This is a genomic window from Aureimonas sp. N4 (assembly GCF_001463925.1).
Taxonomy (GTDB): domain Bacteria; phylum Pseudomonadota; class Alphaproteobacteria; order Rhizobiales; family Rhizobiaceae; genus Aureimonas; species Aureimonas ureilytica_A.
In genome coordinates this window covers 56,999-108,272 of record NZ_BBWS01000041.1, presented here as the reverse complement: position 1 = coordinate 108,272, position 51,274 = coordinate 56,999, and the positions used below count along the sequence as shown (strand labels likewise).

Sequence of the window (51,274 nt, the reverse complement as noted above, 5' to 3'; positions counted from 1 at the left end):
GTCCAGGACTGTTCGAACAGGGCGTAGCTGCGCTCGGCCAGCTCCGAGGCTTGCGCATGGCAGTGGCTGCGGCGCAGCGCCTGCCAGACGAGATAATTCACGTTCGGCCAGATGCGCCCGCGCCAATAGATCTGCTCGGCATAGGCCGGATCGTCGCGCGAGACATTGGGCAAGGGGAGGGGGCCGCCGAACATGTCGGGATCGGCCAGATGGGCGAGCAGGCGCTCGACCTGCGCGCCATTGGCCGCGCCGCAGAGAAGCGGGAAGAAACTCGTCGGCGAGACGCTGCGCACGAAGCCGCCATCGCGCTGGCGGTTGGCGAAGAGGCCGCGCGTGTCGTCCCAAAGCTCGGTGCGGATCAGCGCGCGCGTCGTTTCGGCGAGCACCGCGAAACTCGTCGCGTCTTTGGTCTGGCCCAGCTCGGCGGCGATGCGCGCCAGCATTTCGGCGTCGAGCGCCAGCGCCGAATTCAGCCCGACATCGAGAAGCGAGAGCGTGCGCGTTTCCGGATCGTAGCGCGCTTCGTCATGGGTCGGCGAATTGTCCATGCCGGTTTCGTTGCGCGCGCCGAAGGCGGTGCCGCGATACATGCCGTCGCCCCAATCCGAGGTGCCGCAGGAGACGAGGCCGCGCCCGTCGGGGTCGCGGTGGTTGCGCCACCAGAGCTGGTTGCGCGCCAGCGGCTCGAACACATCGGCCAGAAAGGCGCGGTCGCTGCTGCGCTGGTACATCATCCAGGCCATGAAGGCCCCATGCGGGGCCTGTGTGCGATCGACCCAGGCGTCCTTCGGATTGACGAGGCAGGCGATATTGCCTTGCGGGGTCGCGCTCGTCATCGCCACCTCGAAATTGTGCTGACCCAGTGCCGGGTCGATCAGGCCCGCCATCAGCCCGGCAAAGCACTGGTCGTTGAACCAGACGGCGTCGCCAAGGCCCCAGATGCGGCTGGCGGCCGTCACGGGCCGCCGGTTGTGCGGGTCATAGACCGTGTTCCAGCCGATCACGTCGCGCACCGCATCCAGCGCGCCGGCATGGCGGCCGGTGTGGAGCGCCGGCGCTGAGCCCATCTCCTTCGCGAGCGCGGCTTGCGCGTGGGCGATGGCGAGGTCGCGGCTGTCGGCGACGGCGGCCGCGAAGCGAAGGCGCGGCGTCATTTCGAGGTTGAAGCGCAGCGCGATCAGCGGCGCGACGCTCGCGCGGGTGGACTTGTCGAAATAGCCGTTGCGGTCGAAATCTTCCACCAGCGCGGCGACGCTTTCGTGGCCCGTGCCGAGCACCGGAAGGTCGCTGGCCGCCAGCGCCACGAAACGGAAATCGACCTCCACCACGGCAATGCCAGTGTGCGCGTCGTACTGAACCGCGTTGCCGCCCTCGGCCGAGAGGCAGAGCGTCACCCAATGGCGCAGGCCCCATTCGCCGGCCTCGCGCACCGTCCATTCGCCGCGAAGGGTGAAGGGATCGGGCTTCTCGTAGGTGAAGGCGAGGCATGTTTCGGCAAAGCGCGTTTCGAAGTCCACGCGCTCTCCGGCGAGCCCATGATGGCCGAAGCGGATTTCATCCGGTGCGCGGATCGTCGTCGCGCGCTCCGCCTTGGCCGAATACAGAACCGGCGCGAGGCGCACGCCGAGCGGCAGAAAGGTGAACTCGCCCGGCCGATCCGACCAGGTGTTCCAGGCGCTGGCGATGGGAGCATTCTTGTCGAGGAACATGGGCGGCGGTCCGAACTCGGTCGATCAGGAGGATGCCGCAAGGGCATCCGCGCTCTCGTCCCATGCAAGGCCGCTTCGCGCAAATGGGAAATGACGTGCGCGGCGGGGCTCGCGATGCGCTGTTTCATCTGGACATCGGGGCACGGGGCTGCTCCCACTTCTGACGCAGCGGCTTGGGGGCCGGTCGTGGCGCGGGAGATTCGTCGCCCGAGGGCTCCGTCGCTTGCCTCGTATCTCGCCTGCCACCAACCGGGAGTGACTCACATGCAGCCTAACAGACGCGATGTTCTGACCCTGATGGGCGCTGGCGCAGTGGCCGCCACCGGGCTGGGCCTCGGCCTGCGCCCCGCGCGCGCGGCGGGAACCGTGACCGTTCTCAACTGGCAGGGCTACGGCACGGACGAGAAATGGGCTGTGGAAGCCTTCAAGCAGAAGACCGGCATTGAGGTGGTCCACGACTACTACAACGCCGAGTCCGAGATGCTGACCAAGCTCAGGACCAATCCCGGCGCCTATGACGTGGTCGTGGTCAACACGGCGCGCACGCGCCAGGCCGTGGCGGACGATCTTCTGGACGCGATCGATTATGCCACCATCCCGAATGTCGCGGGCGTGCCGGCCAAGCTCGCCGACCACCCGAACTTCACGGTGGACGGGAAGCATTACGGCGTTCCCTGGGTCTGGGGCATGAACGCGCTGGCTGTGCGCGAGGGGCGCCCGAAGCCGGACAGCTACGGCGCGCTGGCCGACCCCGCCTATGCCGGCAAGGTCGCGCTGTTCGACGATGCGGTCACCAACGTGGCGGTCGGGGCCTTCATGACCGGGCAGGACATGAACGACCCCAAGGATTTGAAAGCCGTCACCGACTGGCTCAAAAGCCTGAAGCCCAACGTCAAGACGATCTGGACCAGCGAGGACCAGTGGAACAAGACCTTTGCGGCGGGCGAGTTCGACCTGTCGGTCTACTGGTCCGGCGCGTCGGTCCGCTCGCGCCGCAATTTCAAGCTGCCGGTGGATTTCGTGGTGCCCAAGGAGGGGGCGGTCGGCTGGCTCGACACGCTGGCGATCCCCGCCACCAGCGAGAACAAGGAGAATGCCCGGGCCTTCATCAACTACATGATCGACCCCGAATTCTATTTCGAATGGGCGACCAAGGTCGGCGCGCCCGCTTCGGCCAATGCGGCGGCGATGGACAAGCTGCCGGCGGACGATCTCAACCGCCGGGTTCACGACCCGAAATATCTGGAGACCATGACGATCATGGCGCCGCAGCCGGACGAGCGGCGCGAGGCCTTTAGCAATCTCTGGCAGGAGGTGAAGGCGTCCTATGCCCGATGAGGCCAGCGCCGTGCCGAACCGCGTCGATGGCGCGGCTCGGCGCGCCGGGGGGCGCTGGCCGGATTGGGTGGCGACGGTCGCCCTTCTCCTGCCGACCTATGCCTGGCTGACGCTCGCCGTGCTGCTGCCGCTCGGCGCCATGCTGCTGTTCAGTTTTCTGAGCGGCACGCCGATGGGCAAAAGGCAAGTGGTCTTCACGCTCAAGAACTACCGCGCCTTCATCGATCAGCCCTATCTCCTGGGCGTTGCCTGGACATCGCTCCTGATCGGGCTCTGGACGACGGCGATCTGCGCGGTTCTGGGCTTTCTCGCTGCGCTGGCCCTCGTGCGCGCGACCGCCGGCCGCGTGCGCGAGGTGCTGCTGATCCTCGTGATCCTGCCCTTCTGGACCAACGGGCTCGTGCGCGTCTTCTCCTGGACCATGGTGATCCGGGAGGGTGGCTTTCTCGACACGGCCATCCGCGCGCTCTGGGCGGACGCGCCCTCGGTCGGTTTTCTCTATTCGCTGCCGGCCATCGTGCTCGGCCTCGTCCACGGCTATCTGCCCTATATGGTGCTGACCTGCTACGTCGCGCTGGTCTCGATCGACGACGCCCTTCTGGAGGCTGCCGAAAGCCTGGGCGCGCGCTGGTGGACAGTGCTGTTCAAGATCCTGGTGCCGCTGGCCGCGCCCGGCCTGATTTCCGGCTCCATCCTGATCTTCGTGCCCGTCATCGGCGCCTTCATGGAGCCGCGCATCCTGGGGGGCACCAAGGGCGTGACGCTCGGCACGGTGATCGAGGAGCAGTTCACGCAGGCCTTCAACTGGCCGCTCGGCGCGGCTTTGTCCTTCACCATTCTCGCCGTGGTGCTGGGCATTTTCGCGACCTTTTCCGGTGTCCTCAAGCGCAACGCGGCTTTGTAAGATGAAGTTCGCCGCCCGCACCTATCTCGTCGCCGTGCTCGTGTTTCTCTATCTGCCCATCGCGGTTCTGGTGGCGATGGGCTTCAACGAGTCGCCGCTCTACGCCTTGCCCTTCCGCTTCACGACCCATTGGTACGAGGCGCTCGGCGACAACGCCAAGCTCCTGCGCTCTAGCTGGAACAGCGTCTTTATCGCGCTGATCACCTCCGCCATCGCGACCAGCCTCGGTACGCTGGCCGCCGTCGCCCTGTCGCGGCGCGAGTTCCGGGCCAAGACTTGGCTGCGCCTCCTGCTTCTGCCGCCGATCGCCATTCCCTGGCTGATCACGGGCACGGCCATGCTGGTCTTCTTCTTCTGGACCGGCATCGGGCGCGGCTTCCATGCCATCCTGATCGGCCATGTCGCGCTCGCCATTCCCTATGTCGTGCTGGTGGTCGGCACCGGTCTCGCCACGATCCGCACCGATCTGGAGGAGGCGGCCATGAGTCTTGGCGCGCGGCCGGCCTCGGCCTTTCTGCGCGTGACGCTGCCGCTGCTTCTGCCGAGCATTCTGGGCGCGGCGCTCTTCGCCTTCGCCGTTTCGCTGGATCAGTTCGTCGTATCCTATTTCCTGGCGACGCCCGGCTTCTCGACCCTGCCGGTCGAGATCTACTCGGCGATCCGCAAGGGCTTCACGCCGGAGATCAACGCGATCTGCACCATCCTTCTCGGCGGCTCGATCACGCTCTTCCTTCTCTTCGCCCTCTTTGCCAGACTTGGAGCCCGCCGTGACAGCCGTTGACGTCTCCCATGTGGCGAAGAGCTTCGGGGCAGCCAACGTCCTGTCCGATATCACCACGCATTTCGCGGCGGGCTCCTTCACCAGCCTGCTCGGGCCGTCCGGCTCGGGCAAGACGACGCTTCTGCGCATCATCGCCGGCTTCGTCGCGCCCGATCGCGGCACGGTCGCGATCGGCGGGCGGGATGTGACGGATGTGCCCGTCTGGGCGCGCCATATCGGCATGGTGTTTCAATCCTACGCCCTGTTTCCGCATATGAGCGTCGCGGGCAATGTCGGCTTCGGCTTGGCGCAGCGCGGCGTCAGGGGCGATCAGGCGCGAAGCGAAGTCGCGCGGGCGCTGGAGATGGTGCGCCTTGCAGGCTTCGGCGATCGCAAGCCGAAACAGCTTTCGGGCGGTCAGCAGCAGCGCGTGGCGCTCGCCCGCGCCATCGTCACCCGGCCGAGCGTCCTTCTGCTCGACGAGCCGCTGTCGGCGCTCGACCGCCGCCTGAGACAGGAAATGCAGGTCGAGCTTCTGCGCATCCAGCGCGAAAGCGGGCTGACGACGATCTTCGTCACGCATGATCAAGAGGAGGCGCTGAGCCTGTCGGACAAGGTGGCGATCCTCGATCGCGGCCGGATCGTGCAGATGGGCGCGCCGGCGGAGGTGTACGAGCGCCCGACCACGCGCTTTGCCGCCGAGTTTCTGGGGGACACGAACATCGTGCAGGGCACGGTCGCCGAGGGCGGCGTGGTGCTGGTGAACGGCGCGCGCATCGCCAGCGCCTTGCCGCTGCCCGCGCCCGGCCAGCCCGTGACGCTCGCGATCCGGCCCGAGAAGATCGACCTGCGCGACGATGCCGAGGCGGGCGGCGAAGCTCTCAACCAGCTTCGCGGCACGATCACCGCGGCGATCTATGCCGGCACGGCGCTGACCTATGAGGCGGAAGCCGACGGCGGTTTGCGGTTCCGCATCTTCGCGCAGAACCGCGACGCGCGCCCGCGCGCACCGGGCGATGCCGTTACGCTCTCCTGGTCGCCCCGCCATAGCGTGCCCCTGACGGAGGGCTGACGGGTCAGCCCTCTTCGCCGGCTTCCGGCGGAGCCGAGAGCACGGCCTGGAGAAGGCCGGGAAAGCGCGCCTCGATGTCCTGGCGGCGCAGCTCGTTCATATGGGCCGGCCCGTCCGTGCGGGTGCGCACGAGGCCGGCTTCCCGCAGGACGCGGAAATGATGCGACATGCTGGATTTTGGCCGGCCGCCATCGAGCGCCGAGCACGTCGCCTCGCCCTCCTGCGCCAGCTGGCGCACGACGCCGAGCCGCACGGGGTCGCTGAGCGCATACAGCACTCGGCTCAGAACGACGTCCTTGATGTCGGGATGATGGATGGCACGCACGCCCGATCCTAGCACGCCCTTGCCGAAGGCTCAACGTTCGACTATTTTCGAACTATCGAATGGACGCACGGTGATCTCGCCGCCCCGCTCAAGGACATCAGCATGTCGTCATTGTTCACGCCCTTCCGCCTCAAAGACGTGGAGCTTCGCAACCGCATCGTCGTCTCCCCCATGTGCCAATATTCGGCCGATGAAGGCCTCATCAACGACTGGCACCATGTCCATCTGGCGGGGCTGGCGCGCGGCGGCTCGGGTCTGGTGATCGCGGAAGCCACCGCCGTCGCGCCGGAAGGGCGCATCACGCCCGGCTGCGCCGGTCTGTGGACCGACGAGCAGGGCGAGGCCTGGGCCAAGGCCGTCGCCTCCATCAAGGCGGCGGGCGCGGTGCCGGGCATCCAGATCGCCCATGCCGGCCGCAAGGCGAGCGCCAACCGCCCGTGGGAGGGCGACGATCACATCGCGGCGGGCGACCCGCGCGGTTGGGAGACGATCGCGCCCTCGGCCGTCGCCTTCGGCGCGAACCTTCCGAAGGTGCCGCGCGCGATGGCGCTGACGGACATCGAGCGCGTCAAGGCCGATTTTGTCGCCACGGCCCGCCGGGCGCTGGCCGCCGGCTTCGAATGGCTGGAGCTGCACTTCGCCCATGGCTATCTCGCGCAGAGCTTCTTCTCCACATGGTCGAACCAGCGCGAGGACGCCTATGGCGGCGACTTCGAGGGCCGGGCGCGCTTTCTTCTGGAAACGCTCGCCGCCGTGCGCGAGGTCTGGCCGGAGAACCTGCCGCTGACCGCGCGCTTCGGCGTCACCGAATTCGACGGTTCGAACGATCTGGAAGAGGGCATCGAGATGATCCGCCGCTTCAAGGCGGGCGGGCTGGATCTGATCGATGTCAGCATCGGCTTCTCGACGCCGACGGCGAACGTGCCGTGGGGCCCGGCTTTCATGGCCGACATCGCCCAGCGCGTGCGCCGCGAAGCCGACCTGCCGGTCACCACCAGCTGGTTCGTCAGCGGCGCGGCGCAGGCCGAGGCGCTGGTGGCGGAGGAGAAGGTCGATCTCGTCTCCCTCGGCCGCCCGCTTCTGGCCGACCCGCACTGGCCCTACCGCGCCGCGCTGGAACTCGGTGTCGAGAAGGGCGCCTGGACGCTGCCCGCGCCCTACGCCCATTGGCTGGAACGCTATCGCGCGGCCTGAGGATTTTCGGCCGGGCGGCGCTTAAAGCCCGCCCGGTCGTTCCACCTCAGCTGAGATGTTTGAACACGATCAGAAGCCCGACGATCAAGGCGGCCCCGGCCGCCAGCAGCACCGCGCCCGCCGCGACATCCTTCGCCCGGCGCACATCCCCGCTCCAAGTGGGACAGACGACATCGCAGAGATGCTCCATCGCCGTGTTCACCGCCTCCAGTGCCAGAACCAGGCCGCAGGCGAGTGCCAGCGCCATCCAGTCTCCCGCGTCGATCCGCAGCGCCCAGCCAGCGGCGATCACACCGGCGACGGCCGCGAGATGAATCCGCGCGTGGGGTTGCGTCGCCAGCATATGGCCAATGCCCGAAAGCGCATGCCCGAAGCTGTGCAGCCGCTGCCTGAGATAGGAAGGCGAGGGGAGGGGCGCATCGATGGCAGGCGTCATGGGTCCAATCTCCAGTCCAGAGGGTCGGCGCGGTGCGAGAAGAGGCCGCGAAGGGCGCGCGCCAGGCTGAGCGCACTGCCGAGAAGCAGGCCGGCGAGGATGCAGCAGGCCATCACGCCGCCTCGCGGATCGTGATCCGCTGCCGCGCTTCGAGCATGAATTCGAGACCGGCCGTTCCGTCCGGCGCGCTCATGAAAATGGAACAGTTGTCCGAGCGGCGGTAGGCGCGCGACGGGCGAAGACCGCCCAAGCCGATCGACACCGGATCGCGTCCGCCAGAGCGAACCAGCACCATGTCCAGCCCGCCGTCCCGCGCCACGGCCTTCGCGACCATCGCGGCCGGATAGGGGCAGGACGCGATATGCGGCGTGGTATCAGGCGCGGCCGGCTGGAGCGCCAGATCGTGCAGGCCATCGGACCGGCCGCACCGCGCCATGATCTCGAAGGCGTGGGACCAGATCGAGGCGTGCGGTCGATGCCCGACGCCGCCCACGATCCGCATGGGATGACCGACCTCCAGCGCATCCAGCATCGCCGCCGCCACCTCTCCATCGCCCATCTCCACGGCGGTCGCGGCCGCGCCGCAGAGGCCGGCGATCCGTGTGAAGCGATAATTGCCGACATCGATGGGCCAGAGGCGATCCAGCCGCGCGCGTCCATCGGCGCGCAGGAAATTGCCGCGCAGGCGGCTCCAGTTCTCCCGCGCGACATCGGGCAGCGTGGAGTTGAGGAAAAAGCTCGGCAGAAGCTGCGTCAACACCCCGCCGATCGGCGGCATGGCAAAGCCCGTCAGGCGGGAGCGGCAGGTGACGAAGCGCCCGGACGCATCGCGGAACTCATCCAGGAGCAGGGCCCGCTGACGCGCCGCCATATCCTGCCAGACGCTTGTTCCGGCCTGCGCGTCCTGCGCGGCGAGCGCGAGATAGGACAGGCTGTTGCAGACCGGAAAGAGCCAGTACGGCTCGCAGGCGATGAGGCCGAAGGGCGAGGTGGCATGTTGCCGGGCGAGACGTCCCGCCAGCCCGGGCAGGTTCGCCTCGAAGACCGCACCGGACGGGTGCCGGAGCGAAAAGGCCCCCGGCACGCTGTAGCGCCGATCGCCGGATGCCGCCTGAAACAGCGCGATCTGCGCGCCGCAAAAGCCCGTATACATGACATTGTCCGACGAGAACGGGTTGGCGTCGGGCCGCCCGCGCCCCCAGAGGCTCTCGAGCGCCCAATAGCGCCAGACGCGGTGATCGCGCGCCTTTTCGATCAGGTTCACCTGCGCCTGTGTGAGATAGGCCCCGAGCGCCGGCAGCTGATGCCGCTGGACCATGGCGAGCGCATAGCCGGCGAATTGCAGTTGATAGCGCAGGGCGGCGGACTGAAACGGATCGAGCCGCTCGAACCCGTCGAAGCGCTCCAGCGGCTGCAAGGCGCGGTCGAGAAGAAAGCGCAGCCGGGCGAGATCGCTGTCGGATAGGTCCGGGGGGAGCGCAGGTTCGGGCGCTGCGTGCCAGAGCTTTGCCGGCGGGATGGGCGCGGGCGGGACCGCATACGGACGGCGATACGAGACGCCCAGCCCCGCCAGAGCGATCCCTGACGCCAGACCGAGCGCCGGAAGCCATGCGCTCTCCGCCGACAGGCATCCATGCGTAACGGCGTAGGCGGCCGCACCGATGGCCGAGGCGAGCCAGATCAGGGGCGGGGCCATGAGATTCCCGGTGGCGAACCAGAGAAACACGGCGAGACCGAAGGCCGCCGCGACCGCACCGCCCATCCCGAGCGCCGTGGTGTCGATCTGCGAGCCGAGCTTGCCGCACAGGCTGAAGCCGCCGCCCGGAAACGCCAGACCGAGCCCGAAGGCTTGCAGCGCCGGCGCATCTGTCGCCGACAGAAGGCCCGCGCCCGCCCACAGCGCGCCGATCACCAGAAGCGAGCGCCCGACGCGGCGGCGCGACACAGGCCCGCGTGGACCCAGCCGAGGCAGAATCCCTGAAAGGCCGACCCGCCTTGCGATCGACACCTGGCTCACGCCGCGACGGCCTCTGCCGGCAGCGCGCCGAAGCGGCGTTGGCGGGTGGCGAAGTCGCGCAGCGCCTCCTTCAGATGCTCCGGCTGGAAGTCCGGCCAGAGCCGGGGCGTGAAGAGGAGTTCGGCATAGGCGCTTTCGAACAGGAGAAAGTCGCTGAGCCGCTGGTCGCCGCCCGTGCGCACGATCAGGTCGACATCCGGCGCACCGGATGACACCAGCGCCGCAAAATCCTCGTGCGTTGTCTCGGCCGTCGCCTGCCGCGCGGCCTGGAGAATGGCGTCGCGCGCCGAATAATCGAAGGCGATGCGAAGATGCAGCGCACTGGCTTTGGCGGAGCGGGCTTCGGCGGTTGCGATCGCGCGGCGCAGCGAGGCGGAGAGGCGGTCGCGCCGGCCGATTACGGTAAGCCGCACGCCGGAGGCGGCGAGCGCGTCGATCTCCTCGGCGAGATAGGTTTTCATCAGCGACATGAGAACGGCCACTTCCGGCGCCGGGCGCTGCCAATTGTCGCCGGAAAAGGCATAGAGCGTCAGTGTGCCGACGCCCATGTCCTTTGCCGCTTCCACGATCGGCCGGATGGCGCGCACGCCGGCGCGGTGACCCTGGCTGCGCGACAGGCCGCGCTGCGTGGCCCAGCGCCCGTTGCCGTCCATGATCAGACCGAGGTGAATTCCGTTTTGGAAAGCGCTTTGCATTGCAAAGTCTCCGGTTAAATAAAAAGGGGAGGGTTCAGGCGGGTTTGGGGGAGAGGTCGGTCTGGCCGCGCTTCGACGCGCTGGCGGCGTCGCGCACCACTTGTTCCAGAATGGCGAGATAGTCGAGAAAGCTCTTCCGGCCCTTCTCGGTCAGGAAGCAGGTCGTCACCGGCCGCTTGCCGCTGAAGCTCTTGTCGATGCGCACGAAGCCGGCCTCTTCCAGAACCTGGAGATGGCGGCTGAGATTGCCGTCCGTCAGGCCGCAGAGGCGCTTGAGATCGGCAAAGCCGAGACCCTTGGGTTGCCCGGCCAGCGAGGTCATGACGCCGAGCCGCGCCTTTTCGTGGATCACGCGGTCGAGCCCGTCATAGGCGAAGGGGGCGGACGTCTCAGAGCCCGGCATGGTCAGACCCCGAAGCGCGATGGATGACGAGGGCCAGAACGGTCTGGCCGATGGCGAAGGGCAGGGCCATGGCCCAGGGCGAGATCGTGGATTGGCCGGCCAGCATCATCATCACCGCAAAGCCGCAGACGAAGTACCAGGCCGCTGCCAGCATCGCGCCCCTCGGCAGGGACGGAGCGGCGGCAAAGAGGCCGAGCCCGACCAGAACCTGCCACAGACCGGGGATCAGCCAGGCTTGATCGGGCGAGAAGCGGGCGATGATGGCGGCGAAGGCCGCCCCCGCAAAGCCGGCCGGCAGGAAGTGCTGGATCGCCTGATGCAGCATCGCGTCGGCCAGGCCGCCATGGGCGCGGCCGGTGCGCAGCACCATCTCCACCGCGATCAACACCACGCAAAGAACGGCGGCGACGATCCACCCGACGAAGAAGGTGAGCGCCGTGGCAGGCGGAACCAGGAGCTGAAGCCCGGCCGTCGCGAGCGCGATCCCGGCCGTTGCGGCCAGCGCCGTCGGGCCGAAGCCCCGGAACTCGGTTCCAGCCGCCATGCGGCGGCGGATCGCCTCGATGTCGGCCAGGGCCTCGTTCAGCTCGCGCATCCCAAACTCCAAGAACTTTACATCGCAAAGTATACTGTGATGCCGAGAAATTGCAAGCCGCCTCGCGTGGGAAATCGCCATCAGAGCCGTGAATCCCTCGGACGCCATCGATTCCGAAAATGAATTGGCCGGCCGACGCGCCGTGCGGGAGAATCGCCCGCATGATCACGCATCGCTACCGCCTCTATATCGAACGCAGGGACGCGGACCGGAACATGGCCCGCTTCTACAGCCTGTCGATCGAGCCGAGCCTGTTCGGGGAAATCTGCCTCGTGCGTCGATGGGGGCGGATCGGCACGCACGGGCGCTCCATGACGCATCCTTGCGAAACCGAAGACGCCGCCGTGCTTCTGTTCCTTGACCTCCTGCGCCAGAAGCGTCAGCGCGGCTATGCCGCCTTGGGCAGCCCGTCGATGCGTTGCGCGGCGCCTGAGCGGATGCCGGACGGGACGCAATGCCCGTCCGCCATACGATAAACGGATCGTCGCCCGGAGGGACAAGCTTCGGTGGAGCTGTTGGCACTGACCTCGAACCGCGGCCCGGTTCGGTAGGTTGGGTGCAAATGCCCTCGGCTTATCTTTGGACGATGTGGAGGGCTCTCGTACTCGTGTCGTCTTGCGGATTTCCAATGGGAGGCCGCGCCCGGCTTGGACCGAAGACCGCTATCCTCCCGTTTCCAGCCGGTAGCGGCTGCCGGGATAGAGAAGGCGCACGGTGGAGACGACGCCGGACTCGCACCAAGTGCGACGGCGCACGAGGAGGCAGGGCTCCGACTTGGCGATGGCCAGAAGCTTGCATTCCCAAGGCGTGGCGCTGATCGCCTCGATGACCTGCTCGGCCCGCACGATGGGCGCGACGGCCGAGAGATAGCTGTTGGGCGTGACGAGGGTGAAATCCTGTGCGCCATAATCCGGCGCAAAGCGCAGATGAACGAAGCGGTCCTCGATCTGGATCGGCAATTCGTCCTCGCGGTGGACGATCACCGAATGCGCCACCCGCGTTCCGGTCTCGACCTCCAGCACTTCGGCCAGTTCCGGTCCGCAGACTTCCTCCTGCAGGAGGATGATCTGCGCCGAATGCGCGCCGCCGCGCGCGCCGATCTCGTCCGCGATATTGGGAACGCCCTGGAACAGCGAGCTGCGCTTCTTGGGCGCGACGAAGGAGCCCTTGCCCTGGATGCGCAGCAGGAGACCCTCGGTCGCGAGTTCCCGAAGGGCGCGGTTCACCGTCATCCGGCTGACGCCCAGCATCTCCACGAACTCGTTTTCCGAGGGCACGCGGTGGCCCGCCGGCCATTCGCCCGACTCCACCCGGCCGCGCACATGGTCCTTCAGCGTCTCGTAGAGCGGGCGCTGCGGCTCCGACCGGCCCTCGCTGGCGTCTTCGATCGACAGGCTCGAACCCTCCCTTGGCATCACGTCCCTCGGATATAAAGACAAGTTCGCACCGTTTCGCCAGAGCCGACTTGTAGCCGACCCAAAAATCAGCAATCTTGTATAGGCAACTTACCCGATCTTGGACCTGTCATGCGATCACCCACCTCGCGTTTCTTCTGTCCGATGGCGCTTCTGTCCGATGGCTGGGCGCGCAACGTCGCGATCGATATCGGTGCCGACGGACGCATCGCGGCGGTCGCGTCCGGCATGGCGCCGGGCGCGGGCGAGCGGCTTGCCGGGCCGGTGGTGCCCGCCCTGTCGAACCTGCATTCGCATGCCTTTCAGCGCGCCATGGCGGGGCTGGCCGAGCGGGCGGGGCCGGGCGATGACAGCTTCTGGACCTGGCGCGCGCAGATGTATCGCACGGTCGCGCTGATGCGCCCGGAGGATATCGAGGCGATCGCGGCCAAGCTCTATGTCGAGATGCTGAAGGGCGGCTTCTCGCGTGTCGCGGAGTTCCACTATCTCCACCATGGCGCGGGCGGCGTGGTCTATGCCGACCCCGCCGAAACCTCGCATCGCATCCTCGCTGCGGCGGCCACGGCCGGCATCGGCCTCACGCATCTGCCGGTCTTCTACGCCCATTCGAATTTCGGCGGCGCGGAGCCGGGCGAGGGGCAACGGCCGTTCCTGCACGATGTCGATGGATTTCTGGCGCTTCTCGACCGGCTCGCCCCGGCCTGCCGCGAGGCGGGCGCGACATTGGGACTGGCTCTCCATTCGCTGCGCGCCGCAGCCCCCGGCGAGATCGCCGCGATCCTGGCGGCGGAAACGACGGACGGGCCGATCCACATTCACGTTGCCGAGCAGGAGCGCGAGGTCGAGGATTGCCTCGCCTGGAGCGGTCGGCGGCCGGTGGAATGGCTGCTGGATGAGGTGGACGTGAACGAGCGCTGGTGCGCCATCCACGCCACGCATATGACGCCCGGCGAGACGGAGCGTTTGGCCGCGTCCGGAGCGGTGGCGGGTCTGTGCCCGGCGACCGAAGCCAATCTCGGCGACGGCATCTTCCCCGCGACCGCCTTCCGGGCCGCCGGCGGCCGGTTCGGCATCGGCACCGACAGCCATGTGGCCACCAGCGTCGCGGAAGAACTGCGCCTTCTGGAATATGGTCAGCGCCTGCGCGATCGACGCCGCAACCGCCTCGTGGCGGGGCCGGGCTCCTCGGCCGGGCGCACTCTGTTCGACGCGGCGCTGGCGGGCGGGGCGCAGGCCTGCGGTCTGGCCGCGCACGGGCTCAGCATTGGCGCGCCCGCCGATTTCATCGTGCTGGACGGTTCCCATCCCTTCATCGCGGCCGCGATGGACGGGGAGGAGGGCGACACCATCCTCGACCGCTGGCTCTTTGCCGCCGCCGATGTGGTGCGCGATGTCGTGGTGAGCGGGCGCTTCGCGATCACCGAGCGCCGCCATGCAGCCGACGAGGCGATCGACGCCGCCTTTCTGCGCACGCTGCGGCGGCTGCAATGACCGGCGCGCTCATAGTTCATTCCGCTCTTTCAGGAGACCTGCGATGAGCCAAGTCCTGACCAATGCGCGCCTTGCGACCCTGGCCGAAGGTTCCGCCGGTCTCGGCCTCGTGGAGGACGGCGCGGTGCTGATCGAGAACGGGCGCATCGCCTATGCCGGGCCACGCGCGGGGCTTCCCGTAAGCGAGGGCGCTGATGTCATCGATCTGGGCGGGCGCTGGGTCACACCGGCGCTGATCGACTGCCACACGCATCTGGTCCATGGCGGCAACCGCGCACGCGAGTTCGAGATGCGGCTGGCGGGCGCGAGCTACGAGGAGATCGCGCGGGCAGGCGGGGGCATCGTGTCCTCGCTGGCGGCCACGCGCACGCTCTCAGTCGAGGAATTGGCCGAAACTACTCTGCCCCGGCTGGATGCGCTTTTGAGCGAAGGCGTTTCGACGGTCGAGATCAAGTCCGGCTACGGGCTGGAGATCGAGGCGGAATGCCGGATGCTGGAGGCCGCGCGCCGACTCGAAACCTTGCGCCCGGTGCGCGTGCGCACCAGCTGGCTCGCCGCCCATGCGCTGCCGCCCGAATACAAGGATCGCAAGGCCGACTATCTCCGGGAGGTCGCGATCCCCGGCCTTCACGAGGCGCATCGGCGCGGGCTGGTGGATGCGGTGGACGGGTTCTGCGAGGGCATCGCCTTCTCGGCCGAGGAGATGGCCGAGGTCTTCGAGGCCGCCCGCGCGCTCGGCCTGCCCGTGAAGCTCCATGCCGAGCAGCTGTCCCATGCCGGCGGCGCGGCGCTCGCCGCGCGCTACGGAGCCCTGTCGGCCGACCATCTGGAATATGCCACGGAGGCCGACGCGGTGGCGATGGCCGCGAGCGGCACGGTCGCCGTGCTTCTGCCGGGCGCCTATTACTTCATCCGCGAGACCGTGACGCCGCCGATCGACCTGTTCCGCCGAGCCGGAACGCACATGGCGCTCGCCACCGACTGCAACCCCGGCACCTCGCCGCTGACCTCGCTGCTTCTCACCATGAACATGGGCGCGACCCTGTTCCGCCTGACGGTCGAGGAATGCCTGGCGGGCACGACGCGCGAGGCCGCTCGGGCGCTCGGGCTTCTGGCCGAGACGGGGACCATCGAGGCCGGCAAGTCGGCCGATCTCGCGGTCTGGGATGTCGGGAGCCCGGCGGAACTGGTCTACCGCATCGGCTTCAACCCGCTGCACATGAGCGTCTTCAAAGGGACTCAGGTCTTAAAAACGGAAAGGATGTCCGCTTGAGCCTCGTGGAAATTCACCAGGGCTCGTCGCCCGTCCTTCTCGGCCTGCCGCACACCGGCACCGAGGTCCCCGCCGACATCTTCGCGCGGCTGAACGAGAATGGCCGCCTCCTAGCCGACACGGACTGGCATATCGAGCGCCTCTATGACGGGCTCTTGCCGGGTGCCACCACCGTGCGCGCCACGTTCCATCGCTATGTCATCGACGCCAATCGCGACCCCTCGGGCGCGAGCCTTTATCCCGGCCAGAACACGACCGGACTGGTGCCGCTGACCGATTTCGACGGCGTGCCGATCTGGCGCGAGGGCGAGGAGCCGGACGAGGCCGAGATCGCCCGGCGGCGGGACGAGTTTCACAAGCCCTATCACGAGGCGCTGGCGGGCGAGATCGCGCGCGTCAAGGCGCTGCACGGCTTCGCCATTCTCTACGACTGCCATTCGATCCGCTCCACCATCCCCTTCCTGTTCGAAGGCCGCTTGCCCGATTTCAACATCGGCACGGACAATGGCGCGACCTGCGCGCCCGAGATCGAACGCGTGGCGGCCGAGACCTGCGCGGCGGCGGAGGGCTACACCTCCGTCCTCAACGGCCGCTTCAAGGGCGGCTGGACGACGCGCCATTACGGCCGGCCCGCCGATCGGGTTCACGCCATCCAGATGGAACTGGCGCAAGCGACCCATCTCGCCACCGAGGCTCCGCCCTTCGCCTATGACGAGGCGCGCGCCCGGCCGCTGCGCGCAGTCCTCTCCACGCTTCTCACCCGTATCGAGGCGCTCGGCGCCGGTTTGAAAGGTTGAACGCCATGTCGAACGCCAACCCGCGCCACAATGCGCGCACCGTGCGCGCCGCCACCGGAACGGAGCTTTCGGCCAAGAGCTGGCTCACCGAAGCCCCGCTGCGGATGCTCATGAACAATCTCGACCCGGACGTGGCCGAGAACCCGCACGAGCTGGTGGTCTATGGCGGCATCGGCCGCGCCGCCCGCACCTGGGACGATTTCGACCGGATCGTCTCGACGCTGCGCAGCCTGACCGAGGACGAGACGCTGCTCGTCCAATCCGGCAAGCCGGTCGGCGTCTTCCGCACGCACAAGGACGCGCCGCGCGTCATCATCGCCAATTCCAACCTCGTGCCGCACTGGGCGACCTGGGACCATTTCAACGAGCTGGATAAGCGGGGCCTGGCCATGTACGGCCAGATGACCGCCGGCTCCTGGATCTATATCGGCACGCAGGGCATCGTGCAGGGCACCTACGAGACCTTCGTGGAGGCCGGTCGTCAGCATTATGACGGAAGCCTCACCGGCAAGTGGGTGCTGACCGGGGGCTTAGGCGGCATGGGCGGCGCGCAGCCGCTGGCCGCCGTCATGGCCGGCGCGTCCTGCCTTGCCATCGAATGCAATCCGGACTCGATCGAGTTCCGCCTGCGCACCCGCTATCTCGACGAGAAGGCCGAGACGCTGGACGAGGCCATGGCGCTGATCGAGCGCTGGACAGCGGCGGGCGAGGCCAAATCGGTGGGGCTGCTCGGCAATGCCGCCGAAATCCTGCCCGAGATGGTGAAGCGCGGCATCCGGCCCGATATCGTGACCGACCAGACCTCGGCGCACGATCCGATCAACGGCTATTTGCCCGCCGGCTGGACCATGGGCGAATGGCGCGCCAAGCGCGAAAGCGACCCGAAGGCGGTGGAGCGCGCGGCGCGCGCCTCCATGCGCACCCATGTCGAAGCCATGCTCGCCTTCCACCATGCCGGCGTGCCGACGCTCGACTATGGCAACAACATCCGGCAGGTCGCCAAGGACGAGGGGCTGGACAACGCCTTCGACTTCCCCGGCTTCGTGCCGGCCTATATCCGCCCGCTCTTCTGCCGGGGCGTCGGCCCGTTCCGCTGGGCGGCGCTGTCGGGCGACCCGGAGGATATCTACAAGACCGACGCCAAGGTGAAGGAGCTGCTGCCGGACAATCACCACCTTCACCGCTGGCTCGACATGGCGCGCGAGCGCATCGCCTTCCAGGGCCTGCCGGCGCGCATCTGCTGGGTGGGCCTCGGCGATCGTCACAAGCTCGGCCTCGCCTTCAACGAGATGGTTCGGAACGGCGAGCTGAAGGCCCCGGTCGTGATCGGCCGCGACCATCTGGATTCGGGCTCGGTCGCCTCGCCCAACCGCGAAACGGAAGCCATGAAGGACGGCTCGGACGCCGTCTCCGACTGGCCGCTCCTCAACGCGCTTCTCAACACCGCGTCGGGCGCGACCTGGGTCTCGCTGCATCATGGCGGCGGCGTCGGCATGGGCTTCAGCCAGCACTCGGGCATGGTGATCTGCGCCGACGGCACGGACGACGCGGCGCGCCGGCTGGAGCGCGTTCTCTGGAACGACCCCGGCACGGGCGTCATGCGCCATGCGGACGCGGGCTACGATATCGCCCTCGACTGCGCCCGCGAAAAGGGCCTGCGCCTGCCGGCGATCCTCGGCAACTGACGAGAGCCGGACACTTCAGGGCCGGCGCTTCTCGCGTCGGCCTTTTCGGTTTTAGAGTACCTAACAAAATCTCTGGGCAGAGGATGGTCGAGAGATTTTCGTCCGTGGGCGAGGAGCGAAGCACAGTCGATGCCGACGCATCGGCGAGCATTCGCGACGAAGGCCATGGCGAAAAGATTCGACCAGCCGACCCCGCGAGATTTTTGTTAGGTGCTCTTAGGAGACAGATCGATGCGCCTTCTCAAAAGCGCCGAGCTCAAGCGCATGGCCTGGAAGAACGGCGGCGGCGAAACGGTGGAGGTCTTCGTGCATCCGCCGGGCGCCGGTCTGTCCGACTTCGACTGGCGCGTGTCCATGGCCCATGTCGCCACTGATGGCCCATTCTCGTGTTTCGAGGGGATTGATCGGACGCTGGCGCTTCTGGAGGGCGAGGGGATGCGCCTCGCAATCGCGGGGCAGGGCGAGGTGCTTCTGACGCCGGCGAGCCCGCCTCTGAGTTTCCCCGCCGACGCGCCGACACAGGCTGCGCTATCAGGCGGGCCGATCACCGATCTCAACGTCATGACCCGGCGCGGCGTGTTCCGGCATCAGGTCGAGCGGCTTGCCCTTGATGCGGGCCAAAGCCTCCATCTGCCGCCCCGCCCGGCGCACTGGTGGCTTTTGCTCGTCACCGGCCCCTGCCGGATCGAAGCATCCGGCGAGTCAGTTTCGCTCGCGGTCCATGACAGCTTGATGGGTGAGGGGGCGTTGCCGACGCTCGCGATCCACTCCGCCGAGACGCCCGTGACACTCTTCGCCATCACGATCGCACCCTGACGCAGCGCGGGGCGGTGTTCGTCGGATTGTCCGCACCGTGGCCCTGCGGCCGCCCCCGAACGCGTCCGCGTCCCGTCACGACGCCTCAAGACGCCGAGGGGCGGGGCCGGTGGAGCCGCGCAGGTCCAGGATATTGGGAAGGACGTGGCGGGTCGGGGCCGGCGGCGCGTCGGCGTCGATGGCCGAAAGCAGGACGCGCGCGCCGGTGCGCCCCAGTTCGAAACGGGGCTGGCGGATGGTAGAGAGGGTCGGGCGGCAGAAATCGGCAAATTCGATGCCGTCGAAGCCGAGCACGGACAGATCGTCCGGCACGCGGATTCCCGCGTCCTGAACCGTGTTGAGGAAGCCGATCGCGCTTTCATCCGACACGGCCATCACGGCGGTGGCGCGGCGCTCACCCGCGAGAAAGGCGCGCGCGGCCGCCGCGCCGTAGCTGAGCGAGAAGTCGCCGCCCCCGGCCCGCGTCAGGCCGAGGCCCGGACCCGCCGCCTCGAAGGCGCGCGCGAGGGCGCCCCAGCGCACGATCTCGTTGTAATTCTCGGCCGGTCCCGGAAGGTAGAGAATGTCGCGGTGGCCGAGCGCGAAGAGCTGATGCAGCGCCCGCTCCATGCAGACGTCCTCGTCGGTCAGAACCGCGTGCGTGCCCTCCATCGCGGCGCAGAGCGAGACGAGCGGCAGGCCGGCGTCGAACACCGAGCGCCCGTCGGCCACGGCCACGAAATCCGACAGGAACACCGCGCCGTCGATCGTGCCCGAGAACATCATGTCCACGAGTTGCCGGCTGCGGTCCTGACCCTCGCTGTCCATATTGGCGAGCACCATGGCATAGCCGGCCGCGGACAACTCGGCGTCGAGCCCGCGTAGAACCTCCGCAAAGAAAGGCGCGCTCCAGCGCTTGCGCGTGACCACGAGCACGGTGCGGCTGCGCTTGACGCGCAGCTGGCGCGCCGCCGCGTTGGGCGTATAGCCGAGCTTGGCGACGGCGGCCCGAACGCGCGCGCGCAGTTCCGGGCGAACCTGTTCGGGGCTCGCGAGCGCGCGGCTGACCGTGGCCGTCGAAACGCCCGCCTCGCGCGCCACGTCGCCGATCCGTGCCGCGCGATTGTCTTTCACGTCCAAAATCGTGCTGCTCCGCAAAATCGAATTTCCCGAGACGATGCTTGTAACCGATTACACTGTCGAGTAGCATTGCAATTGTAATCGATTACATCAGTCGAACAAAGCCGTCTCTGGGAGGAGAGTCCATGTTGAAACTGATGCGAGGTGCCCTTTGGGGCGCCACGATGTCTTGCGCGCTCTTGTCGGGTGCTCAGGCGCAGGAGCCTTTGCGGGCCGAAGTCATGCATTGGTGGACCTCGGGCGGCGAGGCGGCCGGCGTGCGCGTCTTCGCCGATGCCTACCAACAAGCGGGCGGCACCTGGGTGGACGCGGCCATTGCGGGCGGATCGAACCTGCGCGCCGCCGCCATCAACCGCATCGTCGGCGGCCATCCGCCCACCTCCTCGCAGTTCAACACCGGCCGCCAGTTCGACGATCTCGTGGGGCAGGGGCTTCTGGTGGATCTCGACGCGGTGGCCATGCGCGAGAAATGGCGCGACGTGATGCCCGGCCCGATCGCGGACGCGGCCTCGCGCGAGGGCAAGTTCTACGCCGTGCCGGTGAATATTCACGGCCATAACTGGATGTTCTACAAGACCGAGACCTTCGAGAAGGCCGGCATCAGTCAAGCGCCCAAGAGCTTCGACGAATTCTTCGCCGACATGGACAAGCTGAAGGCGGCCAACCTCACGCCCATCGCCTGGGGCGGCCAGCCCTGGCAGGAAGCGCTGGTGTTCGACGCGGTATTGCTCAGCGAAGGCGGCAAGGATCTGTTCCTGAAGGTCTATCGCGACAAGGACGAAGCGGCCGTCCAGTCGGACGATTTCAAGCGCGTCGCCCGCACCTTTCACCGGATGCGCGATTATGTCGATGCCGGCGCGCCGGGGCGCAACTGGAACGACGCGACCAACATGGTGATCACCGGCCAGGCCGGCGTCCAGATCATGGGCGACTGGGCCAAGGGCGACTTCATCGCGGCCGGCATGACGCCGGGCAAGGAAGCGGGATGCGCGCTTCTGCCGGGCCAGGACGCCTATCTCATGGGCGGCGATGTCTTCGTCTTTCCCAAGCAGACGGGCGCGGCGGCGGCGACTGAGGCGCAGGAGCTTCTCGCCAAGACGCTGCTCGACCCCGCCACGCAGATCGCCTTCAACGAGAAGAAGGGCTCGATCCCGGTTCGCACCGATGTGGACGTGTCGAAAATGGATGCCTGCGCGCAGCGCGGCGCGGCGCTCGTGAAGGACAAGGCCAACCAGATTCCCTCGATCAACTTCCTCGTCTCCGCCGACACGGTCGGCGCCTTGCAGGACACGATCACCTCCTATTTCAACGACCCGTCCGCGACCGACGAGGACTTCGCCGCCGACTTCGCCTCCGTGATCGGCGCCGCTCAGTAAGCCAAGGGTCGGGGCTGCGCGCCGCGCGGCTCCCCCTGCCTGAACGTTCGAAAAAAGGAGGCCCGCCCATGGCGATGCGCATTCGGCGCTCGGCCGCTCCGGCGGTCGCGCTGTCCCCCACCATCCTCATCGTTCTTCTCGCCTATGTCGGGACGATGGGCTGGACGGTCTGGATGTCCCTGACCAATTCCCGGCTCCTGCCGGTCAATACATTCGTCGGCACCCAGCAATATGAGCGCCTGTTCGGCGATCCGCGCTGGCTCGTCTCGCTCCAGAACATGGCGCTGTTCGGCGTCCTGTTCATCGGCTTCTGCCTCGCGCTCGGCTTTCTGCTCGCGGTCGCCATCGACCAGCGGGTGCGCGGCGAAGATGGGCTTCGCACCATCTTCCTTTATCCGCACGCCATGTCCTTCATCGTCACCGGCCTCGTCTGGCAATGGATGATGAACCCGACGCTCGGCATTCAGGAGGCGGTTCAGGCGCTCGGCTGGACGAGCTTCCGCTTCGACTGGGTGGTCCGGCGCGACATGGCGATCTATGCCGTGGTGATCGCCGGCGTCTGGCAGTCGGCGGGCCTCGTCATGGCGCTGATGCTGGCGGGCCTGCGGGGTGTCGACGAAGACCTCTGGAAGGCGGCGCGCGTCGACGGCATTCCGCCCTGGCGGGTCTATACGTCCATCGTCCTGCCGCTGCTCAAACCCATGATCATCACATCGGTCGTTCTGCTCTCGATCGCGGTGGTGAAGGTCTACGATCTCGTGGTGGCGCTCACCAATGGCGGGCCGGGCACCGCGACGGCGGTGCCTGCCAAATATGTGATGGACTATCTGTTCGAGCGCCAGAATATCGGCTTGGCGGCGGCCGCCTCGACCGTCCTTCTCGTCACGGTCCTCTGCGTTCTCACGCCCTGGATCTACGCCGAATATTTCCGCAAAGAGCGGGGAGGCGCCTGATGACCACGCTCGATACGTTCTCGCCCACCACGCTCGACCGCGCGGCCGACCATCGCGGCGCGCGGCCCCGGCGTCTCACCGCCGGCCGCCTCGGCCTCTACGCCTTCCTGAGCATCGCGGCGGCTTTCTTCCTTTTGCCGCTCTACATCATGGTCGTCACCTCGCTGAAGACGATGGACGAGGTGCGCCTTGCCAATATCTTCGCCTGGCCGTCCGACCCGAGCTTTCAGGCCTGGGTCACCGCCTGGTCCAGCGCCTGCACCGGGCTCGACTGTTCGGGCATCCAGGCCGGGTTCCTGAACTCGGTGAAGATCCTGATCCCCTCGGTCATCGCCTCGATCGCGCTCGGCTCGGTCACGGGCTATGCGCTCTCGCTCTGGCGGGTGCGTGGGGCGAACGTTCTCTTCGTCGTGCTGCTGCTCGGGGCCTTCATCCCCTATCAGGTCTTCATCTATCCGCTGGTGCGCCTGTTCTCGGCGATCGGCATCTATGGCTCGCTGCCTGGCATCGTGCTTGTCCACGTCATTTTCGGCCTGCCGGTCATGACGCTCCTGTTCCGCAATTTCTATGCGGGGCTGCCGGCCGAGCTGTTCAAGGCGGCGCGCATCGACGGCGGCGGCTTCTGGCGCATCTTTCTCCATGTGATGCTGCCCATGTCCACGCCCATGCTGGTGGTCGCCGTGATCCTTCAGGTCACGGGCATCTGGAACGACTTCATCCTCGGCCTCGTCTTCGCCGGCCGCGAGAACCTGCCGATGACGGTGCAGCTCAACAATATCGTCAATTCGGCCCAGGGCGAGAAGCTCTACAACGTCAACATGGCGGCGACGATCCTCACGGCCCTCGTGCCGCTCGTCGTCTATCTCCTGTCCGGCCGCTGGTTCGTGCGGGGCATCGCAGCGGGGAGCGTGAAGGGATGATGATGTCCACGATCAAGGCGCCGAGCGTCGCGGTTCGCGAACTCGACATTCATTACGGCTCGCTCCGGGCCATCGACAAGCTCGACCTCGAAGTGCGCCAGGGTGAGTTCCTCGTGCTGCTTGGCCCCTCCGGCTGCGGCAAGTCCACGCTGCTCAACGCCATCGCCGGGCTGCTCGACATTACGGACGGGCAGATCTGGATTTCGGGCCGCAACGTCACCTGGGCCGAGCCGAAGGACCGGGGCATCGGCATGGTGTTCCAGTCCTATGCGCTCTATCCGCGCATGAGCGTGGAGGACAATCTGTCCTTCGGCCTGCGCATGAACGGCACGTCCAAGGCCGAGATCGCCCAGCGCGTGGCACGAGCGGCCAAGATGCTGCAACTGGAGCCCTATCTCAAGCGCAAGCCGGCCGAGCTGTCCGGCGGCCAGCGCCAGCGCGTCGCCATCGGCCGGGCCCTGGTGCGCGAGGTCGATGTCTTCCTGTTCGACGAGCCGCTCTCCAATCTCGACGCCAAGCTGCGCGCCGAACTGCGCGTCGAGATCAAGCGCCTGCATCAGAGCCTCGGCAACACGATGATCTATGTGACGCACGATCAGATCGAGGCGCTGACGCTGGCCGACCGGATCGTCGTCATGAAGGGCGGCGTCATCCAGCAGCTCGGCGGCCCGATCGAGGTCTATCAGAAGCCGGTGAACCGCTTCGTGGCGGGCTTCATCGGCTCGCCCGGCATGAACTTCCTCGAAGGCCGGCTGGAGAATGGTGCCTTCCGCACCGGCGATCAGACCATTCCGCTGGCCGGATATGAGTTTGCCGGCGGCGCCGCGCCCTCGGGCGAGGCGAGCCTCGGCCTTCGCCCCGAGCATATCCGTTTGGGCTCGGAGCCCGGCCCCGGTCTCGTGCCGGCCATGGGCGCGGTCGAGGTGGTCGAGCCCATGGGCGCGGACACGCTTCTCTGGACCCGGCTCGGCGGCCAGCCCATTGCCATCCGCACGGACGGATCGAGCAGCCACCGCGTCGGCGATCCGCTGCCCTTCCTGATCGACCTGCCGCGCGCCTCGCTCTTCGGCCCGGACGGCGCGCGGCTCTAGAGCGCCGCCCTCTCACACCTGATCCCCCCGCTCGACGCCCGCGCCCCCTTCGGCGCGGGTCCGGCTCCGTGCGGCCCGCTTTTCCCATCCCGATGTCCCAAGGAGTGTCCCGATGACAACCCTCTCCATGCAGCTCTACTCCGCCCGCAACGCGCCACCGCTGGCCGATCAGCTGCGCGATCTCGCCGCCCTCGGCTATCAGGATGTCGAGTGCTTTCGCGGGCTTTACGACGATGTGCCAGCGCTCAAAGCCATGCTGGACGAAAACGGGTTGACGGCCCGCAGCGGCCATTTCAGCGTCGATCTCCTGGAGGGCGAGTTCGACCGCACTGTTGAGATCGCGCGCACGCTCGCCAACGAGATCGTCGTTCTGCCCTATCTCCTGCCCGATAGCAGGCCCTCGGACGCCGAAGGCTGGAAGGCGTTCGGCGCGCGGGTCGGCGCGGTCGCGCGCCGGCTGAAGGGCGAGGGGCTGCGCACCGCCTGGCACAATCACGACTTCGAATTGCGCATGGTGGAAGGCGGCGGGCGGCCGCTCGACCATATTCTGGATGCCGACCCCGCGATCGAATGGGAGGCCGACCTCGCCTGGGTCGTACGCGGCGGCGAAGATCCGGCCGCCTGGCTGCGCCGCTATGCCGGCCGCGTCGCCGCGCTCCATGTCAAGGACATCGCGCCCGCCGGCACCAAGACGGATGAGGACGGCTGGGCGGATGTGGGCGAAGGCACGCTCGATTGGGCCGCGCTCTGGCAGGACGGCAAGGCGGCGGGCGCGGACCTGATGGTCGCCGAACACGACAATCCCAGCGATTTCGGGCGTTTCGCCCGCACCACCATCCGCGCCTTCCAGCGCTTCGAAAACGGGAACTGACCCCATGGTGCAGCGTATCGGCCTCGTCGGATGCGGGGTCATTTCCGACATCTACCTGCGCAATGCCGCGCTTTTCCGCGACATTCGCTTTACCGCCTGCGCCGACATGCGGACAGAAGCGGCCGACGCGCGTGCTTCTCAGTACGGGCTGCGCGCCCTGTCGCTGGACGAGCTCTATGCCAGCGACGAGGTGGACATCGTCCTCAACCTCACCAACCCGGACGCCCATGCCGGCGTCTCGCTGCGCGCGCTGGGCAGCGGCAAGCATGTCTATACCGAAAAGCCGCTCGCGACCTCGCTGGAGGACGGGCGCGCCATCGTCGCGCTTGCCCGCGAGAAGGGGCTCCAGGTCGGCTCAGCGCCCGACACGATCCTTGGCCCCGGCTTGCAGGATTGCCGCCGCCTGATCGACGACGGCACGACGGGCCGGGTCATCTCGGGCGTCGCCACCATCATGTCGCGCGGCATGGAGCACTGGCATCCCGCGCCCGCCTTCTACTTCAAGCCGGGCGGCGGCCCGATCCTCGACATGGGGCCTTACTATGTCGGCGCGCTGGTGACGCTGCTCGGGCCCGTCGCCAAGGTCACGGCGGTCGGGCGCGTCGGCCTGCCCGAGCGCGTGGTGACGGCTGAGGGGCCGAATGTCGGCCAGCGGATCGAGGTGGAGGTGCCCACCACGGTTCACGCCGTCCTCTCCTTCGAAAGCGGCGCGCAGGTGACGCTGCTGGCCAGTTGGGACGTCTGGAAACACGCCCATCTGCCGATCGAGCTTCACGGCGAGTCCGCCTCGCTGCGCGTGCCCGACCCCAACTTCTTCGGCGGGCGGATCGAGCGGGCGGAAAACCGCGACGAGTGGACCTCCAGCGAAGCGGCGGATCGCTTCTTCGGACAGGCGAACTACCCCGTCGCCAAGCCGCTCTACGCCAATTATCGCGGTCTGGGCTTGGCCGAGATGGCGCGGGCGATCGAGGGCGGTCGCCAAGCGCGCGTCAACGGCGAATGGGCGTTTCACGTTCTCGACGTCATGCTCGCCATCCTGCGCTCGGCGGATGAGGAGCGCGGCGTCGCCGTGGCGTCGCGCTGCGAGCGGCCCGAGCGCCTGAGCGACGAAGAGGCGCTGTCGCTGCTGAAACCCGCCGAGGTCTGAGCCGCCTCGTCTCTGCCTGACGGATGAAACGTCCCGCCCTCGGCCCCGAAAGGGTTGAGCGCGGGACGTGCTGGCTGATGAGGTTGGCTGTAGACGCGTCCGATACGCGCGGCCCACGATTGACAGGCTGTCCAAACGTGACAGGCTGTCCAAACGTCGCCGGCTCGACCGGCTTCAGGCCGCCGCGCGCCATGTCTGCGACGCGGGAGCGGGCTGGCGGGAGGCGTCGGCGGCCTGCTGCTCCGCCACGTATCTTTCGGCCAGGGCCTGGAGCTGGTTCCCGCTCTGGCCGGCTTCGACGCCCGCCAGGATCACGCGCGCTTCGCCTTCGTTCACATGGAAGATCGCCATGCGGTCTTCCAGCCGCGCCGCTTCCGACGATAATTGCTCGGCGGTGGCCGCCATCTCGCCGGCCGCGCCGGCATTGGCCTGCGTCACCTGATCCAGCTGGCCGATCGCCTGGTTGATCTGGTCGATGCCGACTGACTGCTCGCGGCAGGCCGCCGAGATTTCCGACACGAGTTCCGCCGTGCGCCGGATGTCGGGCACCAGCTTGTCCAGGCGCGCGCCCGCATCTTCCGCGACCACCAGCGTGCGCGACGACAGCGCTCCGATTTCGGACGCCGTCACCTGAGAGCGCTCGGCCAGCTTCCTGACCTCCGAGGCGACCACCGCAAAACCCTTGCCATGCTGCCCGGCCCGGGCTGCCTCGATGGCCGCGTTCAGAGCGAGAAGGTCGGTCTGACGGGCGATTTCCTGCACGAGAGCGATCTTCCCGGCGATCTCGCGCATGGCCTTGGTGGACTGCGCCACCGCCTCGCCCGTGGTGCCGGCATCTTCGGCGGCCCGCGCCGCGATCGTCTCTGTGGTCGAGGCGTTTCCGGCGGTCTGACGCACATTGGCGCTCATCTCTTCGGTCGCGGCCGAGGCCTGCTCGCTGGCGGCCGCCTGTTCGGTCGAACCGGAGGACAGCTTCTGCGCCGTCGCGCAGGCTTGCTGCGAGCCGGACGCCACCTGCATCGCCGCGCCCTGCACCGCGTGCACCGTGCCCGCCAGACGAAGCCGCGTCTGGCACAGGCGCGTCAGGATATCGCCCAGCTCGTCGCGCCGCCCATGGACGATGCGGTGGGACAGGTCGCCGCTGGCGATCCGGTCCATGTTTTCGGTGAGCTGGCGCAGGCCGCTCGTGAGCGACAGAATGATCCAGCTTGCCAGCGCCGCGCCTAGAAGCGTCACCAAGGCGATACCCGCGACCAGCCAGAGCTGCATGGCGCCACTGCCCTCCGCCGGCGCGCCGGACAGGGTTCCGATGCTCAACACATCAATACCACAGGTTGAAACGAGGATCAGGCCGAAACTGAGAGCGAGACGAGCTTTGATGATGAGACGCATGGACGGATCGTTCCGGGAGGGACGCTTTGGGCGTTCGATAAAAGCTATCGCGAAAAGTTCCATGCTCGATTCTTGCACGGACTGCCAACGAAACCCGATCGCTTGGTTTGCACCTCATGAACGGCAGCTCGCAAATGCTAGGCATGTCTCGCCTTGCCTCGGGAGAGATCGTGGCCCTTCGCGCGGCGTCGATCTTGGCACCAAGCCCGGGCTCGAAACCGCAAGTGACGCGCTTTCCCGCCGGGCACGTCCTCAGCGTGTGCATTCGCGTCGTGTTGGTACGGCCGGGAGCATTGAGTCGCTCCTCAGACACCGCGCTGCGAAAGACCCTGGCCCATGCAACCTCAGACGATCGTGTCCGGGGCATTCAGCCCCTGTCGGCGGTGTGGCAACGAGGTGGTGGTGCTTAAGATCGGACGATGGGACGAGCCCGAGGACGTGTACCGGGAACTGGTGGATGGTCTTGCGGGCAATGTCGTGCCCATGGTGATCTTGTGCGTCTTGCTGGTCGGGACCGGCACCTACGGCTTCTGGACCCATCCCAGCGCCTTCGTCCTGGTCGCGATGGCCGGCGGAGTTGCGGCCGCGCTCGTCAAGATCGCGATGGTCCTGGACCACCAGCGTCACCGCCTCGCCTATCGCCATGCGTCTCTCGACAAGGTTCGTCGGCATGAAACGCTCCACGGCGTTTCCACGATTGCGGTCAGTCTGGCCGTCAGCCTGTTTTCGGTCGCGATCTATTCTCTGCCCGATCCGGTGCTTCACCTCGCCCCCGTGTGCCTGTGGTTCGGCTACAGCGCGAGCCTGATCGCCCGTGTGTCGATCCGCCCCCACATTGCCGGCGCCGCGATCCTGAGCTTGGGCCTTCCCAGCACGCTCGCCATCGCCTCTCTGGGTACGCCTTCGCATCTGATGGTCGCGGTTGTTTTTGCCGTTTTCACCGCCGCCGGCATTCAAAGCGTGGGCTATGTCTATCAAACGGCGCGCGATGGCGTCGCCCTGCGGCTTCAACTGGCCGCGCTGGCCCGGCGCGATCCGCTGACCGGCCTTCTGAACCGACTCGGGCTGCGCGACGCTCTGGCCGCGCTGCCGCAGGGAGGGTGCCTTGCGGTCGCCATTCACACCCTCGACCTCGACGGCTTCAAGGCCGTCAACGACGCATTCGGGCATCAGGCGGGCGATCGGCTCCTGGCGATCCTCGCCGCGCGCGTCCAGTCGAGCGTTTCGGAAGCCACGATCGTCGCGCGCACCGGCGGCGACGAGTTCGTACTGGCGCAGATCGGCGTGAACGACGAGGAGGCGGTGGGGCGTCTGGCCGAGCGCATCCATCGCCAGCTGACGCGCCCTTGCGACATCGGGGTCGCTCGGCCGGTCACGGTCGGGCTTAGCCTCGGCTATGCGACCGGACTGCTGTCGCAGGTGAGCCTCGACGATCCGATGCATCAGGCGGACGCGCGGTCCTACGCCGTCAAGCGCGGCGGTGGTGGCGTGCTTGGTCCCGGCGAGCGCGTCCATCGCCAGCCCGCCGCGACGCCCTCCCTCGCGCGGCGGGCTGTTGCGCGGTGACGCGAGCTGCGCGTGCCCGGCAGCTCGTCTGATGGTCTCGGCTAAGCAGCTGGCCATTGCCTAGGAGCGCACGCGGGTGCCTAAGCTTGTGTGGCCCGCGATGGGGCAGCGAGAGAGGCGCCGTGGACACGTCATCGGCTCAGGGGATTTGGCCCGCCGGGGAAAGCGAGATGGCCCGGCGCGTGCGGGCTCACGACTGGGAGGAGACGCCGCTCGGATCGATCGAGACCTGGCCGCAGAGCCTTCGGACGGCGCTCGACATGGTGCTCGCCATGCCTCGCCCCGCGACGCTCCTCTGGGGCCCCGAGCATGTCCAGATCTACAACGACGCCTATGTCGCCATTGTTCGAACCCGGCATCCCGTCCTGCTGGGGCGCCCGGCGAGGGAGGGCTGGTCGGACGTCTATGACACGGCGTTGGCCCCCTTGCTGAAGATCACCCAGGCCGGGCAGGCGACGCGGCTCACCGACTTTCCCGTTCGACTCGAAGAATCGGACGGGCAGGTTGAAGAGCGCCTGTTCGACACCGACTGGTCGCCGGTTCCGGACGAATCCGGCCGGATCGTCGGCGCGCTTCAAACGCTGATCGAGACGACGGATCGGTTTCACGTGCAGACCGCTCTGCGCGAGAGCGAAGCACGGCACCGCCTCTTGATCGGGAGCTGGGCGCAGGCGGTCTGGGAAACCGACGCCGCGGGTGTGGTCGTGGCCGACAGTCCGAGCTGGCGCGCCTATACGGGCCAGAGCCTCGACGAATGGCTCGGCTATGGTTGGCTCGACGCGATCCATCCCCACGACCGCGCCTATGCCGAGCGACAATGGCGGGCGGCGATGGATGCGCGGGGGCTGGTGGATGCCGAATTCCGCCTGCGGTCCCCCGATGGCGGCTGGCGCTGGACCAATGTCCGCGCGGCCCCCGTGCTCGACGTGAAAGGGCGCATCGCGAAATGGGCTGGCATGAACATCGACATCGACGCACGCAAGCGAGCCGATGCGGTCCTGCGAGCGGGCGAGGGGCGGCACCGCGCAGACCTGGAACAGCGCATCCAGGAGGCGACAGCCGAATTGAAGGCCGGTCGCGATCTCCTTCAGGGCACTCTGGATGCCTCGACCGACATGATCCAGGTCTTCGAGGCGATGCGTGACGAGGCGGGCGAGATCGTCGATTTTCGCTGGGTGCTCAACAATCATACGTCCGAGAGCCGCTACGGGGAAGTGCGCGGCGAAAGCCTGCTGACGCGCAATCCCGGCGTCGTGGTTGAAGGAATTTTCGACGCCTTCAAACGCGTGACGCAAACGGGCCGCCCCGAGCAGGCCGAGCGCCATTATGTCCACGAGCAGTTCGACGGATGGTTCTACCAGTCGGTCGTGAAGCTGGGCGACGGCGTCGCCACGACGACGAAGGAGATCAGCGACTGGAAGAGGGCGCAGGCCGAGTTGCTGCGCCTGAAGGAGGAGGCGGCGGCGACCCGGCTGCAAGCCAGCGAGGAGCGCTTCCGCTCCTTCGCCGAAAACTCGACCGACGCGCTCTGGATCGTCGATGCGCGGACGCGCCGGCTCGTCTATCTCAGCCCGGCCTTCGAACGCATCTGGGGCGAGCGCCGAGAGATGGTTCTCGACGATCTCTCGCGCTGGGTCGCATCGATCCATCCCGAGGATCGGAAGCGGGCTCTCGCCGCGCTGCCGGGCGCGCTCGCCGGCGACCATATCCAGATCGTCTATCGCATCCGGCGCTTCGACGACGGGCGCATCCGCTGGATTCAGGACAGGGGCTTTCCGATCCGCAGCCCCGCCGGCGAGATCAACCATGTCGGCGGCATCAGCCAGGACGTGACCGAGCACCGGGCAATGGCCGAGCAGCTGCGCCAGAACCAATGGCGGCTCTGGACGGTGATCGAGGGTATCCCCCAGCTCGTCTGGCGGTCTCTCGATTCCGGCCAGTGGACATGGGCGAGCCCGCAATGGTGCGACGTCACGGGCCAGACCCTTGCGCAAAGCCAAGGTTACGGCTGGCTGGATGCGCTGCATCCCGAGGATCGCAGCCGAGCCCTGGCCGGCTGGGAGCGGGCCGATGGCTCCTCGCATCTCGACATGGAAACGCGTCTCTTCCATGCCGGGGAGGGGCGGTATCGCTGGTTTCTGACGCGCGCTCTTCCGGTGCGGGACGAAGCGGGGCAGATCGTGGAATGGCTCGGCACCTCCACTGACATCGACGACATGCGCCAGCTTCGGGAGCGCCAACAGGTTCTCATGGCCGAACTCCAGCACCGGACGCGCAACCTCATCGGCGTGGTCCGCGCGATCGCGGACCGCACGGCCGGCGGCTCGAACGGCCTGCCGGATTTTCTCGCCCGGTTCCGTTCTCGGCTTGCGGCGCTGGCCCGCATCAACAGTCTCCTGTCCCGGCTCGACAGCGGCGAGCGGGTGACGTTCGATATCCTGCTTCGCACGGAACTCGAGGCGCGCGGATTCGCCGAAGACGGCCTGTCCGACCATATCCTGCTGGCTGGACCCGAGGGCGTTTGCCTGCGCTCCGCAAGCGTGCAGACCTTCGCCCTCGCCATCCACGAACTGACCACCAACGCCGTCAAATACGGCGCGCTGTCGGGTGGAGCGGGCCGGCTCAATGTGACCTGGCGCGTTCATCGCAGCCAGGCCGCGCCGGATCGTCTCCATGTCGAATGGAGCGAAACAGGCGTGGCGGATATGCCGGAGGACGGCGCTGAGGCGCAGGGCAGCGGCTATGGGCGCACGCTGATCGAGAAGGCGCTGCCCTACCAGCTGGGTGCCATCACGACCTACGAGCTTCGACCGGACGGCGTGCGCTGCACGATCGACCTGCCGCTTCACGCGGGCAATGGAAGGGACAGACGATGAGCCAGCTGTCGCGCGGCAAGCCCGCGCCATTCATCGACATGGCGGGCAAGACGGTTCTGATCGTGGACGACGAGTTCCTCGTGGCCGACGATATGGCCCGTTATTTCGAGAGTTCGGGGGCCACCGTGCTCGGCCCCGTACCCACGCTCGCCGCCGCGTCGAGCATCGTCGCCAGGGAAGGGCCTCTCGACGGGGCCATCCTGGATATCAACCTTTTCGGCGAGCAGGTCTTTCTCTTGATCGACGCACTGCGCCAGCGCGGTGTGTGCTGCGTCCTGTCGACGGGCTACGACCACGCGATCGTCCCACCTGCCTACCGGACCCTTCCTTTCTGCCAGAAGCCGGTGGAGAGCGTCGACATCGCCCGCGTCTTGTTCGGATAAGACAGGTCCGTTTGGGAGGGCGATGCGAGCTCCTGCGCTGCCTCGAACGCCCTGCGGGTCTTTGCTGCCGCCTGATACGGGAAGCCCTCGACGAGGCAGGAATCAAGAATGCCGAACCGATGGCTCATCTGGCTGTGGACGCTGCCGCGATCATGGAAGTCATGGCGCGGAGAAACGCGGAGGCGGAACACATCGAAAGTCTTCTCACGTCCGGAAAGGTCGTGTCGATCATCCAAGGGCGGACGAAAAGGACCCGCGTTCCGACCGCATGTCGAGCGATCCGGGTCGCCCCCGAGAATCAGATTGGGTTCGCCTCGCCGGAGGGTCCGCCATGCATGTCGTGAAGGAAGGGGCAAACAGTCCTGAAGTAACCCTCGGCTACCAACCGTCCTTTTTGAAGCGCAACGCGGTTAGGAAAGGATGAAGCCCCGAGCACGAGATCGTTTATCGCCCGACAATATCGAGCGACTTGCAGCAAGGATGCTGGCGTCGCTGGGTGACGCTTTGCAAAATCCAAGCAGCGGCAAGGCCTTGTGGAGGTTGGGCAAGACAATACGATAAGATGTCATTCGATTTCGGCGCGAGCTTTCACCGGGAAAACTCCGAAATGCCTGCTTCGATAAGGCGTGAAGGCGGCGAGATCATAGAAACGTTTCTCGAACCGAGCCCGTTAAACGAAATTATTCCGGTCGGGCGACTTGACGTGCCAAAGCCGGGTTGGCGATACAGATGTCCAGTTCGCGACATCTCCCGCTCGGCGATCGGCGAGGGAGCGTCCATGTCTTCCTGCATGGGCGGCATCGGTTCCCTAGACCCTGACGGCTTGCGCCCCGGCGAGCCGGGCAGGCGATTGGCTGGATCGTGGAGCACATGTGAAAGCATAAGGACATGCGTTTGCGGGTTTTGTTGGCGTTGTTCATTCTCGTGCCGATCGCGCAGGTCTTCGCTCAGGACCGCGATCCGTTCTATTTGGAGGGGCGGACCGATCTTCGCCTCGTTGCCTATCGCAGCCAGCATGGGACGCTGCCGGACGACAGCGATCGCTCCCTCAGGGCCAGCATGGACGGGGGCTTCGGGCAAACCCGAGACACGCCGGAAGGCGATCTGCGTGAGCGCGAAGGCCCCGCGTATTTGCAAGGCGAGGACCAGTCGATCCAAGGCATGGTGAAGGCCAACGAGGTCGATGTCGCTGAGGTCGACGGTGTGCCCATGCTTCACGTGTCGCTCGGCAAGATGATCGTCTATCGGCCGGCCCAATGATGGTTTCGCCGCCTGCCGCACAGCCGCCCATCCCGGTCAAGACCCCAAGCTTTCCAACCCGCAGCCTTCTCAGAGACATAGGATTTCCGATGGTTCGCCGTCTTCTCACGACGACTGCCCTGGTCGCCGGCCTCGCCCTGCCCGCCTATGCCGAGGGCCTTGTCCCCGAGCCGGCACCCGCCGGCACCGCGCAGGAGGCGGCGGCGCTTCGCACGGCGCTGGCCGCCTATGTCACGGACGTTCCCTTCAAGAAAGGTATCCTGCGCGTCGAGCCCGATCCGATGGGCCAACGCGTGACTCTGGACGCTGCGCCCTTCCTCAAGGCCGATCTGGGCATCGATGTGAAGGTCGCGCCCATCTCCTTCCTCGTCAGCCCGCGCGCGGACGGCGACTGGAATGTCTTCACCGGCGACCCGATCGATGTGAAGTTCGACACCACCATCGCCGACACGCTCCAGAGCTTCGCCTACTCGCAGGGCGAGCAGAAGTTCAAGGGTGTCTTTGCGCCGAGCCTCTTCGCCTATCGCACGGCCGAGGGTTTTGCGCGCGACACCGTCAGCCTCCAGAACGAAGCGCTGAGCGACTCCAGCACGACGGTCGCGAACACCAAGCTGACGACGAGCGCGCGGCCGGGGCAGGCGGGCGGGGTCGATATCGATTTCCGACAGACGTTCACCGACTATGCTCAGACGGTCAGCTTTAAGGCGCCCCCGCCGGCGGAGGGTGAAGACGGGAGCGAGCCTGCCGAGACAGAGGCTCTGGCCAACTCGCTCCTGATCAACATCGGCGTCAAGGCCAGCGAATTGGAAACCATCGCCTCGGTCAAGGACGGGCGCAATGTCGAGGCGCGCGATCTCTACGTCCTCGTGCTCCGAAACATGCCGGCCTTCGCGGTGGATCAAAAGGCGACGCTCGCAGGTCCCTTCGGGAAGGAACTGCGCGCGGCGTTGCTGAAGCTCATGCCGTTCTGGTCCTCGCTCGATGTCACCGTGAGCACACGCGACGCCGGATTCCAGTCCTCGTTCGGAGCCCTGCGGGTCGGCGAGGCGCGGCAGGTGACGCATATGACGGGCATTGCCGAGAATGCCGGGCTCGACACGGACTTTGCCCTCAAAGGCCTGTCAATCGACGGCCCGTTCCTGCCGCCCTGGGCCGCCCGCTTCGTGCCCAAGGAGGCCGCGCTCGGCCTGTCCGTCTCCGGCGTCGATCTGAAGACGCCAGCCGACCTCGCCATTCGAAATGCCGACTTCGCCGCCGACGAGCCCCTGTCGGAGGACGTGAAGGCCCGGATCATCCAGTCGTTCGACCCAGCGCGCATCAAGATCGCTCTGAAGCCGAGCACGTTGAGCGCCACCGATTTCAACCTGCATCTGTCGGGCGAGATGAATTTCGTGGACATGAACCCGGCCGCCACGCTGAACGTGCGCGCGGAAGGTCTCGAGAACACGATCAGCAGCCTGCAACGCGCCGCCGAGCAGGAGCCCGATCTGCATCAGGTCGTCGGCATGATCCAGATGGCGCAGGGGCTGGGCCGCAAGACCACGGATGGGGACTGGGAGTGGGTGGTGGACGCTGCCGCCGACGGTTCGGTCTCGGTCAACGGCGCGGTGGTGAAGGGGCCCGATCCGGTGGTCGATCCCGAAGCGGACGAGGCTGATCCCGAGGCCGAGCCGAACGAGGGCGCAAGCGACGGCGCTCCGTCGAGCGACGGCGCGCAGTAAACGATAAGAGACCGTTTCGGCCGTTTCCGGCGCAGCGCCGACGAGAGATGTTCGGTTCGCGTCGAGGCGTCAAATGCAGTGAAAGCGGGGTCGGCGTCGCCAACGACAGTGCGGATGAAAAGCACTGTCGATCCGGCCCGGCCCTTCTTCTCCCGATCCTGATGCTTGGGGATCGCTTGGGATCGTCCGGCCTTTCCGGCGGCTATCGGCAAGGTCTTCCGCGCGGGATAGATCACCGGCTGCGTAACGCCGAACTGCGCCAGCAGAGAACGGTGGACGGCGATCCGACCTGCTTCGGTCGTGGTTTCTCAGACCCAACTCGAAACCCCATGAAGCCTGGCGAGATCTTGCAAGCCCCTTGGCGGAGAAACGATGGACGGCGACGAGGATCCAGGCCTCGGCGCTTGCGATGGTCTTCTCTAAGCCCCTAGCCAGCCTGCCGCAGCGGCCGGGCCAAGCTTCGCTCCACAGCCCATCGACGCGGCAGAACCTCGTAGCCCATGGCTCGATCGGAGCGCTTGATCATCCGGATCGTCCGCCGATCTATCTTGCGCAGCCGCCCCTTCAACGCGTCGCTGGCCTATGCGCCATCGGCGTCGATAGGGCATAGCTCAAGAGAGCGATCGCGGATCGAGACGAGGACAGGGCGATCCTGGACGTCGGCACCGTACACGACAAGCCCGACCGTCAGACCGAGCGTATCGGTGACGATGTGGCGCTTGCGGCCCTCGATCCTCTTCCCGGGATCGAAGCCCCCGATTTCCACTGCGTTCGGTGGTCGTCAGGCCTTGGCTGCCGATGACGATTGCCGGCCGGCACGTCGCTCGGCCTTCCGGTTCCCGTGCTGCGCTGGTGAAATGGCCGCTGATCCTGCGCAGCCGGCCAGGGTTCCGCCAGTGGCGGAAAGCGCGCTGGACCGCCATATCGGGCACAAACTCGCGGGGCAGCGGCGACCATGCGCAGCCGCTCGAGGCGAGACACAGGGTGGCTCAGCCCCCTCGCGACGGTCCGTTGTCCGGGGGCGACCGATCGGCCTTGGACCGGGAAGGAACGGCGCGGGCGGCGGCCCGCGCCAGCCGTTTCAGCCGACATTGATCCCGTATTCGGTCGCGGCCTTGGCGAGGCCACCGACATAGCCTTGGCCCACGGCCTTGAACTTCCAGTCCGGACCGTTGCGATAAAGCTCGCCGAAGATCATCGCAGTTTCGGTCGAGGCGTCCTCGTCCAGATCGTAGATCGCCAGTTCCTTGCCGTCGGCCGCATTCAAGACGCGAATATAGGCGTCGCCGACCTGGCCGAAATTCTGCTTGCGCGTTTCGGCGTCGTGAATGGTCACGACGAAGGCGACCTTGACGGCGGCCGGGTCCAGCTTGGCGAGATCGATCTGGACGCGCTCGTCGTCGCCCTCACCTTCCCCCGTGCGGTTGTCGCCGGAATGGACCACCGCGCCATCGGGCGACTTGGCGTTGTTGTAGAAGACGAAATGGGAGTCGGACAGCGCCTTGCCATTGTCTCCGAGGATGAAGACCGAGGCGTCGAGGTCGAAGGCCGCACCGTCCGTGACCTTGGGCTTCCAGCCGAGGCCGACCGTGACGGCCGTCAGGCCCGGGGCCTCCTTCGACAGGGAGACGTTGCCCCCCTTGCTGAGTGAAACTGCCATGCGAAATTCCTTGTTGCTGGAGGCCGGGCCCTCGGGAGGAACGCCGGCGCAGTCGGAGGCCGAAGAGTGTCAGCTGCGATCAGTTCGCATTGAGCCCATATTGGGCCGCCATCGCCTTCAGGCCACCGGCATAGCCTTCGCCGACGGCGCGGAATTTCCATTCGCCATTGTGGCGGTAGACCTCACCGAAGATCATCGCGGTCTGCGTCGAGTAGTCCTCGTTCAGATCGTAGCGCGTGATCTCGCGGCCGGTCGCGGCATCCACGATGCGGATGAAGGAGCCGCCGACCTGGCCGAAATTCTGCGAACGCGCCTGCGCCTCATGGATCGTCACCGTGAAGGCGATGCGCGCGGCCTCGTTAGGCAGGGCCTTTAGATCGACCGTCAGAACCTCGTCGTCGCCATCCCCTTGGCCGGTCTTGTTGTCGCCGGTGTGGATAACGGCCCCGTCGGGCGACTTGAGGTTGTTGTAGAAGACGAAATGGCTCTCCGACAAAGCGCGTCCGTCAGCATTGAGCACGAAGGCCGAGGAGTCGAGATCGAAGTCGCGCCCGTCGGTGCGCTTGGGGTCCCAACCGAGCCCGACCGCGATCTTCACGAGAGACGGCACTTCCTTGGACAGCGAGATATTGCCGCCCTTGCCGAGACTGATCGACATGCTTCCTCCTTCTTGGATTCCGTTGTTCAGCGGGGGCCTGCCCCGCAGTCAGACGTCGAACTGCGCGGGATCGAGGTCCAGGAGGTGGCAGATTTCGCGCACCACCTTTTTTTCGTCCGCGTCGAACGTGCCGTCCGAACCGCCGATGATGCAGACGAGACGAACGAGCACGTTGGCGGCCGCCGCGTCGTCCTTGATCAGCGCGATGCGCCGCACGGCCTCGATGCGGCCGAACTCGTAATCGACCTCGAACGTATCGGCGATCGAGGAGAACGAGGTGAGCACCGCCTTGGTCTCGAACACGTTCATCTCGGGCGAAACGCGCATGAAATTCAGCATCTTGCGCTTCTCCTCACCGGAGATCGTGCCGTCCGCCGAGGCGAGCCAGGCGCAGCCGCCCGTCAGCGCGTCGAGCATCTTCTGGTTCTGAAAGCGCTTCAGCGTGTCGCCGGCCTGTTTGCGAAGCTCTTCGCCGCGTTCGCGCAGCCATCCCAATGCCATCTGTTTCCCCTTGGGTCTCGTCGTTCACTCGCAGAGCGAGTGGTGTTCTATTTGGAGCCGGCTGTCCAGCGCATCCCCCAGCCATAGGCCCGGTCCATTTCCGACGCTCCTTCGAAATATCGAACCTCGCGGCTGACGCGGATGTCCCCGCCGACATTCTCCAGAAGGCCGATCGCGCAGAGGCCGAGGCCGCTGCCCTCGTCCAGCCGCACCTCGACCGGTGGCTGGTTGGCCACGCCGATCGTTACGACGCCGTCGGTCGCGGCCCAATTGGGGACGCCGTCATAGATAAAGGCGTAGACGAGAACCCGGCGAATACGAGACCATTGCGCGCCGGCCACATGCAGCCATTCGCCCTCGGCCGCGTCGCCTGAGCGATCATCGCCGGCCAGCTTGATGAAAGGCGGCCGGTCGAGGCTGCCGAACCGCTTTCCCAACGCCTGAACCGCGCCCTTGCTGCCGTCGGTCAATTCGTAGAGGCAGGCGAGATCGAGATCGATCGCGCCATTGGCGCGGGCGGAGGCGCCGAACAGGCCCCGCTTGGTCGCCGCGCCCCGGTTCCAGTTCAAATTGACCGCGATCGTGCCGAACGACCCCGAGCCCTTCTTGAGATCGATCGTCGGGCGCGCCTTGCTGAGCGAGACCTTGGAGAGGCTGATGGGCGGAGGGGGAGGTGGAGCCGGGGGTGCGGCCGGAGCATCCTCGGCAATGTCTACGCCATAAAGTTGTGACAACGGCTTCAGCCCGCCGGCAAAGCCCTGGCCCACCGCGCGCAGTTTCCAGGCTCCGTTGCGGCGGTAAAGTTCGATCAGCGTGATGGCGGAAATATCGCTTCGCTCCGGCACGGGGGCAAAGCGATAGGCGGCGATTTCGACCTCGATCGGCAGCGCGTCGGACAATGTGCCGTTCGGCGCGGCGGTCTTGTCCACCGCCGCGCAGACGGCGATCCGCTCGATGGCCTCCGGCACTCGGGACAGATCCAAGGACAGGACCGCCCGACGCGTGTCCGAAACCTGCAAACGGACCGAACGGGAGGGGTTTGCGGTCTGGCCGTAGAAGACCATGTCCTCGTCGCCGCGCACCTTGCCCGAGCCATCCAGGAGATAGGCCGAGACATCGACGACGCTTCGCCCGCCGAAGCTCACGACCATCTCGGCATCCTGTTGCGTCAGGGGCGCATTCTGGCCGGGGAGAAGGATCGTCATGATGTCACTCGTAAAAGGAGAAGACGCGCGGCCAAAAGGACGCTCAGGGCGGATCGATGATCGAAAACGCCCCTCCGTCGGGCGGAGAAAGAGCCGCTCAGTCGCGAAGCTGCGCTGCCGCGACCGGCAGCAGAGCGTCGAAGGTCCGCCCAGTGCCGGCCGCGCCGACCGCGCGGAAGGACCAGGAGGCACCGATCTTCTTCATCACGGCCATCAGCACGCCTTGATGCGCGCCCTGTTCGGACAGGGCGAAGTTGCACAATTCCTGACCGCCGCCCGCTTCGTCCAGGAGACGGCATCGGCAATTGGCGACTTTTTCGAAAGTCTCGCCGGTGAAGGAATTCACCGTGAAGGCCAGTCCGTCCACTTCGGTCGGAAGGCGCGCGAGGTCCACGGTGATGGACTCGTCGTCCCCCTCGCCGTCGCCCGTTCGATTGTCGCCGGAATGGGTCACCGATCCGTCGCGTGACGCCAACTGCTTGAACCAGACCGTATCGACCGGCCTGTCGCCCGAAAAGAGGATGCAGGACGCATCCATGTCCACAGCCTTGCCCCGCGAGAACCAGCCGCCCTTGGCCGGGTCCCAACCCAGCCCCATGCGCACCCGCGTCAGACCGCCGGGTTTGTCGAGCGACAGACGCTCGCCCTTCTTCAAAGAAATGCTCATGACACCCCAGATCATTTTCGCAGAGATCTTGTATATCGTCACCCATGCAATTCATAGGGACGATCCATCACATTTAAATGTTCGTCTGTAAGATAAAAAATTCTATATCGATGGTAATTATACTCTAGCGATATGAATTAGAATTGTATTCGTAAGGCGATAATATTATTCCAATGCGATAAACGCATCGCATTATCGGGATTGCGTAGAGTCTACCCAATTGGTGACGCGCTTATACATTATGTCGTCAGGTCAGCTCCATGACCACTTGGCGGAGCTGTAACGATGCCCGATGCGTTTGATGAAGCGGACTGTGGAATCGCGTTCAACCCTCACGTTCGAAGATACAACTGAGGCGAGCTTAGCAAAAATCGGCCCCGCCGCAATACCTGAGGTTCGATCCGGGGGCTCGTCGAAAAGCCGCCCCTCGCTGGGCAAGGGACGGCTTCCGCATGAGGGCAGGGCGCTTCAGCGCGATTGGTCGAGAACGAAGATCGTCGGCTGGTCCGGGTTCAACATGTCTTTCGTGAGTTCCATGCTGGTGGTGCCGACGCGGCGCACACGCTCGGGCGCGAAGCGCTCGGTGAACCGCTCCACGGGCTCGATGGCGAGCACCCCTTTGCCGCTGTGATAGTGCATCGGAATGATCGCGCCCGGCCGGATGCGCGCGATGGCGGCGTCGAGATCGTCGAGGGCGATGGTCGCGTGCTCTCCGGTCAGCGCCAGAAGAAGATCGACCTGGCCGGCGAGCGCGTCCAGATGCTCGGGCGCGACGGGATTGCCGATGTCGCCCATATGCAGAACGCGGATACCGCCCAGTTCGAAGAGATAGAGCGCGTTGGCGTCCGGGTCGCGGCCGAAGGCCGACTGGTAGTCGAAGGTCAGGCTCTCATAGGCCGGGAAGGGGCGGACGGGCACGCCCTTCACGACCGTCCCCTCGGGCGGGAGTTCCAGTGTATTGACGACCGTGGGATCGCCGCCGACATGGCTTGGGTCGGAATGGAAATCGTCCGTCGCCGAACTCATGAGCACGATGTCGGCCGGTTCTGCGATCGGATCGAAGCCGCTGCGGGCCGGGGTATAGGGATCGGTGACGACGGCGAGCCCGTCCGCTTCCAGCCGGAAGCTCGCATGGGCGTAAAAGGTGATCTTCAACGAGGTCTCCTCCCTTCGCCGCTCAACCGACCTTCTCGCCCTCGAAGAGTTCCCAGCTTTCGGCGAGATCCCCCTGCTTGGCGCCGAAGCCCGTGATGTGGGGCGTCTTCATATGGTCGTTCCAGAGTTCGCGGCTTTCCCAGTTCTCGTAGAAATAGAAGAGGCCGGGGTCCTGATGCGAGCGATGCATGTCGTACTGGATGCAACCTTTCTCGGCGCGCGTGGGGGCGAGAAGGGCGCTCAGTTCACGCTCCAGATCGGCTTCGTGGCCCGGCTTGGCCTTCAGGCGGGCGATGATGGTCAGAACGCTCATAGCAGACACTCCCGTTGCATGTCGTCGGTCAACGACCCGGCGAAGATAAGCCGCCCGCGCCGGGGCGCAACGGCTGGCGGGCAATTGATGGCCCGCCAAGCATCGGGGCGGTGAGCCCGACGGCGTGCGATCCCGTCGCGTGTCGATGGGCAGCTACCGAAAATGCCGGCCAAACCAATTGCGTGCAACAGGTTCTTTAACTGACCTTCCGTAACCTATGGCTCTCTGCCTCCCCCTCGTGCGGACGACGATGCCAGATACCTCGCTTTACCGCGCGCCGCGCAATCCGATCCTGCGATGGCTCGCCGAAATTGGCGGCGGCCTACCGGACGAAACGCAGCGTCGCCTGCGCTCCATGTTCTTCACGTCGAAGGTTCCGCTCGTCATCGGCGCGGTCAACACCATCGTCGTGGCCCTGGTGATCTACGCGCACAATCTGCAGCCGATATTCCTGGGGATCGCGGTCTGCGATATCGCGCTTCTTCTGTTTCGGGTCGCGTCCCTTAAACGTGTCGACGCACCGGCCGGGCCGCTCTTCGCCGGAGGGCTTCTCTGGGCCTGCCTGCAGGGACTGACGATCTTCCTCGTCGTGAGTTCTGGCGATCTTACTTTGTCACTGCTGGTGCTCGCGAGCGGGCTGGCCGCCATCGGGGGCATTGTCGGGCGCAACTTTCCCGCCCCGCGCTACGCCATCGTCCAGACGCTTCTGATCGACGGCAGCTATAAGATCGCATTCAGCCTCCAGCATCCACAATTCATACCTCTGATTGCGGCGCAGACCGTGATCTTCATTGTTATGAATCTTGGGATCATCCGTCAGCATCGTGAAACCGCGATCGGCGCGATCAGGGCGGAGTTCGAAAACCGCGAGAAAGCCTTCACCGATCCCGTCACCGGGCTGGCGAGCCGCTGGCGGTTGGAGGATTGCTTTGCCCGGATGCGCCCTCCCACTCGAGGACGCGCGCTTCTCTATCTGGATCTTGACGGTTTCAAGCAGGTGAACGATCGGCTGGGCCATGCAGCCGGCGATCATCTCCTTCGGGAGGTGGGACAGCGCCTCAGCGAGTTCGCAACGCCGGGCTCCGTCATCTGCCGTCTCGGCGGTGACGAATTCCTCATTCTTCTGAAGCAATCCGACGAAACCGAACTGCGTCATCTCTGCGCGCGCGTTCTGGCGCGCATCGCTACCCCTTACGAGGTCGCGCCTGGCAGCTTGGCGCGGGTAGGCGTGAGCATCGGCACCGTCATCGATCGAACGGGCGATCAAACGCTGATCGGCCTGATGCTCAAAGCGGACCGCGCGCTCTACGAGGTCAAGGCCGGTGGCAAAGGCGCCTTTCGGATTCATGAGGAGCCACCTCACGAGGCCCCGGCTCTTCGCTGCGCTGCGGGCCAATAGACCACGGGACGGGCAGGCTCATCGCGAAGCGGCGCTTCGGAGGCAAGGCGCCGTGAGCCACCGAGCCTTCGCTGCAACAGCACGGCATGGGGGCGGGACCGGCGAAAATCGCCGCTCCCTTGCCTCAGTGGTTGAAACGGGCCTCGCCTAGCGTCGGGTCCGCTCTTACGCGCTCAACCGTGCCTTAGGATCGACCGACGCGGCTTTGGCGCTCGGCGTGTCGTTGACGCCGTCGAGATCGGGCGCGTGCCCGTAGCTCATGTTCTTCATCTGCTGAATGACGCGCGCCATCTCTTCGTCCGACAGGACCGGCGGCTCACCCAGAACCCGCGCCTGGACATAGAGGCGCGACAGCGTTTCGACCTCGACGGCGAGCGACAGCGCGCCTGACAGCGTCTTGCCGAGCGCGATCTGGCCGTGCTGGCCGAGAAGGCAGGCCATGCGGTCTTCGAGGGCTTCCAGCGCCGCGTCGGACAGGGCCTGCGTGCCGAAGGTCGCATAGCGCGAGCAGCGGATCGTCGTGCCGCCGGCGATCGCCGTCATGTAGTGGAAGCTCGGGATTTCGTGGTGATGCACCGCGAGGGTCGTCGCATAGACGGAATGGCAGTGGAGCACGCAATCGACATCGGAGCGCGCGGCAAGAATGTCGCGGTGGAAGCGCCATTCCGACGAGGGGCGGCGCGCGCCCTCATAGGTGCCGTCGAACGACATCTGCACGAGATCGCTGGGGCGCATCAGATCGTAGGGTAGGGAGGTGGGCGTCACGAGGAAGCCCGCCGGATTGCGCACGGAGAGATTGCCGGCCGTGCCCTGGTTGATGCCGCTTTCGTTCATGCGGCGGCAGGTGGCGACCATCTCTTCGCGAAGGGCGTCGTCGTTGTAAGAGGCATTCATGAGGCTTGGCTCCAGGGATGGCAGAGGTCGCGCCAGTGCGACCAATAGGGGAGAAGATCGGGCAGGCCGGTTATATCTGGCATTTCGACGCTGAGCGGGGCAGGGCCGCGCCGCATCTCGTGCCCGGCGAGAAGGGCCGCTCCCGCCGCCGTGCCGTGCGCGTCGCGGTTGACGAGCACGCGCGCGCCGGGGTTCAGCGCGGCGAGGATCGCGCCGAACAGCGGATCGCGCACCAGCCCGCCGTCGATCACAAGGGTGCGGGACGCGGGAAGCATACGCAGGCATTGGTTGGCGAGCATGGCGGCGTAGAGAAGGGCGAGCGTGAAGCGGACCGAGGGATCGCCGGCGAGCGGCCCTCGAACGGAGCCGCGCCTGGAGGTGCCGGGGAACAGCCCGTCGTCGGCCCCGAAGGAGGGCAGCACAAAGGTGCGGCTCGCCACGATCCGCGACAGGGCCTTTGAGGTCGCCGGTCCGCGTTCCACGCCGGACACGGCGGCGAACTCACGTCCGCCCATGGTCAACATGCCGGGAACCGGGCGACCGGCGACATCGGCATTGCAGGAGCGGCCGGGCGCTTCCTCACTCAGATCGATGCCGGTTCGATCCGTCAGGGCGACGATCCAGGTGCCGGTGGAAACCACCGTGAGATCGGACAGGCCGGCGGCCTGATAGCGATAGAAATTGGCCGAAGAATCGTGAATGCCGCAGAGGACGCGCGTCTCCGCCGAAAGGCCGCAACGCCGCGCCAGCTCCGGCTTCAGGGTTCCGAGTGTCTCGTATGCGGGGCGAAGCGGGGGCAGGAGATGCGTCCAGGCGCGGTCCTTCACGAGCCGGGTCGGCGCGCCGTCCGCACCGGACCACAGATGCGACTGCGCGGCGAGGCTGGTGACCTCGCCCGCCGCCACGCCGCAGAGGCGAAAGGCCCAATATTGCGGCAGAGCCAGAAAGGCCCGTGCTCCGGCGAAGGCATCCGGCCAGCCGCGTTCCAGCCAGAGCATCTGCCGCGCCAGATGCGCCGAGCCGAGCATGAGCGCGCTGCCGCGCTCGCGGAATGAACCGGCCATGGCGGCATAATCGACTGCCACGTCCGCCGGCGGGTCCTGCTCGTAGTCGATCATCGGCATGAGCGCGCCGTCTTCGCCAACGAGGACGCCGCCCGACCCGTGCGAGCAGGCGACGATCGCCTCGATGGAATGGCGCCGACCGAGATCGGCGAGCCCCGCGAGCAGCCAGTCTTCGAGAGCCGCGAGGTCGTGGTGGCGATAGGGCGGGCCGTCCAAGACGCAATTGGGCGCGGACAGTTCCTCCAGCACCGCGCCGTCCGCTGTCGTGGCGAAGAGCTTGACGTTGGTCTTGCCGATGTCGAAGACGGCGACCGCGCTCACGCCTGCGTCTCCCCGCGCCGACGCAGCGCGGAGAAAAGCGCCGGGAGATGCGGGCGAATCGTCTGCGCCACCACGACGGCGATCAGCGTGCCGCCCCAGATCGCCAGCGTCAGATAGTTCGACAGGCCGAACTGGTTGAAACCCGACGAAATGACCTGAAGAATGGCGAGCGCCACCATGAGCCCGCCGACCGTGCCGAAGCCGCCGAACGGATCGACCCCGCCGAGCACGGCCGCCAGAATGGTGACGAGAAGATAGGACTGCGCGTAATCGGGGCTGGCCGAGTTGAAAATGACGAGCGTCACCAGCGCGGCCATGAAGCAGACGAGGCTGGACAAGGTGTAGACGCCGACCAGAACCCGCTTCGTATCGATCGCCGAATAGCGGGCGGCTTCGAGGTTCGAACCGATCATGTGGCAGGCGATGCCGAAGGCGGTCTTCTTGAGAATGAGGCCGACCAGGATCGCGACCAGCACCATGACGACGAAGACGAGCGGCACGCCGAGAACGCTCGAATTGCCGAGGCGGGACACGAGATCCGGCACGCCCGAGAGCGCCTGGCCGCGCGTGAGATAGATGCTGATGCCGTCGATCAACGACTTGGTGCCGAGGGTCACGAGGATGGGGTGAACGCCGGTATAGGCGACGAGCGCGCCCGTCACGAGGCCGATCACGAGGCAGAGGAGAAGCCCGGCGGCGAACGCCAGCGCGACGCCCGCGACGACCGCACCCGTGCCGGCTCCATCGGGAATGGCGATCTGCATGACGAAGACCATCAAGAGCGCGCATTGGTTGGTGGTGGCGATGATGGCGAGGTTCAAGCCGCCGGTGATCAATGGCACGATCATGGCGAGCGACAGAAGCCCCAGAAGCGGCATCTGGAACATGAAGGATTGCAGCGTGCCCATGCTGGCAAAGCCGGGAACCGCCAGCGAGAAGACGAGGACGAGCGCGACGAGCAGCCCGCTCAAGCCGAGATGGGCGTTGGGAACGCCCGCGCGCAGCCGGGCCATGAAGTCCGCCAGGGCGCCGTCCCGGCCGATGGAATGAGATGTCCGGTTCTCAAGCATGGGCGGCCTCGCCGAGGGTTCGATGACGCCGACCGCGCCGCGACGACAGGACGGTGAGCGAGGTGGAGGCGAGGATCGTCAGGCCGATCACGATCTGGAAGAAGTAGGAGGAGACGCCCAGAAGATTGAGCCCGTTCTGGAGAATGGCGAGAAGCACGATGCCCAGAAGCACGCCCGGCACGGTGCCGATGCCGCCCGTCAGGCTCGCGCCGCCGAGCACGGCTGCCGAGAGAACGGCGAGTTCCGTGTTGACCATGGCGTTCGGCACGCTCTCGCCAACGCGGTGCGCCTGGAGCATCCCCGCGAGGGCGGCGAGGAACCCCAGAACCCCATAGGCCACGAAATGCAGGCGGCCGATCGACATGCCGATGCGGCGCGCCGCTTCCGCATTGCCGCCCATCGCATAAAGCTGGCGACCGACCGAGCTGCGCGTCATCAGCGCCCAGATGCCGAGGCTCACGACGATCATGGCGACGATCGGTAAGGTGACGCGAACGAGATCGCCGCTTGCGGTTTCGGTCTCGAAGAAGGTGACGCGCGTCGTCCACCAGTCCGGCAGATCGTAGATCGACCGCCCGCCCGAGAAATACATCAGAAGCGAGAAGGTGACGCTCATCATGGCGATGGTCGCGATAATGGAGGGAATGCGCACGAAATGGATCAGCGCCGCGTTGAGGCAGCCGAGCGCCGTGCCGATCCCCAGGCCCACCGCGATCACGAGTGGGGCGGGAAGACCCAGCCGCGCCGCCAGGAGCGCCGCGACATATTGCGAGACGGAGGCCGTGGCGGCGAAGGAAATGTCGATGCCGCCCGAAACCAGAACCACGAACAGGCCCATCGCCATGATGGCCTGCACCGAATAGGTCTCAAGCAGGTCGATCACGTTGGGCAAGGTCAGGAAGCCCGGCGCGGTCGATCCGAAGAACAGGACGGCGAGGACGATCACGCCGAAGAGCCAGGCTTCGGGGCGGCGGCGAAGCCGCGCCAGCGCGGCGGCTCCGGTGCGCTGCTGAACATCAGGCATAGATGCGCTCCTCCAACTGCCGTTCGGTGATGCGGCCGGGAATGGTTTCCTCAAGGATGCGCCCGGCCCGCATGTGCAGGACGCGGTCGCAGGTGGCGAAGGCTTCGCTCACCTCGTCGGAGATCACGATGACGCCGACGCCCTCGCGCGACAGTTCGGCCACGATTTCGTAGATGCCCTGCTTGTTCTTGATATCGACGCCGACGGTCGGCGAATCCAGGATCAGCACGCTCGGCCGCGTCGCCAACCATTTGGCGAGAACCACGCGCTGCTGGTTGCCGCCCGACAGGGTCTGCACGGGCCGGTCGATATCGGGCACCTTGATGGCCAGCCGGCGCACCCAGTCGCGCGCGAGATCGCGCCGCCGCCGGCGCGCGATGAGGCCGGAGCGCCCTGCAAGCCCCTTCATGACGGCGAGGCCGATATTGTCTTCGATCGATTGGGGCAGGATCACGCCGAGCGACAGGCGATCCTCCGAGACATAGGCGATGCCCGCGCGCACCGCGTCCCGGTTGGAGCGCAGCGTGAGCGGCTGGCCGTTGAGCCGGATCGTTCCCCCCTCGGCCCGGTTCATGCCGAACAGCGTCAGCGCGAGTTCTGTGCGCCCGGCGCCCAGAAGCCCGACCAGCCCCAGCACCTCGCCCTTGCGTAAGGTGAAGCTGACATCGGCGAATTCGCCGCGCCGCGACAGGTGCTCCACGCTGAGGAGCGGCTCGGCCGCGCTCATGTCCCGCGCCACCGTGCCATGGTCGATGTCGAGCCCGGTCATCAGATGGGCGATGCGCTTCTGGTCGACCTCGGCCACGGGCCAGGTGCCGACCTTGCGCCCGTCCCGGAACACGGTCACGCGCTCGGCGATCTCCACCACCTCTTCGAGGCGGTGCGACACGAAGACGACGGCAATGCCGTCCGCCTTCAGCTTGGCCACGATGGAGAGGAGGCGATCGACTTCCGCGCGGGTGAGGGAGGCCGTCGGTTCGTCCATGAAGATGAGGCGCGCTTTGGCCGCCAGCCCGCGCGCAATGGCGACGATCTGCCGTTCGGCGACGGGCAGGTCCGACACGAGGGCGGAGGGGTCGAGATCGAAGTCGAGGCGCTTCAGGACGCTTTCGGCGATCCGCCGCATATGGGCCTTGCGCACCGGCTTCAGCGCGCCTTCGAGGTGGCACTCGACGGCGATGTTCTCGGCCACCGACAGATTGGGAAACAGGGACAGGTCCTGAAAGATGACCTGGATGCCGAGGGCCTTGGCGCGGGCCGGCGTCAGCGGCAGGACGTTCTCGCCCTCGATCTCGATCGTGCCCTCGCTCGGCGGGTGAACGCCGGCGACGGTCTTGATGAGCGTGGACTTGCCGCAGCCATTCTCGCCGACGAGGCAGTGAACCTCGCCCGGCCGCACGTCCCAATCGATGCCCTCCAGCGCGCGCACGCCGCCGAAGCGCTTGGAGAGGCCGGTGAGCCTGAGAAAAGGAACGTCATCAGTCATCGGCCGCCTCCCGTCGTCCGAATGGAAAACCCGGCGGCGCATCGGCCGCCGGGATGGTGGGATCAGAGGCCGAGCGCCACGAGGCGATCAATATTGGCCTTGTCGAGCGATTCCAGCTTCTGAGCCTGGATCAGCTTCTTGTCGGGATAGACCCGCACGGGGCCGACGCCGACGATCTCCATATTGTCGGTCGGCTCCTTGCCGGCGGCCAGCATGGAAGAAAGCTGCGCGAAGACCTCGCCCGCCGTCAGCGGGTTCCAGATATAGCCGCCCCGGATCACGCCGGATTTGACGTATTTCGCGCCCTGGCCCGGCGAGAAGCCGCCGACCAGCGCAACGGACTTGGCCTTGCCGCGATCGTCCAAGACGCGCCCTGCGCCGATCGGGCCTTGGCTGCCGAAGGTCAGGATGCCCTTGAGGTCCGGGTTGGCGCGCAGCTGGTCCTGCGTGGTCTTGATGCTTTCATCCAGACTTTCGGCGACGCCGAAGCGATCGCCCACCATCTGCATCTTGGGATACTTCTGCTTCTGGTAGGCGATGGCGGCATCGGCCCAGGCATTGTGCAGCGGCACGGTCAGCGAGCCGACATAGACGATATACTTGCCCTCTTCGCCCATCTCCTTGGCGAGAAGGTCCATATGCGCCTGACCATAGGCTTCGGTCGTGGTCAGCTCGAAGTCCCAGTCCTTTTCCTTCTGGTCCGGTCCTTCATGCGCCAGAACCTTGATGCCGGCGGCGCGGGCGCGTCCGAGCACGGGTTCGAGCGCGGCGGAATCGTTGGGCACGATGCCGATGACATTGACCTTACGGGCGATCAGATCCTCAATGGCGCGGACTTGCTGGGCCGCGTCGGCCTGTGTCGGGCCGACCATCCAGGCATTGACCTTATACTCCTTGGCACCCTTCTTGATGCCTTCTTCCATGGCGTTGAACCAGGGAATGCCCCCGATCTTGACCACGATCCCGGCCTGCGGCTCGGCGCTCTGCGCAAAGGCGGCAGGGCCGGCGAGGGTGAGGGCCAGAAGACCTCCCATGGCCGCGAGGGCGCGGCGGCGCGACATCAGCATGTTTCATCCTCCCGTTATCAGACCTTGCCCGCCCGGCCTCCCCGCCGAGACGGGACCCGCTGCGTCGAGCCGCGGATCGAGACGGCGCATCCGAGGCGCCTTGTTTCATGGGGCTCATCGCTCCCCGCCATGCGGCCGCGCAGGAGCGACCAGGCGGCAACAGCCATGTCCTCCACGGGCTGGCGCACGGCCGTGATGCCGGGCGAGACGAGCCGCATCCATTCCATTTCGTCGAACGAGGCGAAGGCGATGTCGCCGGGGATCGACAGGCCCATCTCGGCGATGAGCTGATAGGCCATGAGCGAGGTCATATGATCGAGCGCGAAGAGCGCGACTGGGCGATCGGCCGACAGGCGCTCGCGCAGCAAATTGGCCGACGCCTCCGCCTCGAAGCCGACCTCCAGCATCTGCGCCCGCATCGCGCCCGCACCCGTCAGAAAGCCTTCCCAGCGCTCGCGCACATTGCTGATGCCCAGACTCGTGCCGACAACGAGGCAGTTTGCCAGTCCAGTCTGGGCAAGATGCGCGGCGATCGCGGCCGAGGAAGGGCCGTTGTCCACCGCCACGAGATCGAACCTTGCATCGTCGGGAATGCGGTCGGCCACCACGGCGGGCGCGGCGAGCCCCGCCGGCAGGCGGGACGAGAGCGCGCCGTCGCAGGGCACGACGATCAGCCCGCCCGGCCGCCAGGCGCGGACATTGGCCAGCCGGTCGGCCTCCTCCATGGGGTCGTTGCGCGAGGAGAGAACGGCGAGATCGAACCCATCGCCCCGCGCCTCGTGCTCCAGCGTGGAGACGAAGCTCGCAAACATCGGGTTGGTGAGATCGGGCACGATGACGGCGACCAGCGCCGCCTTGCCCGAGCGCAGCCGCGAGGCCGCAATATCGGCGACGTAACCCAGCTCATCCACCGCCGCGCGCACACGATCGGCGAAGTTCGGCGAGACATTGGGCTTGCCGTTCAGGACGTTCGAGACGGTCGCGATCGACACGCCCGCCCGGTCGGCGACCATACGGATGGATGGCGTCTGCTGTCGTGACATCGACGCCCCTCCCAAGACGAACCGTGTCCAAGCTTTTTGAGAAAACGCCGGTGAAACGTTTTATTGAAGGCTAGACATCAGTTCCAACTTTGTCAATCATGTCCCGCATGGGCAGAGAAGCCCGTTCTATTGCATTGCCGCAGTAGT

At 66.5% G+C, this 51,274-nt stretch carries 48 protein-coding genes; 23 read left to right on the top strand and 25 right to left on the bottom strand.

Translation table 11 applies throughout. The features are described from left to right. Nucleotides 1-1,709 (bottom strand): MGH1-like glycoside hydrolase domain-containing protein (locus AUL28_RS12480; protein ID WP_062233008.1); only part of this gene is annotated, 1,709 nt, incomplete at its 3' end. Nucleotides 1,710-2,006: 297 nt separating this feature from the next. Between AUL28_RS12480 and AUL28_RS12475 the strand changes: the two genes are divergently transcribed. Genes AUL28_RS12475 through AUL28_RS12460 form a run of 4 tightly spaced genes read left to right on the top strand, consistent with a single transcriptional unit; the run spans nt 2,007 to nt 5,783 of the window. Next, nucleotides 2,007-3,047 (top strand): ABC transporter substrate-binding protein, encoded by a 1,041-nt coding sequence (locus AUL28_RS12475; protein WP_062233005.1) that lies wholly within the window; start codon nt 2,007-2,009, stop codon nt 3,045-3,047. Next, entirely contained in the window at nt 3,037-3,951 is a 915-nt protein-coding gene (locus AUL28_RS12470) for an ABC transporter permease (RefSeq protein ID WP_244493510.1), read from the top strand. The genes AUL28_RS12475 and AUL28_RS12470 overlap by 11 nt, the downstream gene beginning before the upstream one ends. Before the next feature lies 1 nt (nt 3,952). Further along, nucleotides 3,953-4,732 (top strand): ABC transporter permease, encoded by a 780-nt coding sequence (locus tag AUL28_RS12465; protein WP_062233002.1) that lies wholly within the window; start codon nt 3,953-3,955, stop codon nt 4,730-4,732. Beyond that, entirely contained in the window at nt 4,719-5,783 is a 1,065-nt protein-coding gene (locus AUL28_RS12460) for an ABC transporter ATP-binding protein (protein WP_062233040.1), read from the top strand. Before AUL28_RS12465 ends, AUL28_RS12460 begins: the two co-directional genes overlap by 14 nt. 4 nt (nt 5,784-5,787) lie before the next feature. Here the strand turns inward: AUL28_RS12460 and AUL28_RS12455 are convergent, their stop codons facing one another. Then, complete coding sequence (locus tag AUL28_RS12455; RefSeq protein WP_058601425.1) at nt 5,788-6,108, bottom strand: ArsR/SmtB family transcription factor; 321 nt, start codon at nt 6,106-6,108, stop codon at nt 5,788-5,790. Between the two features lie 102 nt (nt 6,109-6,210). Between AUL28_RS12455 and AUL28_RS12450 the strand changes: the two genes are divergently transcribed. Then, entirely contained in the window at nt 6,211-7,302 is a 1,092-nt protein-coding gene (locus AUL28_RS12450; RefSeq protein ID WP_062232999.1) for an NADH:flavin oxidoreductase/NADH oxidase, read from the top strand. A gap of 46 nt (nt 7,303-7,348) precedes the next feature. On the opposite strand, the gene AUL28_RS12445 is transcribed toward AUL28_RS12450, so the two are convergent. The 5 genes from AUL28_RS12445 to AUL28_RS12425 all read right to left on the bottom strand — a co-directional run bounded on the left by AUL28_RS12445 (nt 7,349) and on the right by AUL28_RS12425 (nt 11,448). After that, on the bottom strand, nt 7,349-7,738 hold the full coding sequence (locus tag AUL28_RS12445; protein ID WP_062232997.1) for a diacylglycerol kinase family protein: 390 nt from the start codon (nt 7,736-7,738) through the stop codon (nt 7,349-7,351). 112 nt (nt 7,739-7,850) lie between these two features. Next, nucleotides 7,851-9,755 (bottom strand): linalool dehydratase/isomerase domain-containing protein, encoded by a 1,905-nt coding sequence (locus tag AUL28_RS12440; RefSeq protein ID WP_156419984.1) that lies wholly within the window; start codon nt 9,753-9,755, stop codon nt 7,851-7,853. After that, on the bottom strand, nt 9,752-10,450 hold the full coding sequence (locus tag AUL28_RS12435) for a di-trans,poly-cis-decaprenylcistransferase (protein WP_062232992.1): 699 nt from the start codon (nt 10,448-10,450) through the stop codon (nt 9,752-9,754). The genes AUL28_RS12440 and AUL28_RS12435 overlap by 4 nt, the downstream gene beginning before the upstream one ends. 34 nt (nt 10,451-10,484) lie before the next feature. Further along, on the bottom strand, nt 10,485-10,853 hold the full coding sequence (locus AUL28_RS12430; protein WP_058602502.1) for a winged helix-turn-helix domain-containing protein: 369 nt from the start codon (nt 10,851-10,853) through the stop codon (nt 10,485-10,487). Then, nucleotides 10,840-11,448: a hypothetical protein gene (locus AUL28_RS12425; protein WP_062232989.1), complete on the bottom strand. Its 609-nt coding sequence runs from the start codon at nt 11,446-11,448 to the stop codon at nt 10,840-10,842. Before AUL28_RS12425 ends, AUL28_RS12430 begins: the two co-directional genes overlap by 14 nt. Nucleotides 11,449-11,609: 161 nt before the next feature. Here AUL28_RS12425 and AUL28_RS12420 point away from each other — a divergent pair, with 161 nt between their 5' ends. Further along, nucleotides 11,610-11,924, top strand: coding sequence for a WGR domain-containing protein (locus AUL28_RS12420; protein WP_082640432.1), 315 nt, complete (start codon nt 11,610-11,612; stop codon nt 11,922-11,924). 186 nt (nt 11,925-12,110) lie between these two features. Here the strand turns inward: AUL28_RS12420 and hutC are convergent, their stop codons facing one another. Then, on the bottom strand, nt 12,111-12,863 hold the full coding sequence (hutC, locus tag AUL28_RS12415; protein WP_082640431.1) for a histidine utilization repressor: 753 nt from the start codon (nt 12,861-12,863) through the stop codon (nt 12,111-12,113). Nucleotides 12,864-12,974: 111 nt separating this feature from the next. Here hutC and hutF point away from each other — a divergent pair, with 111 nt between their 5' ends. From hutF to AUL28_RS12390, 5 genes are all read left to right on the top strand, one after another. Next, nucleotides 12,975-14,354, top strand: a complete 1,380-nt coding sequence (gene hutF, locus AUL28_RS12410; RefSeq protein ID WP_062232986.1) for a formimidoylglutamate deiminase — start codon at nt 12,975-12,977, stop codon at nt 14,352-14,354. A 43-nt stretch (nt 14,355-14,397) separates the two neighbouring features. Continuing rightward, on the top strand, nt 14,398-15,627 hold the full coding sequence (gene hutI, locus AUL28_RS12405) for an imidazolonepropionase (protein WP_062232981.1): 1,230 nt from the start codon (nt 14,398-14,400) through the stop codon (nt 15,625-15,627). Further along, nucleotides 15,624-16,424, top strand: a complete 801-nt coding sequence (hutG, locus tag AUL28_RS12400) for an N-formylglutamate deformylase (protein ID WP_062232978.1) — start codon at nt 15,624-15,626, stop codon at nt 16,422-16,424. The genes hutI and hutG overlap by 4 nt, the downstream gene beginning before the upstream one ends. A 5-nt stretch (nt 16,425-16,429) precedes the next feature. Next, nucleotides 16,430-18,109: a urocanate hydratase gene (gene hutU / locus AUL28_RS12395; RefSeq protein ID WP_062232975.1), complete on the top strand. Its 1,680-nt coding sequence runs from the start codon at nt 16,430-16,432 to the stop codon at nt 18,107-18,109. A gap of 231 nt (nt 18,110-18,340) precedes the next feature. Beyond that, the gene (locus AUL28_RS12390) at nt 18,341-18,925 is read left to right on the top strand and encodes a HutD/Ves family protein (protein ID WP_062232972.1); all 585 of its coding nucleotides are present in this window, start codon (nt 18,341-18,343) and stop codon (nt 18,923-18,925) included. Nucleotides 18,926-19,000: 75 nt separating this feature from the next. Here the strand turns inward: AUL28_RS12390 and AUL28_RS12385 are convergent, their stop codons facing one another. Continuing rightward, complete coding sequence (locus tag AUL28_RS12385; protein ID WP_156419982.1) at nt 19,001-20,038, bottom strand: LacI family DNA-binding transcriptional regulator; 1,038 nt, start codon at nt 20,036-20,038, stop codon at nt 19,001-19,003. Between the two features lie 131 nt (nt 20,039-20,169). On the opposite strand from AUL28_RS12385, the gene AUL28_RS12380 reads away from it, so the two are divergent. From AUL28_RS12380 to AUL28_RS12355, 6 genes are all read left to right on the top strand, one after another. Continuing rightward, nucleotides 20,170-21,420, top strand: coding sequence for an ABC transporter substrate-binding protein (locus AUL28_RS12380; RefSeq protein ID WP_062232966.1), 1,251 nt, complete (start codon nt 20,170-20,172; stop codon nt 21,418-21,420). Between the two features lie 68 nt (nt 21,421-21,488). Further along, nucleotides 21,489-22,373, top strand: a complete 885-nt coding sequence (locus AUL28_RS12375) for a carbohydrate ABC transporter permease (protein ID WP_062218719.1) — start codon at nt 21,489-21,491, stop codon at nt 22,371-22,373. Then, a complete protein-coding gene (locus AUL28_RS12370) occupies nt 22,373-23,293 on the top strand; it encodes a carbohydrate ABC transporter permease (protein ID WP_062232963.1) in 921 nt (306 codons plus the stop codon). Before AUL28_RS12375 ends, AUL28_RS12370 begins: the two co-directional genes overlap by 1 nt. Nucleotides 23,294-23,295: 2 nt before the next feature. Further along, nucleotides 23,296-24,384 carry an ABC transporter ATP-binding protein gene (locus AUL28_RS12365; protein WP_062233037.1) on the top strand — a complete coding sequence of 363 codons (1,089 nt, stop codon included), beginning with the start codon at nt 23,296-23,298 and terminating at the stop codon, nt 24,382-24,384. 112 nt (nt 24,385-24,496) lie between these two features. Next, nucleotides 24,497-25,255, top strand: a complete 759-nt coding sequence (locus tag AUL28_RS12360) for a sugar phosphate isomerase/epimerase family protein (protein WP_062232962.1) — start codon at nt 24,497-24,499, stop codon at nt 25,253-25,255. Between the two features lie 4 nt (nt 25,256-25,259). After that, a complete protein-coding gene (locus AUL28_RS12355) occupies nt 25,260-26,402 on the top strand; it encodes a Gfo/Idh/MocA family protein (protein WP_062232959.1) in 1,143 nt (380 codons plus the stop codon). Nucleotides 26,403-26,576: 174 nt separating this feature from the next. Here AUL28_RS12355 and AUL28_RS12350 read toward each other — a convergent pair whose 3' ends face one another. Next, nucleotides 26,577-27,794: a methyl-accepting chemotaxis protein gene (locus AUL28_RS12350; protein ID WP_062232956.1), complete on the bottom strand. Its 1,218-nt coding sequence runs from the start codon at nt 27,792-27,794 to the stop codon at nt 26,577-26,579. 336 nt (nt 27,795-28,130) lie between these two features. Between AUL28_RS12350 and AUL28_RS23530 the strand changes: the two genes are divergently transcribed. The 5 genes from AUL28_RS23530 to AUL28_RS12320 all read left to right on the top strand — a co-directional run bounded on the left by AUL28_RS23530 (nt 28,131) and on the right by AUL28_RS12320 (nt 35,600). Then, on the top strand, nt 28,131-29,360 hold the full coding sequence (locus AUL28_RS23530) for a GGDEF domain-containing protein (RefSeq protein WP_082640428.1): 1,230 nt from the start codon (nt 28,131-28,133) through the stop codon (nt 29,358-29,360). A gap of 170 nt (nt 29,361-29,530) precedes the next feature. Then, nucleotides 29,531-32,236 (top strand): PAS domain-containing sensor histidine kinase, encoded by a 2,706-nt coding sequence (locus AUL28_RS12340; protein WP_062232948.1) that lies wholly within the window; start codon nt 29,531-29,533, stop codon nt 32,234-32,236. After that, complete coding sequence (locus AUL28_RS12335) at nt 32,233-32,619, top strand: response regulator (RefSeq protein ID WP_062232945.1); 387 nt, start codon at nt 32,233-32,235, stop codon at nt 32,617-32,619. Before AUL28_RS12340 ends, AUL28_RS12335 begins: the two co-directional genes overlap by 4 nt. A gap of 894 nt (nt 32,620-33,513) precedes the next feature. Continuing rightward, entirely contained in the window at nt 33,514-33,879 is a 366-nt protein-coding gene (locus AUL28_RS12325; RefSeq protein WP_374701417.1) for a hypothetical protein, read from the top strand. An 89-nt stretch (nt 33,880-33,968) separates the two neighbouring features. Further along, nucleotides 33,969-35,600 (top strand): hypothetical protein, encoded by a 1,632-nt coding sequence (locus AUL28_RS12320; protein ID WP_062232936.1) that lies wholly within the window; start codon nt 33,969-33,971, stop codon nt 35,598-35,600. A gap of 580 nt (nt 35,601-36,180) precedes the next feature. Here the strand turns inward: AUL28_RS12320 and AUL28_RS23690 are convergent. The 8 genes from AUL28_RS23690 to AUL28_RS12280 all read right to left on the bottom strand — a co-directional run bounded on the left by AUL28_RS23690 (nt 36,181) and on the right by AUL28_RS12280 (nt 41,759). Next, on the bottom strand, nt 36,181-36,366 hold the full coding sequence (locus AUL28_RS23690) for a transposase (RefSeq protein ID WP_374701416.1): 186 nt from the start codon (nt 36,364-36,366) through the stop codon (nt 36,181-36,183). A gap of 315 nt (nt 36,367-36,681) precedes the next feature. Further along, nucleotides 36,682-37,260 (bottom strand): TerD family protein, encoded by a 579-nt coding sequence (locus AUL28_RS12310; RefSeq protein ID WP_062232934.1) that lies wholly within the window; start codon nt 37,258-37,260, stop codon nt 36,682-36,684. 79 nt (nt 37,261-37,339) lie between these two features. Beyond that, complete coding sequence (locus AUL28_RS12305; protein ID WP_062232930.1) at nt 37,340-37,918, bottom strand: TerD family protein; 579 nt, start codon at nt 37,916-37,918, stop codon at nt 37,340-37,342. 48 nt (nt 37,919-37,966) lie between these two features. Beyond that, complete coding sequence (locus tag AUL28_RS12300; protein ID WP_082640427.1) at nt 37,967-38,419, bottom strand: tellurite resistance TerB family protein; 453 nt, start codon at nt 38,417-38,419, stop codon at nt 37,967-37,969. 47 nt (nt 38,420-38,466) lie between these two features. Beyond that, nucleotides 38,467-39,624, bottom strand: a complete 1,158-nt coding sequence (locus AUL28_RS12295; protein WP_062232928.1) for a TerD family protein — start codon at nt 39,622-39,624, stop codon at nt 38,467-38,469. Between the two features lie 97 nt (nt 39,625-39,721). After that, nucleotides 39,722-40,291, bottom strand: a complete 570-nt coding sequence (locus AUL28_RS12290) for a TerD family protein (RefSeq protein WP_062232925.1) — start codon at nt 40,289-40,291, stop codon at nt 39,722-39,724. 468 nt (nt 40,292-40,759) lie between these two features. Further along, a complete protein-coding gene (locus AUL28_RS12285) occupies nt 40,760-41,446 on the bottom strand; it encodes an MBL fold metallo-hydrolase (RefSeq protein WP_062232922.1) in 687 nt (228 codons plus the stop codon). A 22-nt stretch (nt 41,447-41,468) separates the two neighbouring features. Further along, a complete protein-coding gene (locus AUL28_RS12280; RefSeq protein ID WP_058602590.1) occupies nt 41,469-41,759 on the bottom strand; it encodes a putative quinol monooxygenase in 291 nt (96 codons plus the stop codon). A 250-nt stretch (nt 41,760-42,009) separates the two neighbouring features. Here AUL28_RS12280 and AUL28_RS12275 point away from each other — a divergent pair, with 250 nt between their 5' ends. Next, entirely contained in the window at nt 42,010-43,158 is a 1,149-nt protein-coding gene (locus AUL28_RS12275; protein ID WP_062232919.1) for a GGDEF domain-containing protein, read from the top strand. Nucleotides 43,159-43,323: 165 nt separating this feature from the next. Here AUL28_RS12275 and AUL28_RS12270 read toward each other — a convergent pair whose 3' ends face one another. The 7 genes from AUL28_RS12270 to AUL28_RS12240 all read right to left on the bottom strand — a co-directional run bounded on the left by AUL28_RS12270 (nt 43,324) and on the right by AUL28_RS12240 (nt 51,127). Next, on the bottom strand, nt 43,324-44,052 hold the full coding sequence (locus AUL28_RS12270) for a class II aldolase/adducin family protein (RefSeq protein WP_062232917.1): 729 nt from the start codon (nt 44,050-44,052) through the stop codon (nt 43,324-43,326). After that, nucleotides 44,049-45,437, bottom strand: a complete 1,389-nt coding sequence (locus AUL28_RS12265; RefSeq protein ID WP_062232915.1) for an FGGY family carbohydrate kinase — start codon at nt 45,435-45,437, stop codon at nt 44,049-44,051. Before AUL28_RS12265 ends, AUL28_RS12270 begins: the two co-directional genes overlap by 4 nt. Continuing rightward, nucleotides 45,434-46,507 carry an ABC transporter permease gene (locus tag AUL28_RS12260; protein ID WP_082640425.1) on the bottom strand — a complete coding sequence of 358 codons (1,074 nt, stop codon included), beginning with the start codon at nt 46,505-46,507 and terminating at the stop codon, nt 45,434-45,436. Before AUL28_RS12260 ends, AUL28_RS12265 begins: the two co-directional genes overlap by 4 nt. Next, nucleotides 46,500-47,531, bottom strand: a complete 1,032-nt coding sequence (locus AUL28_RS12255) for an ABC transporter permease (RefSeq protein WP_062232913.1) — start codon at nt 47,529-47,531, stop codon at nt 46,500-46,502. The genes AUL28_RS12260 and AUL28_RS12255 overlap by 8 nt, the downstream gene beginning before the upstream one ends. Then, nucleotides 47,524-49,017 carry a sugar ABC transporter ATP-binding protein gene (locus tag AUL28_RS12250; protein ID WP_062232911.1) on the bottom strand — a complete coding sequence of 498 codons (1,494 nt, stop codon included), beginning with the start codon at nt 49,015-49,017 and terminating at the stop codon, nt 47,524-47,526. Before AUL28_RS12250 ends, AUL28_RS12255 begins: the two co-directional genes overlap by 8 nt. A 62-nt stretch (nt 49,018-49,079) precedes the next feature. Next, on the bottom strand, nt 49,080-50,084 hold the full coding sequence (locus AUL28_RS12245) for a substrate-binding domain-containing protein (RefSeq protein ID WP_058636496.1): 1,005 nt from the start codon (nt 50,082-50,084) through the stop codon (nt 49,080-49,082). 17 nt (nt 50,085-50,101) lie between these two features. Continuing rightward, nucleotides 50,102-51,127, bottom strand: a complete 1,026-nt coding sequence (locus AUL28_RS12240; RefSeq protein ID WP_062232910.1) for a LacI family DNA-binding transcriptional regulator — start codon at nt 51,125-51,127, stop codon at nt 50,102-50,104. Nucleotides 51,128-51,274 lie beyond the last annotated feature (147 nt).

Excerpts from the sequence above, each read along its gene's own strand:
- hutF (WP_062232986.1), top strand. The coding sequence starts at position 12,975 with ATGCGATCACCCACCTCGCGTTTCTTCTGTCCGATGGCGCTTCTGTCC.
- AUL28_RS12475 (WP_062233005.1), top strand. The coding sequence starts at position 2,007 with ATGGGCGCTGGCGCAGTGGCCGCCACCGGGCTGGGCCTCGGCCTGCGC.
- AUL28_RS23530 (WP_082640428.1), top strand. The coding sequence starts at position 28,131 with ATGCAACCTCAGACGATCGTGTCCGGGGCATTCAGCCCCTGTCGGCGG.
- AUL28_RS12365 (WP_062233037.1), top strand. The coding sequence starts at position 23,296 with ATGTCCACGATCAAGGCGCCGAGCGTCGCGGTTCGCGAACTCGACATT.
- AUL28_RS12320 (WP_062232936.1), top strand. The coding sequence starts at position 33,969 with ATGGTTCGCCGTCTTCTCACGACGACTGCCCTGGTCGCCGGCCTCGCC.
- AUL28_RS12420 (WP_082640432.1), top strand. The coding sequence starts at position 11,610 with ATGATCACGCATCGCTACCGCCTCTATATCGAACGCAGGGACGCGGAC.
- AUL28_RS12360 (WP_062232962.1), top strand. The coding sequence starts at position 24,497 with ATGACAACCCTCTCCATGCAGCTCTACTCCGCCCGCAACGCGCCACCG.
- AUL28_RS12355 (WP_062232959.1), top strand. The coding sequence starts at position 25,260 with ATGGTGCAGCGTATCGGCCTCGTCGGATGCGGGGTCATTTCCGACATC.
- AUL28_RS12310 (WP_062232934.1), bottom strand. The coding sequence starts at position 37,260 with ATGGCAGTTTCACTCAGCAAGGGGGGCAACGTCTCCCTGTCGAAGGAG.
- hutU (WP_062232975.1), top strand. The coding sequence starts at position 16,430 with ATGTCGAACGCCAACCCGCGCCACAATGCGCGCACCGTGCGCGCCGCC.
- AUL28_RS12260 (WP_082640425.1), bottom strand. The coding sequence starts at position 46,507 with ATGCTTGAGAACCGGACATCTCATTCCATCGGCCGGGACGGCGCCCTG.
- AUL28_RS12255 (WP_062232913.1), bottom strand. The coding sequence starts at position 47,531 with ATGCCTGATGTTCAGCAGCGCACCGGAGCCGCCGCGCTGGCGCGGCTT.
- AUL28_RS12275 (WP_062232919.1), top strand. The coding sequence starts at position 42,010 with ATGCCAGATACCTCGCTTTACCGCGCGCCGCGCAATCCGATCCTGCGA.
- hutC (WP_082640431.1), bottom strand. The coding sequence starts at position 12,863 with ATGCCAAGGGAGGGTTCGAGCCTGTCGATCGAAGACGCCAGCGAGGGC.
- AUL28_RS12350 (WP_062232956.1), bottom strand. The coding sequence starts at position 27,794 with ATGCGTCTCATCATCAAAGCTCGTCTCGCTCTCAGTTTCGGCCTGATC.
- AUL28_RS12305 (WP_062232930.1), bottom strand. The coding sequence starts at position 37,918 with ATGTCGATCAGTCTCGGCAAGGGCGGCAATATCTCGCTGTCCAAGGAA.
- AUL28_RS12245 (WP_058636496.1), bottom strand. The coding sequence starts at position 50,084 with ATGCTGATGTCGCGCCGCCGCGCCCTCGCGGCCATGGGAGGTCTTCTG.
- AUL28_RS12425 (WP_062232989.1), bottom strand. The coding sequence starts at position 11,448 with ATGCGCGAGCTGAACGAGGCCCTGGCCGACATCGAGGCGATCCGCCGC.
- AUL28_RS12295 (WP_062232928.1), bottom strand. The coding sequence starts at position 39,624 with ATGACGATCCTTCTCCCCGGCCAGAATGCGCCCCTGACGCAACAGGAT.
- AUL28_RS12290 (WP_062232925.1), bottom strand. The coding sequence starts at position 40,291 with ATGAGCATTTCTTTGAAGAAGGGCGAGCGTCTGTCGCTCGACAAACCC.
- AUL28_RS12465 (WP_062233002.1), top strand. The coding sequence starts at position 3,953 with ATGAAGTTCGCCGCCCGCACCTATCTCGTCGCCGTGCTCGTGTTTCTC.
- AUL28_RS12430 (WP_058602502.1), bottom strand. The coding sequence starts at position 10,853 with ATGCCGGGCTCTGAGACGTCCGCCCCCTTCGCCTATGACGGGCTCGAC.
- AUL28_RS12300 (WP_082640427.1), bottom strand. The coding sequence starts at position 38,419 with ATGGCATTGGGATGGCTGCGCGAACGCGGCGAAGAGCTTCGCAAACAG.
- AUL28_RS12445 (WP_062232997.1), bottom strand. The coding sequence starts at position 7,738 with ATGACGCCTGCCATCGATGCGCCCCTCCCCTCGCCTTCCTATCTCAGG.
- AUL28_RS12340 (WP_062232948.1), top strand. The coding sequence starts at position 29,531 with ATGGCCCGGCGCGTGCGGGCTCACGACTGGGAGGAGACGCCGCTCGGA.
- AUL28_RS12470 (WP_244493510.1), top strand. The coding sequence starts at position 3,037 with ATGCCCGATGAGGCCAGCGCCGTGCCGAACCGCGTCGATGGCGCGGCT.
- AUL28_RS12380 (WP_062232966.1), top strand. The coding sequence starts at position 20,170 with ATGTTGAAACTGATGCGAGGTGCCCTTTGGGGCGCCACGATGTCTTGC.
- AUL28_RS12335 (WP_062232945.1), top strand. The coding sequence starts at position 32,233 with ATGAGCCAGCTGTCGCGCGGCAAGCCCGCGCCATTCATCGACATGGCG.
- AUL28_RS12375 (WP_062218719.1), top strand. The coding sequence starts at position 21,489 with ATGGCGATGCGCATTCGGCGCTCGGCCGCTCCGGCGGTCGCGCTGTCC.
- hutI (WP_062232981.1), top strand. The coding sequence starts at position 14,398 with ATGAGCCAAGTCCTGACCAATGCGCGCCTTGCGACCCTGGCCGAAGGT.
- AUL28_RS12370 (WP_062232963.1), top strand. The coding sequence starts at position 22,373 with ATGACCACGCTCGATACGTTCTCGCCCACCACGCTCGACCGCGCGGCC.
- AUL28_RS12450 (WP_062232999.1), top strand. The coding sequence starts at position 6,211 with ATGTCGTCATTGTTCACGCCCTTCCGCCTCAAAGACGTGGAGCTTCGC.
- AUL28_RS12240 (WP_062232910.1), bottom strand. The coding sequence starts at position 51,127 with ATGTCACGACAGCAGACGCCATCCATCCGTATGGTCGCCGACCGGGCG.
- AUL28_RS12270 (WP_062232917.1), bottom strand. The coding sequence starts at position 44,052 with ATGAATGCCTCTTACAACGACGACGCCCTTCGCGAAGAGATGGTCGCC.
- AUL28_RS12435 (WP_062232992.1), bottom strand. The coding sequence starts at position 10,450 with ATGCAAAGCGCTTTCCAAAACGGAATTCACCTCGGTCTGATCATGGAC.
- AUL28_RS12280 (WP_058602590.1), bottom strand. The coding sequence starts at position 41,759 with ATGAGCGTTCTGACCATCATCGCCCGCCTGAAGGCCAAGCCGGGCCAC.
- AUL28_RS12250 (WP_062232911.1), bottom strand. The coding sequence starts at position 49,017 with ATGACTGATGACGTTCCTTTTCTCAGGCTCACCGGCCTCTCCAAGCGC.
- AUL28_RS12390 (WP_062232972.1), top strand. The coding sequence starts at position 18,341 with ATGCGCCTTCTCAAAAGCGCCGAGCTCAAGCGCATGGCCTGGAAGAAC.